We start from the raw sequence: 54,400 nt of genomic DNA on the forward strand, positions 1-54,400 counted from the left end.
GGGCGAGGTCATCAAGACCGTGCCCGAGTCGAAGATCGTCGAGACCCTCATCGAAGAGGCGATGAAGCTCGCCGAGCAGATGGAGAAGGACGGCGTCATGAGCGGCGAGCCCGAGGTCTCCGTCGCCGGCTGACCCGGACCCCGCACCCGTGCCACTCGTGCCCCGCCGGACCGAACCGGCGGGGCACGGTGCTGTCCGGCGACCGGGCGGCGTCCCCCGATCGCGCCAGGTACAGTGCGGAGACCAGCAGACCGCCACGGTGAGGCAGGCCCCCGCGAACGTGTTGACTCAGACCACCACCCGGGTCCTCGAGCCGAGCGACCTCGACGCCGCGCTCGCCGTACTGAACCGCGAGCCGGTGGCCAATGCCTTCGTCGCCTCCCGCGTGCAGGTCGCGGGGCTCGACCCATGGCGGCTCGGCGGCGAGATGTGGGGCTGGTACGAGGACGGCATGCTGACCTCGCTCTGCTACGCGGGAGCCAACCTGGTCCCGATCTGCGCCACGCCCCGTGCCGTGCGCGCCTTCGCGGACCGTGCGCGCAGGACCGGCCGCCGCTGCTCCTCCATCGTCGGCCCGGCCGAGTCCACCGCCCTGCTGTGGCGGCTGCTCGAACCCGACTGGGGCCCGGCCCGCGAGATCCGCGCCCAACAGCCCCTGATGGTCGCCGACCGGCTCCCCGACCACGTCGCACCGGATCCGTACGTCCGCCGCATCCGCAAGGACGAGATGGAGACGATCATGCCGGCGTGCGTGGCCATGTTCACCGAGGAGGTCGGTGTCTCGCCGATGGCCGGTGACGGCGGCCTGCTCTACCAGGCGCGCGTCGCCGAACTCGTCGGAGCCGGACGCTCGTTCGCCCGCCTCGACTCCGACGGCAAGGTCGTCTTCAAGGCGGAGATCGGCGCCGCCACGGCACAGGCCTGCCAGATCCAGGGCGTCTGGGTCGCGCCCGAGTACCGGGGCAGCGGGCTCGCCGCGCCGGGCATGGCCGCCGTGATGCGCTACGCCCTCGCCGACGTCGCCCCGGTCGTCAGCCTCTACGTCAACGACTTCAACACCGCCGCCCGGGCGACCTACCGCCGGGTGGGGTTCCAGGAGGTCGGGGCGTTCATGAGCGTACTGTTCTGACCTTCCGCTGCGGCCCTCCGGTGCGCCGGTTCCGGCCGTGATCCCGCGGGCCGTCCCGGTCGGGGCGTACGCCCGGTAGTCTCCCCGGCATGCTGCGCATTCCCGGCACGGGCCACCGCATCCACGACGAGGTCTTCATCGGCCCCCTGGACCTCTCGGCGCGGGTGGACGAGGCACTCGCCGTGCAGGCGCTGGCGTTCGGACTCACCGACGACGAGATCCACGTGCGGCGGCAGATCGTCCTGCGGCACATGACCTGCCCGGGCGCGCGTGCGCTCGGCGCGACCCTGGACGACGGCCGGCTCGTCGGCTTCGTCTACGGCATGCCCAACGACCGCTCCCACTGGTGGTCCACGGTCGTCGAGCCGTACCTGCGCGGCCAGGGCAACGACGACTGGCTCGACGGCTCCTTCGTCATCACGGAGCTGCACGTCCACCCCCGCCACCAGGGACACGGCATCGGACGTGCACTGATCACCACGATCACCGACTCCGCCGACGAGCCCCGCTCCATCCTCTCGGCGATCGACACCGAGAGCCCGGCCCGTGCCCTCTACCGCTCCCTCGGCTACCGGGACCTCGCGCGACGGGTCGTCTTCCCCAGCGCGCCCAAGCTCTACGCGGTCATGGGTGCGGCCCTCCCGCTGCTCCGCCCCCGGGCGCCCCGGGAATCGCCCGCACCCGGGCCATCAGGGGCATAACCGATTTCCGGTGGCGCCCGCCGCCCGGCTAACCTCCTGCCCATCACCCTTTCGTAGCAGGAGTTCACCATGGCCCAGGTCCAGCGCATGTCCCGGTTGATGATCAAGACACTGCGCGACGACCCGGCGGACGCCGAGACGCTCAGCCACAAGCTGCTGGTCCGCGCGGGTTACGTACGCCGCAACTCGGCCGGCATCTGGACCTGGCTGCCGCTCGGCAAGAAGGTCCTGGACAACATCTCGCGCATCGTGCGCGAGGAGATGGACGCCATCGGTGCCCAGGAAGTCCTGCTGCCCGCCCTCCTGCCCAAGGAGCCCTACGAGGCGTCGGCACGCTGGGAGGAGTACGGCGACCTCCTCTTCCGTCTGAAGGACCGCAAGGGCGGCGAGTACCTGCTCGGCCCGACCCACGAGGAGATCTTCACCCTCGTGGTGAAGGACCAGGTCGCGTCCTACAAGGACCTGCCGGTCATGCTCTACCAGATCCAGACGAAGTACCGCGACGAGGCCCGTCCGCGGTCGGGCGTGCTCCGCGGCCGCGAGTTCCAGATGAAGGACTCGTACTCCTTCGACACCACCGACGAGGGCCTCGCCGAGTCCTACCGGCTGCACCGCGAGGCCTACCAGAAGATCTTCCGGCGCCTCGGCCTGGACTACCGCATCGTGTCCGCCGTCTCCGGTGCCATGGGCGGCTCGGCCTCCGAGGAGTTCCTCGCCCCGGCGGCCGCCGGCGAGGACACGTTCGTGGACTGCCCGAACTGCGACTACGCGGCGAACACCGAGGCGGTCACCTTCGCGCTGAAGCCGGTCGAGATCGCCGCCGGGTTCCCGGCCGTCGAGGAGCTGGACACCCCCGACACGCCGACCATCGAGACGCTGGCCGCGCACCTGGGCGTCCCCGCCTCGGCCACGCTGAAGAACCTCCTGGTCAAGGTCGACGGCGAGATCGTCGCCGTGGGCGTCCCGGGCGACCGCGAGGTCGACCTCGGCAAGCTGGGCGAGCACCTCGCCCCGGCCGTCGTCGAGCTGGTGACGGCCGAGGACTTCGAGGGCCGCGAGGACCTGGTCCGCGGCTACGTGGGTCCGCAGGGCCTGGCGAAGGTCCGCTACATCGCCGATCCGCGCGTCGCGCCCGGCACCTCCTGGGTCACCGGGGCCAACAAGCCCGACACGCACGCGAAGAACGTCGTCTGCGGCCGGGACTTCGAGGTCGACGACTACCTCGACGTCGTGGTCGTCGAGGAGGGCGACCCCTGCCCCAGCTGCGGCACCGGCCTGAAGCTGGACCGCGCGATCGAGATCGGCCACATCTTCCAGCTGGGCCGCAAGTACGCGGACACCTTCCAGCTCGACGTGCTCGGCCAGCACGGCAAGCCCGTGCGCGTGACCATGGGCTCCTACGGCATCGGTGTCTCGCGCGCCGTCGCCGCGCTCGCCGAGCAGTCCGCCGACGACCAGGGTCTGTGCTGGCCGCGCGAGGTCGCGCCCGCCGACGTCCACGTCGTCGCCGCGGGCAAGGCGCTGCAGACCGAGCTGGCCCTCGAGGTCGCAGGGAAGCTCGGCGACGCGGGCGTCCGGGTGCTCGTGGACGACCGCGCCGGGGTGTCCCCGGGCGTCAAGTTCACCGACGCGGAGCTGATCGGCGTCCCGACGATCCTCGTCGCCGGCCGCCGGTCCGGCGAGGGTGTCGTGGAGCTCAAGGACCGCCGCACCGGTGAGCGCGAGGAGCTCCCCGTGGCCGAGGCGATCGCCCGCATCACCGGCCGGACGGCCTGATCCACGACGAAGGCGCCCCCGGCCGGTTCGGCCGGGGGCGCCTTCGTCGTGCGCGAGGTCCGGGGCGGTGCCGGGAGGACGACGGGGTTCGTCGGGGCCGGGCTCCGTACGGGCAGGTCAGAGCCAGCCGGCGAACTCCAGGAGGAGCTCCGCGTCCTGGAGCCGGTCCACGCGCCGTGCGCGCACGCCCGATTCGACCGCACGGAAAAGGGTCCAGCCCCTGAGCCGCTCCGGATCGACCTCCAACGACTCGGCGAGCCGCTTGATCCGCCGACGCGTGGTCGCCGCCCCGGAGGGCGACGCGATCAGGTCCTCGACCCGGTCCCGGACGAGCCGCGCCAGGTCGAACGCGACCTCACCGACCACGGGATCGGGTCCCACGGCCAGCCACGGCATCCGCTCACCCGCGAGCACCTTGCTCTGCCGGAACGTCCCGTGCAGCAACCGCGGCTCCACCGCATCGGCGACCAACGCGTCCCGCGCGGCCACCGCGGCGTCGACCAACGGCGCCACCTCGTCGTCGCTGCTCGCCCGCATCGCCGCGGCCTGCCGCCCCGTCCGCTCCGTGACCGTCTCGAACGCGAAGGCCCCGGGCCCGGACGGCGGGTCCACCCACAGCCGCCGCAACGTCCCCGCGGCCTCCAGCATCGACTTCGCCTCGGGCAACGACCGCACCGAGACATCGGGTTGCAACCGCTCCAGCAGCAACGCACCGTCGTGCGCCTCGGGATCGAGCACGGACACCGCCCCCGAGCCGCCCCAGTGCGCCAGCGCGGCCCGCTCCGCCTCCGGACGCGCCTTCGCCGGAGCCAGCTTGAGCACCACCGGGCCCCCGTCGGACCGCCGCGCCAGCACCACGAGGCTGCTGCGGCCCCCGGGCACCACCACACGCTCCACGGTCAGCCCGCGCCGGTCCACCGCCTCCCGGGCGCGCTCCTGGAGGCCGTCCAGCCAGGTGCCGACCCCTTCGACCCCGCCGTCGTCTCCGTTGTTCCGCGCCTCGTCGAGTGCCCTGACGAGGCGCCGCGGCGGTTCGAAAGCCATGCGTGAGCGGTTTCCTTCCCGGTTGTCCGACTAGGTTCTGGTGCTCGCCGCGGGGGCGCCGCCCGTCGTGGACCGCTCGGCGAGCCCAGGGAAGGCTACGCTGCCGCCGCGCCACCGCACCGCCCGCACCGCCGCATCCCGGAGCGCGGCAGCCGCGTCGCGCCGCCGGTCGCCCTCGCCGGCCCGCACCAGATCGGCGTACACCCCGGCGACCCGGTCCTCCAGTTCGGCAGCGAGCCGCGCCGCGGCCGCCGAGTCCGCCACCGGGAACGGCAGCGCGTACGCGGCCGCCGCGGCATCCGGCTCGCCGCCCAGGTCCCGTACGGCACGGGCCAGTTCGTCCCGCCGGGCACGGTGCGCGTCGTACGCGGCACGCGCCTCGTCGCGGCGCCCCTGCGCGACCCGCCCCCCGACGACCCCGTATCCGTACACGGCGGCGTGCTCCGCCCCCAGCGCGGCCTGCAGCGCCGCCAGTTCGGCCTTCTTGCGGGCCTTCGACTCCGACACCGTGCTCACCGGGCGCCTCCGTCCGTCAGCAGGAACGCGTGCGCGGCGCCCGCCGCGGCCACCGACGCCAGCAGCCGGGCCAGATCGCCCGGCACGTCCAGCAGGTCCTTCGTGCGCCGGTCGGCGAGGGCGCGTTCGGCCTCGGCGAGGGAGGACAGGGCGTCCTTGCTGCCCGCGGGGACGGCCGTGGCCGCGGTACCGGACGGAGAAGGGGACGGCGACGGGGACGGCTTCGCACCGAACGCCTCCGCGTGCCGGGCGACCTCCGCGCGCAGCGGACGCAGCCGCGCGGCCAGCGGGGCATGGGCCGCGATCACCGCGTCGTAGCGGGCGGCCAGCTCCTCGCTGTCGCGCGCCGCTCGCGAGCGGACCCGCTCCCCGGCGGAGCGGCGTTGGGGCGAGGTGTCCGACGAGGGGTCGTCCTCCGAGCAGCCCGCGAGCAGCACGGCACCGGCACCCGCGGCGGCACCCGCGAGCAGACTCCTTCTGCGCGGCCCCGAGCGGGGGCGCGACGGCATGGTGAACGACACGGCAGACGTCCTCGGTGGCTCGTACGGCTGAAGGGGAGGTGAAGGGGCGCAACCGCCCGTGATCACGGTACCCGTGCGCCCCCTCCGTGCTCACCAGCGGCTCGGCAGGCCCACACGGACGGCCCGGCCGGGCCCGAGGTGGACGGCAACACCCCTGGGGACCGGATACCCTTTGACCTGACACGCGACCTTCCCACAACAGCACACGCGGCCGAGGAGTCACCCGGATGAGCACCACCCAGAGCGAGAGGCTGCGAGAACTTCTGGAGCCGCTCGTGGGCTCCAAGGACCTCGATCTCGAAGAGATCTCCGTGACCCCGGCCGGCAAGCGTCGCGTGCTGCGCATCGTGGTGGACTCCGACGCAGGTGTCCTGCTGGACACCTGCGCCGATCTGAGCCGTGAGATCTCCGACAAGCTGGACGCCACGGATGCCATGGGCTCCGGCGAGTACGTCCTCGAAGTGACGTCCCCCGGCGCCGACCGTCCCCTCACCCAGCGACGCCACTACGTGCGCGCCACCGGCCGCCTGGTGAAGTTCCAGCTGACGCCCGAGGCGGGGGGCGACGAACTGGTCGCGCGCATCCTGAAGGCCGACGACGAGGGTCTCGACCTCGAGGTGCCCGGGGTCAAGGGGCGCAAGGCCACCTCCCGCAGGCTCGCCTTCGACGAGATCGCCAAGGCGCGCGTCGAGATCGAGTTCAACCGGAAGACGACGCAGGGCGCCCAGGGCGCCGCAGACATCGAAGACGCAGAGGAGGCGTAGCCGTGGACATCGACATGAGTGCCCTGCGGGGCTTGGTACGGGAGAAGGAGATCTCCTTCGACCTGCTGGTCGAGGCGATCGAGTCGGCCCTCCTCATCGCCTACCACCGCACCGAGGGAAGCCGCCGCCACGCGCGCGTGGAACTCAACCGCGAGACCGGTCATGTGACGGTCTGGGCGAAGGAGGACCCCGAGGAGCTGGAGGAGGGGCAGGAGCCGCGCGAGTTCGACGACACCCCGTCAGGGTTCGGCCGGATCGCGGCGAGCACCGCCAAGCAGGTGATCCTGCAGCGGCTGCGGGACGCCGAGGACGACGCCACGCTCGGCGAGTACGCCGGCCGTGAGGGTGACATCGTCACCGGTGTCGTCCAGCAGGGCCGCGACCCGAAGAACGTGCTGGTCGACATCGGCAAGCTCGAGGCCATCCTGCCCGTGCAGGAGCAGGTCCCGGGCGAGGAGTACCCGCACGGCATGCGTCTGCGGTCGTACGTCGTCCGGGTGGCCAAGGGCGTCCGCGGTCCGTCCGTGACCCTCTCCCGTACGCACCCCAATCTGGTGAAGAAGCTCTTCGCCCTCGAGGTCCCGGAGATCGCCGACGGATCCGTCGAGATCGCCGCGATCGCCCGCGAGGCCGGCCACCGGACGAAGATCGCCGTGCGCTCGACGCGCTCCGGCCTGAACGCCAAGGGCGCCTGCATCGGCCCGATGGGCGGCCGGGTCCGCAATGTGATGGGCGAGCTCAACGGCGAGAAGATCGACATCGTCGACTGGTCGGACGACCCCGCCGAGATGGTGGCGAACGCCCTGTCCCCGGCCCGGGTGTCCAAGGTCGAGGTCGTCGACCTGGCGGCCCGCTCCGCCCGGGTCACCGTGCCCGACTACCAGCTGTCGCTCGCCATCGGCAAGGAGGGCCAGAACGCCCGCCTGGCGGCCCGCCTCACCGGCTGGCGCATCGACATCCGCCCCGACACCGAGCAGCAGACGGCCGAGTAGCGGCGGGGCGTGGAATATATCCGTACAGCCGATTGGTTGCTACGGAGAGTTGCCGACTACATGCGTTCGATTTTTGCCCCAAAGGGGTGAGGTCGCTACGGGGAGGTAGACTTAAGGGTGTCTGGCCGGACGCATGCCCGCGCATGCCCTGAGCGAACCTGTGTGGGTTGCCGGGAGCGGGCGGCCAAGAGCGATCTGCTGCGGATCGTGAAGATCGAGGACGCCTGTGTCCCCGATCCTCGCGGTACGCTGCCCGGCCGGGGTGCATATGTGCACCCCGCCCTGGTCTGTCTCGACCTGGCAGTCCGCCGCCGGGCGTTCGCACGGGCATTTCGTGCCCGTACGGCGCCCGACACCCAGGCGGTGCGTCAGGCCGTCGGAACAGCACCTGAGCAGGCAACACCGTAAGAAGCGTCGCGCGGGATCCCGTGCGGCCCTGGTACCTCGCGAGTCGGAAGTAGGTCGAGATTGCGATGAGCACTCGATGAGTACGCGATGAGTACGCCCATGAAGTAGCAACGGTCCGGCGCAACCCGGACCTAAAAGGAGCGAAGTGGCTAAGGTCCGGGTATACGAACTCGCCAAGGAGTTCGGCGTGGAGAGCAAGGTCGTCATGGCCAAGCTCCAAGAACTCGGTGAATTCGTCCGTTCGGCGTCGTCGACGATCGAGGCGCCCGTTGTACGCAAACTGACCGACGCATTCCAGCAGGGCGGCTCCGGCAAGTCCGGTGCCAGGCCCGCGGCCCCCCGCAAGGCCGCCCCCAAGCCCGCCGCGCCGGCCCCGGCGCAGGCGGCACGTCCGGCCGCCCCGAAGCCGGCGCCGCGTCCCGCCGCCGCGCCCGCGGCGGAGAAGCCCGCGGCACCCGCCGCACCGGCCCCGGGCCCGCGCCCGTTGCCGGGTCCCAAGCCGCCGGCGGCCCCCAAGCCCGCCCCCGCGGCCCCGGCGGGTCAGCCGGAGTTCACCGCCCCCGCGGCGGCCGCTCCGGCGGGCCCCAAGCCCGGTGCACGTCCCGGTGCGCCCAAGCCCGGTGGCCGTCCGGCCGGTCCGGGTCAGGGCCAGCCCCGTGGCGGTGACCGTCCCGGTGCGCCGCGCGCCGGTGGTCAGGCCCCGCGTCCCGGTGCCCGTCCCGCGGGCCCGCGTCCGGGCAACAACCCCTTCACCTCCGGTGGCTCCACCGGCATGGCGCGCCCGCAGGCGCCCCGTCCGGGTGGTGCCCCGCGTCCGGGTGGCGCCGGTGCCCCCGGCGGTCCGCGTCCGCAGGGCGGCGGTCAGGGCGGTCCCCGTCCGCAGGCCGGTCCCGGCGGCGCGCCGCGTCCGACCCCGGGCGGCATGCCCCGTCCGCAGGCGCCCCGTCCCGGCGGCGGCCCGGCGGGCAACCGTCCGAACCCCGGCATGATGCCGCAGCGTCCGGCTGCCGGCCCGCGTCCCGGCCCCGGTGGCCGCGGTCCGGGTGGCGGCGGCGGTCGTCCCGGTGGCGGTGGCGGCGGCGGTCGTCCCGGCTTCGCCGGTCGCCCCGGTGGCGGCGGTGGCGGCGGTGGCTTCGCCGGTCGTCCCGGTGGTCCCGGTGGCGGCGGCGGTGGCTTCGCCGGTCGTCCCGGTGGTCCCGGCGGTGGCGGCGGTGGCCGTCCCGGCTTCGGCGGACGTCCGGGTGGTCCCGGCGGCCGTGGTGGCACGCAGGGTGCGTTCGGCCGTCCCGGCGGTCCGGCGCGTCGTGGCCGCAAGTCGAAGCGTCAGAGGCGCCAGGAGTACGAGGCCATGCAGGCCCCGTCGGTCGGCGGCGTGATGCTGCCTCGCGGCAACGGCGAGACCATTCGCATGTCGCGCGGTGCGTCCCTCACCGACTTCGCGGAGAAGATCAACGCCAATCCGGCGTCGCTCGTCGCGGTCATGATGAACCTCGGCGAGATGGTCACGGCCACGCAGTCCGTCTCCGACGAGACGCTCCAGCTGCTCGCCGACGAGATGAACTACACGATTCAGATCGTCAGCCCGGAGGAGGAGGACCGCGAGCTGCTCGAGTCCTTCGACATCGAGTTCGGCGAGGACGAGGGCGACGAGGAGGACCTGGTGGTCCGTCCGCCGGTCGTCACCGTCATGGGTCACGTCGACCACGGAAAGACCCGACTGCTCGACGCCATCCGCAAGACGAACGTCATCGCGGGCGAGGCCGGCGGCATCACCCAGCACATCGGTGCCTACCAGGTCTCGACCGAGGTCAACGACGAAGAGCGCAGGATCACCTTCATCGACACCCCGGGTCACGAGGCGTTCACCGCCATGCGTGCCCGTGGTGCGAAGTCGACCGACATCGCCATCCTGGTCGTCGCGGCCAACGACGGCGTCATGCCGCAGACGGTCGAGGCGCTCAACCACGCCAAGGCGGCCGAGGTCCCGATCGTCGTCGCGGTCAACAAGATCGACGTCGAGGGTGCCGACCCGACCAAGGTGCGCGGTCAGCTGACCGAGTACGGCCTGGTGGCCGAGGAGTACGGCGGCGACACGATGTTCGTCGACATCTCCGCCAAGCAGGGTCTGCACATCGACTCGCTGCTGGAGGCCGTGGTCCTCACGGCCGACGCCTCGCTCGACCTGCGGGCCAACCCGAACCAGGACGCGCAGGGCATCTCGATCGAGTCCCGTCTCGACCGCGGCCGCGGTGCCGTGGCGACGGTCCTCGTCCAGCGAGGCACGCTGCGGGTCGGCGACACGATGGTCGTGGGCGACGCCTACGGCCGAGTCCGCGCCATGCTCGACGACAACGGCAACAACGTCGCCGAGGCCGGACCCTCGACGCCGGTCCAGGTCCTGGGCCTGACCAACGTCCCGGGTGCGGGCGACAACTTCCTCGTGGTCGACGAGGACCGTACGGCCCGCCAGATCGCCGAGAAGCGCGCCGCCCGTGAGCGCAACGCCGCGTTCGCCAAGCGCACCCGCCGGGTGTCGCTGGAGGACCTGGACAAGGTGCTCAAGGCCGGCGAGGTCCAGCAGCTGAACCTGATCATCAAGGGTGACGCCTCTGGTTCCGTCGAGGCCCTCGAGTCCTCCCTGCTCCAGCTCGACGTCGGCGAAGAGGTCGACATCCGCGTCCTGCACCGTGGTGTCGGTGCGGTCACGGAGTCGGACATCGACCTGGCGATGGGCTCGGACGCCATCGTGATCGGCTTCAACGTCCGCGCGGCAGGCCGCGCGGCGCAGATGGCCGAGCGCGAGGGCGTGGACGTCCGCTACTACTCGGTCATCTACCAGGCGATCGAGGAGATCGAGGCGGCCCTCAAGGGCATGCTCAAGCCGGAGTACGAAGAGGTCGAGCTCGGCACGGCGGAGATCCGCGAGGTCTTCCGCTCGTCCAAGCTGGGCAACATCGCGGGTGTGCTCATCCGCTCCGGCGAGGTCAAGCGCAACACCAAGGCGCGCCTCATCCGCGACGGCAAGGTGGTCGCGGAGAACCTCAACATCGAGGGTCTGCGTCGCTTCAAGGACGACGTCACCGAGATCCGCGAAGGCTACGAGGGTGGTATCAACCTCGGAAACTTCAACGACATCAAGGTCGACGACGTCATCGCGACGTACGAGATGCGCGAGAAGCCGCGGGCGTAACAGCCAACGGTTCCAGGGTGGCCGACGGGACATCGTTCCCGTCGGCCACCTGGCCGTGCCGGGGCCATCCCCGGACCCGGCGCCTCGAATGCCGCGGGGGCTGATTCCGCCCGGCGGTGCCGGCCCCTCCGGGATTCGAGGACGAGGCCTTCCCGGCCCCGGGAGGCCGCGGACAGCGCACTCGGGCACGCCACGGAAAGGCGGGCCGGCGGGCGCGAAAACCCCGTCGAGCCGACCGGGCGTTCGTTGTACGGTTCTGATGTCCCTGCCAAGCGACGGCGGGGCCCTCGAACCCGTACCGGCGGGTCATCCGGATCACATATGTATGTGGGGACTCTGTCCTTCGATCTGCTCCTCGGCGACGTACGGTCGTTGAAGGAGAAGCGCTCCGTCGTCCGCCCGATCGTCGCCGAGCTCCAGCGCAAGTACGCGGTGAGCGCGGCGGAGGTGGGCGGCCAGGACCTGTACCGCAGGGCCGAGATCGGCCTGGCGGTCGTATCGGGCGACCAGGGGCATCTGAGAGACGTACTGGACCGGTGCGAGCGCATGGTCGCGGGCCGGCCGGAAGTGGAGCTGCTGTCGGTACGGCGGCGGCTGCACGGAGATGACGACGATTGACGGTGCGCGGGGAAGTGCACCTCGCACAGCAAGAAAGAGGGAGACGGACCAGTGGCCGACAACGCGCGGGCGAAAAGGCTGGCGGACCTCATCCGGGAGGTGGTGGCCCAGAAGCTGCAGCGCGGGATCAAGGACCCGCGGCTCGGTTCGCACGTGACCATCACGGACACCCGGGTCACCGGTGATCTGCGGGAGGCGACCGTCTTCTACACCGTGTACGGGGACGACGAGGAGCGGCAGGCGGCTGCGGCGGGCCTGGAGAGCGCCAAGGGCGTGCTCCGCTCCGCAGTGGGCGCGGCGGCGGGCGTGAAGTTCACGCCGACGCTGACCTTCGTCGCGGACGCCCTGCCGGACACCGCGCGCACCATCGAGGACCTCCTCGACAAGGCGCGCGCCTCCGACCAGAAGGTGCGCGACGCGTCCGCGGGCGCCTCGTTCGCCGGTGAAGCGGACCCGTACCGCAAGCCGGAGTCCGATGACGCCACGACCGAGACGGACGGCGAAGCCGCGGAATGACCCAGCAGAACCGGACGCCCGACGGGCTTGTCGTCGTCGACAAGCCGTCGGGCTTCACTTCGCACGACGTGGTCGCCAAGATGCGCGGCATCGCCAGGACCCGCAGGGTCGGCCACGCCGGCACGCTCGACCCCATGGCGACGGGCGTGCTCGTCCTCGGCGTGGAGCGCGCCACCAAGCTCCTCGGGCATCTCGCGCTGACCGAGAAGGAGTACCTCGGCACGATCCGGCTCGGCCAGGACACGGTCACCGACGACGCCGAGGGTGACATCACCTCCGCCACGGACGCCTCGAAGGTGACCCGGGAGGCCATCGACGCCGGCATCGCCAAGCTCACCGGCCACATCATGCAGGTGCCGTCCAAGGTCAGCGCCATCAAGATCGACGGCAAGCGCTCCTACAAGCGTGCCCGCGAGGGCGAGGACTTCGAGATTCCGGCCCGCCCGGTCACGGTCTCCTCCTTCGCGGTGTACGACGTCCGGGACGCGGTGGCCGACGACGGCACCCCGGTCCTGGACCTGGTGGTCTCGGTCGTCTGCTCCTCCGGTACGTACATCAGGGCCCTCGCCCGCGACCTGGGCGCGGACCTGGGCGTCGGCGGTCACCTCACGGCCCTGCGCCGCACCCGGGTCGGCCCGTACAAGCTGGACGCGGCCCGCACGCTCGACCAGCTCCAGCAGGAGCTGACCGTCATGCCGATCGCCGAGGCCGCGGCGGCCGCGTTCCCCCGTTGGGACATCGACGCCAAGCGCGCCCAGCTGCTGACCAACGGCGTACGCCTGGAGATGCCCGACACCTACGCGGGCTCCGGCCCCGTCGCGGTGTTCGACCCCGAGGGCCGGTTCGTGGCGCTCGTGGAGGAGACGCGCGGGAAGGCGAAGAGCCTGGCGGTCTTCGGCTGACCCGAACGGGCCGCACGGAACGCAGCCCGCACGGAACCGTCCGCCCGGCCGAGGCGCTTGCCAGTCGGCCGGGCGGCCCGTGCGACGCGTGCTGTGCGGCCCGTTCGCGTGTTCGGGCAGTGTGCCGTGCGGCTCGCGGTCGTGCGGCCGGGGCGGCGCCGGTGACCGGGCGTCCGCGCCCAGGCCTGCACGAGGTCGGTGCCGCCGCGGCCGACGCACGGGCCCGTGTCCGGTCACCCGGATCGTCGTAGCTCCCGCCGGGGTGTCCGTGCGGCCCACGCCGTGGAGTGGCGGGCAGCCGGGCCGCCTGGCTGTCCGCCGCTCCACGGTTCCTCCCCCTCCTCCAGCATGTATCCACCCGGCCTTCCTGCTTCACCCGTTGGGGCGGGCGCTCGGAGTGAACAGAGGGGGCGGAAGGGGGCGCGTTCATCGCGCCGACTGTCCCGGCGATCACCACGGCACCTACCGTCGAACGACGCGCGTGAGGCGTGGGCCGACGCAGGGCGGCGGGGACGGCGGGAAGGTACGACGATGGCGGGAGGCGAGGCCGCGCGGCCCGGGTGGCGCACGGTGGCGGACCCGGGCGGCGCGGTGGTCCGCGCGGACGGACGGCCCGGCCCGACGGGGCTGCAGGACACCGCGGACGGGCCGCCCGCTGCGCCCGGCGCGCAGGGCGTCCCGGACCGGCGTCCCGCAGCACCGCCCACCGCGGGAGGGCAGCCCGGGGTCCCGCACCCGCGCACCGGCCCCGACCGCTCCCTGGTCCGGATCCACGATCCCGCCGGGCGGCTCCGGGGACTGGGTTTCGCCGCCGACCACGACGGCACCGTGATCACCGGGCACGAGGTGGTCGACGGGCCGGCGTGCCTGGTGCTCCGGGCGGACGCCGAACAGGTCTGCACGGTCGGCCCGGACGCCGTGACCGCGCTGCCCGAAGCCGGTCTCGCCCTGATCCGCACCCGGGGCCTCGCCCTGGCCCCGCTCCCGGTCACGGCCCACGACTCCGTCACCGCCGGCACGTACGTCCGCATCCCGGCGGGCGGCTGGCGCGAGGCACGCGTGCTGGGCACCTGCACGGTGACCTACACGGCGGCCGGACGGCGCCATCCGGTCGGCTCCGCCGTGGAGTTGGCCGTCGGCACGGCCGGCAGCGACGCTCTGCGACCCGGCGGTGGTGCGGCGGGCGGGCCCGTACTGGACGCCGCGTCCGGCGCGGTGCTCGCGGTACTCGGAACGGCCCTGGAGGCCGGCCGCCACGCGGCGGGTTTCGCCGTGCCCCTGCGCCGTGCGGCCGCGCGGGGCGGCGAACTCGCCCGCCTGCTCGACCGCAACGCGGCGACGGTGCCTGCGCCGGGGTGCCGGACGGCACCGGAACCCTGGACCGCACCGAGCCCCTGGACCGCACCGAACCGCGGGACTTCACCGAGCCCCCGGACCGCGCCGAACCCCACGGACGGCCCCGGGTTCCCGGCCGTCGGTGACGCGGCAGACACACGCCCCGGCCCCGCACCCGCCGGCATCCCGTCCCCGGCGGCCGACCCGGAGGCGCTGCGGCGGCTCGCCGACCGGGTGGCGCCCGGGGACCTCGGTGTGCGGTTCTGGCTGGAGCTCCCCCTCCCGGAGGAGGAGCGGTTCGACCTGCTCCGGCGGCTCGTCGTACGCGATCCGGCGCCCGGGCGCGGTGAACGGGTCCTGGACGCGGTCGCCGGACTGCTGGCGACCGCCCCGGGGACGACGCAGCGTCACCTCACCCGCTGGTTCGCCGACGACAGGCCCCTGGCCGCGACACCGCACGCCACGGTGGCCGCCGCCGCGCAGGCCCTGCTCCACACCCACCGCCACCACGCCCCGGACGACCTTGCCGAGGCCCTCGTCGCCTGTGCTCATCCGCGTGCGGTCGAACTCCTCACCGCGCTCGCCGAGGAGGAACCCTCCGTCCTCTGCCGTGCCGTCGACCGCTGGGCGCACGACGACGAGCGCCCCGACCGGCACCTCGCCGCGGCCACCTACGCCCTCCACACGTCCGACCACGCCGGCACACCCACCGATGACGCCCACCTCCGTGCCGCCGCGGTGGCCCTGCTCACCCGGCACACCAGGGCCGTGGACGGGACGCATCCCGCGTCCGCCGCAGTCCGGCCCGGACCCGGCGACTGCGCTCCGTGCGGTGCCGGGACCCGGCGTCCGCCGGGCGGCGCCGACGCACGGCCGCCGTGGGTCGGTGCGTGCACCCCGTCCGACGCCGCCGCCGTCCGTGCCGCCGCGCTCACCCTGCTGCTCCGTGACCCCGCCACCCGCGCCCACCATCTGCCCGATGCGCTGCGGAGCTTCATGGGCGGCGAACCGCGGGTGTCCGCAGGGGCGGTGCTCGTCGCGCTCGACACGCATCCCGAGGCGGTCGTCGAGGCCCTGCGCACCCGGCTCCTGCGCGAGTCGTGCCGTGGCGTGGACACCGTCCTGCGTGCGCTGGCGGGCGCCACGCGGGCCGCGGTGGCCTGTCGGGTGGCGGGGCTCGTCCGGGACGTCGCAGTGGCCCGGCCGGAGGTCGCCCCGTATGCCGGGGAGTACGTCGAGCTGCGGCTGGAGGCGGGTGCCGGCGCCCGCGCGGACGTGCTTCCGCTCGTGGATGGCCTGCTCGGCGGCGGCTCGCCGGAGGTGCGGTGCGCCCTCGCCCACGTCCTCACCGCACCCGGCAGCGCCGCGTCGCGCCCACTGCGCGACGAACTGCTGGACCTGCTGCTGGAACGGGAACGGCACCCCGATGTGCTCGACACCGTCCTGACGGCCGCCGCCGACGCCGCATCCGGCCGGGGGGAGGCACGGACCAGGGTCCTGGTGCACCGCGTCGGCCTGCTTCTCGCGCGTACCCCGGAGGGCGCCCTGCACTTCGACCGGCGTCTGGTCGAGCGCTCCCGCGCCGTACCCGGCTTCGCCGCGCTCGTCGCCGACTGGCTGGCCGAGGCGCCGGAGGAGTGGGCGGCGCTCGTCGGGCCGAGCGCCCGACGCACCATCGAGCAGCTGCCCGGCGCCCGGCGCGGTGCCGGAAGCCGCGTCCCCGCCTGACCCGGGGGTGCCCGAGCCCGTGCGCCGTACGCCGTGCCCATCATCACACCGGGATACCGACGCCGATGCGGGCCGTGGCCACCCGGCATGGCACTCTTAGACCTGCGGATCCCGTGGATCAGCGGAATCCGACGGCAGGCAGAGCCGACCACCGGCCGGGCATCGGCCGGGGTACCGAACAGCACAGGTTCGACGAGGAGCGGTCACAGTGCAGCGCTGGCGTGGCTTGGAGGACATCCCCGAGGACTGGGGGCGCAGCGTCGTCACCATCGGTTCCTACGACGGGGTGCACCGCGGGCACCAGCTGATCATCGGCCGTGCCGTGGCCCGCGCGCGTGAACTGGGCGTCCCCTCCGTCGTCGTCACCTTCGACCCGCACCCCAGCGAGGTCGTGCGCCCCGGCAGCCATCCGCCGCTGCTCGCCCCGCACCACCGGCGCGCCGAGCTGATGGGGGAGCTGGGCGTCGACGCGCTGCTGATCCTGCCGTTCACGGCGGAGTTCTCGCGGCTGTCGCCCGCCGACTTCGTCGTCAAGGTGCTCGTCGACAAGCTGCACGCCAAGGCCGTCGTCGAGGGCCCCAACTTCCGCTTCGGCCACCGGGCCGCAGGCAACGTCGCCTTCCTGCGGGAACTCGGCGCCACCTACGACTACGAGGTCGAGGTCGTCGACCTGTTCATGCGGGGCGAGGCCGGCGGCGGCGAGCCGTTCTCCTCGACGCTCACCCGGCGCCTGATCGCCGAGGGCGAGGTCGCGGGCGCCGCCGAGATCCTCGGCCGCCCGCACCGCGTCGAGGGCGTCGTCGTGCGCGGCGCCCAGCGCGGCCGCGAGCTGGGCTTCCCGACCGCCAACGTCGAGACCCTGCCGCACACCGCCATCCCCGCGGACGGCGTCTACGCCGGCTGGCTGCACGTCGGCGACGAGGCCATGCCCGCCGCCATCTCCGTCGGCACCAACCCCCAGTTCGACGGCACCGAGCGCACCGTCGAGGCGTACGCCATCGACCGGGTCGGACTCGACCTGTACGGGCTGCACGTCGCCGTCGACTTCCTCGCCTTCGTGCGCGGCCAGGCCAGGTTCGCGTCGATCGAGGAGCTCCTCGACGCCATCGCCGACGATGTGAAGCGGTCGAGCGAACTGATCGCGGCGGCCGAGGCCGAGTCCCGCTGACAGCGCATCTGCACGCCGGGGGCGGCCGGAGCCCGAGACGCTCCGGCCGCCCCCGGTGTGGTACCTCCCAGGCCGTGTCCGCAAAGTCCCGCCTGGCTCGCGACGCCTGGCACGGCTCCCCCACTGCCTGAAGGGCGTGGGAGGTACCCCCAGCCGCGTTGTCGGGATCACCCGCGTACGACCAGTACGCGGGCGACCCTCCGCCCTGCGATGCTCCCCCACGGCCTGAACGGCGCGGGCGGTGCTCCCAGCACCGGACGCCGCGAGCCCTGCCCTCCGGGCAGACGGCGCTACTGTGCGGACACGACCTAGGTGGCGACCCCCGCCCGCGCCCAGTGGCAGGCCACCTGCGCCCCTCCGCTCCCGCCGAGGACCGGCAGATCCAGCGTCCGGCAGGCCTCGGCCACCCCGGCCCGCTCCGCCTCGCCGCTGGTGAGGATCTGGCAGCGGGCGTGGAAGCGGCAGCCGGACGGGATGCGGGACGGGTCCGGGGGCTCGCCGGTGAGCACGACCGGTTCCCCGCCGGCCTCCGGCAGCACCGACAACAGCGCCTGTGTGTAGGGGTGCTGCGGTGCCGTCAGGACCTCCTCCACCGCACCCGTCTCGACGATCCGGCCCAGGTACATGACGGCGACCCGGTCGGCGATGTTCCAGGCCAGGCCCAGATCGTGGGTCACCACCAGCGCGGACAGCCCCAGTTCGTCGCGCAGCCGCAGCAGCAGCGCGAGGATCTCGCCCCGGACCGAGGCGTCCAGCGAGGCGACCGGCTCGTCGGCGACGATCAGCTCGGGTTCCAGGACCAGCGCGCCCGCGATGACCACGCGCTGCCGCTGTCCGCCGGACAGCTCGTGCGGGTAGCGCAGGAAGAAGCGTTCCGGCGGCCGCAGCCCGGCCCGGGCCAACGCGTCGGCGACGGCGGCCCGCTCGTCCCCCGCGTACCCGTGGATGCGCAGCCCCTCGGCCACCGCGTCGTACACCGTGTGACGCGGGTTCAGCGACCCGCTCGGGTCCTGCAGGACCAGCTGCACCCGCTTGCGGTACGCCTTGAGGGCGCGCCCCGCGTAGTCGAGGGGCTTTCCGGCGAAGGCGACCCGGCCGGACGTCGGCGGCACCAGGCCCAGCAGCGACCGCGCCAGCGTCGTCTTGCCGCAGCCGGACTCGCCGACCAGTGCCACGATCTCGCCGGGCGCGATGTCGAGGTCGACCCCGTCGACGGCCCGTGCCGGGGCCGCGCCATGCCGCCCCGGGAAGGTGACGTGCAGGGCTTCGGCGCTGAGCAGCGCCGCGGCGGCCGGGGGAGTGGTGGTGCTCATGTGGTGCTCCTCGCTTCCTCGGCCGGGGCCGGCCCGGGCGGCTGTGCCGCGCCGACCAGGACGCACGCCGCACGGCGCCCCGCCCCCGCTCCGCGCAGCGCCGGATCGAGGTGCGCGCAGTCGTCCAGCGCGACCGGACAGCGCGGGTGGAAGGTGCAGCCCGGCGGCAGCGCCGCCGGATCCGGCGGATCTCCGGGCAGGCCGCGCGGGGCGAACCGGGACGCCGCGTCGCCGATGCGCGGGAAGGCCGCCGACAGCGCCCGCCCGTAGGGGTGCCGAGCGTCCTCGTAGACCTGCCGGGCCGGCCCCTCCTCGACCACCCGGCCCGCGTACATCACCGCGAGCCGGTCGCAGGTGTCGGCCAGCACCGCCAGATCGTGACTGATCATGATCAGGCCGAGGTCCTGCTCGGTGACGAGCTGTTCGATGAGCCGCAGGATCTGCGCCTGGATCATCACGTCGAGCGCGGTCGTCGGCTCGTCGGCGATGATCAGCCGGGGGTCGCAGGCCAGTGCCATCGCGATCATCACGCGTTGCCGCTGCCCGCCGGACAGCTCGTGCGGATACGCGTCCGCGCGTGCCGCCGGGAGCCCCACCTGTTCGAGGAGGTCGACGGTCTTCTTCCGCGCATCCGCCGCCGTCGCCCTCTTGTGCAGCAGGATCGGTTCAGCAATCTGCTCGCCGATGCGGTGCACCGCGTTGAGCGAGTGCATCGCACCCTGGAAGACGATCGACGCGCCCGCCCACCGGACCGCCCGCACCCGGCCCCACTTCATGGCCAGCACGTCCTCGCCGTCCAGCAGGATCCGTCCGGTGGTCCGCGTTCCGGAGGGCAGCAGCCGCAGCAGCGCGAGCGCCAGGGTCGACTTGCCGCAGCCCGACTCCCCGGCGATGCCCAGTTTCCGGCCGGAGCCGAGGGCGAGGTCGACACCGCGGACGGCGGCGGCCCCGGAGGCGTAGGTGACGGTGAGGTCCTCGACCTCCAGCAGAGACCCGGTCATCGGGCCACCCCCAGCTTCGGGTTGAGGACGGACTCGACCGTGCGGCCGCACAGCGTGAAGGAGAGCGCCACCGCGGCGATCGCGAGGCCCGGAGGGACCAGGTACCACCAGTGCCCGGAGCTGACCGCGCCCGCCTCCCGCGCATCCTGCAGGAGCCCGCCCCACGAGGTGATCGTGGGGTCGCCGAGCCCCAGGAAGGCGAGCGTCGCCTCGGACAGGATCGCGCTCGAGATGCCGAGCGTGGTCTGGGCGAGCACCAGCGGCATGACGTTCGGCAGGACGTGCCGCAGCATGATGTGGCCGTGGCCGCCGCCGAGCGCACGGGCCCGCTCGATGTACGGCCGCGACTCCACCGCGAGCGTCTGCGCGCGGACCAGACGGGCCGTCGTCGGCCAGGTCGTCACACCGATCGCAAGGATGACGGTGCCGAGCGAGCGGGACAGCACGGTGGCGAGGGCGATGGCCAGCACCAGCGTCGGCATCACCAGGAACCAGTCCGTGATCCGCATGATCACGGTGGCGTACCAGCCGCGGTAGTGACCCGCCGTGATCCCGACGAGCGCGCCGATCCCCACCGAGAGGAAGGCGGCGAGCAGCCCGACGGTCAGCGAGACCCGCGAGCCCCACAGCACCAGGCCGAACAGGTTCCGGCCGAACTGGTCCGTGCCGAACGGGAACGCGGCGCTCGGGCCCTGCAGCGGCCGGCCCGGAGCGTCCGTCACGCTCTGCACGTCCGAGCCGACGGTCAGCGGCGCGGTCAGGGCCACCAGCGCGAAGAACACCAGCGCGGCGAGGCCCACGACCCCGGAGCGATGGGTGCGGTACTGCTGCCAGAACCGCGCCACCGACCGCCGCCTGCGCTGCCGGGCGAGGGCCCGGGCGCTCCTGGTCGGCGGAGCGGTCTGCTCCGCCTGGTCGACGGTTCCTGTGTCGGTCGTCATCGGCCCACCCGGGGATCGAGCAGCGGATAGATCAGGTCGGCGAGCGTGTTCATCACGATCACAGCGGCGGCGAAGACGAAGAACAGCCCCTGCACGAGCGGCAGGTCGGGCACGCTCAGCGCCTGGTAGAACAGCCCGCCGAGGCCCGGCCAGGAGAACACGGTCTCGACGAGGATCGTGCCCGCGACGACCCGGCCCAGATTGACGAAGATCAGCGTCACGGTCGGCAGCATCGCGTTGGGCACCGCGTGCCGGCGGCGTACGAGATCGTCCCGCAGGCCCTTCGCCCGCGCCGTCGTCAGATAGTCGCTGCCCATCTCGTCGAGCAGCGAGGACCGCATGACCAGCAGCGTCTGGCCGTACTCGACCGCGACCAGCGTGATCACCGGCAGGACGAGGTGATGGGCGACGTCGACGACGTACGCGAAGCCGTGCAGCCCGCCGGACTCCATGCCACCGGTCGGGAAGAGACCGGGGACCGGGCCGATGCCGACCGAGAAGACGATGATCAGCAGCAGTCCGAGCCAGAACGACGGCACCGAGTACAGCGTGAGCGCGAGCCCGGTGTTGAGCCGGTCGCCGAGCCGCCCGTTGCGCCAGGCGGAGCGCGTGCCGAGGACGATGCCGAGCGCCGTGTAGAGCACGAAGGCCGTGCCGGTCAGCAGCAGCGTGTTCGGCAGCGCCTCGGTGATCTTGTCGATGACCGGTGCGCGGAACTGGTACGACGTGCCCAGATCGCCGGTGAGCGCCTTGCGGCAGTAGTCCGTGAACTGCTCCCACATGGGCAGGTCGAGACCGAACTGCCGTCGGTACGCGGCCAGTTGTTTGGCCGACACCTGGCGACCGCCCGTCATGAACTTCACCGGGTCGCCGGGGATCAGCCGGAAGAGGAAGAAACTGGTGACGAGGACGGCGAGCAGCGAGACGACGGCGCCGCCCAGCTTGCCCGCCACATAGCGCAGATACGCCGTGGTGGTGCGCGCGCGTGGTCCGCGGGCCGACGGCCCGGCCTTCGAGGCCGGGCCGCCGGTCGTCTCGACCAGCGCGGGTGTCGCGTCAGCGGTCATGGACTACCTACTACTGGTCATGTGCCTGTTCCTCACGTTCTCCGGCCGTGGCTCACTCACGTTCCTCGGCCGTGGCGCGGCGGCGCATCGCGAAGAACACCCCGGCGCCCGCCAGGACCACGACACCCGCAACGATGCCGATGATGACCCCCGTCGAGTTCGATCCGCCGGAGGACCCGCCGGAGTCCGCCGGGGTCGCCGACCACCAGCTCCAGTAGCCGTCCTGCCCGTAGATGTTGCCCGCGGCCTGCGGCATCGTCGTGATCGACTTGATCTGGTCGGTGCGGTAGGCCTCCACGGCATTCGGGTACGCCATGACGTTCATGTACCCCGTGTCGTACAGCCGGGACTCCATCTGCTTGACAAGGTCCGCACGTTTGGCCGGGTCGTACTCGGCCAGTTGCTTGCCGTAGAGCTCGTCGTACTTCTTGTCGCAGATGAAGTTGTCCGTCGCGCCGACGTCCTTCGGGGTGGCCGGGAGCGCCCCGCAGGTGTGGATGGACAGGACGAAGTCAGGATCGGGGTTGACCGACCAGCCGTCGAACGCCAGATCGTACTTGCCGGCCAGCCAGGGGTCGGTCACATTGTCGAGGCAGTTGACCTGCAGCCCGATGCCGAGCTTGCCCCACCACTCCTGGAGGTACTTGCCGACCGCCTTGTCGTTCGGGTCGGTGGCATGGCACAGGATGCGGAGGTTCAGCGGCTTGCCGTCCTTGCCGACCCGCTTGCCCGAGCCGTTCTTCCGGTAGCCCGCCTCGTCGAGCAGCTGCGCCGCCTTCTGCGGGTCGTACGACAGCTCCTGACCGGGGGACGGCTTCCAGAAGTACGTCGAGAAGCGCGGCGGGATATAGCCCTGGCCCTCGACGGCGTGTCCCTGGAACACCTTGTCGAGGATCGTCCTGCGGTCCACGGACATGAACAGGGCGTGCCGTACGCGCTCGTCGAGGACCGCCTTGTTCCCGTCGCCGAACGTGTCGCCGTTCTTCGCCCGGGCGCCCGGGTTGGTGGCCAGCGCGTAGAACCGGCGGCCGGGTGCGTCGTTCACCTTGATGTGCGGCGCGCCCTTGAGCGCGGCGGCCTGCGCGGGAGTGAGGCCCTGGACGAAGGAGACCTCGCCCTTCTGCAGGGCGGCGACGGCCGCGTCACCGTCCTTGTAGTACTTGAAGACCAGCTCGTCGAACTTCGGCGCACCACGCCAGAAGGTCGGGTTCGGCTTCATCCGTACGTAGCTGTCGGCCTTGTAGCCCGTCAGGATGAACGGCCCATTGCCGACGACCGGGAACTTCTTGTCGTTGGTGAACTTGGTGAAGTCACCGACGTTCTTCCACACGTGCTCGGGCACGACCGGCACGTCGAGGGCGGCCATGGTGGCCTGGGGCTTCTTCAGCCGGATGACCAGCTTGGTCGGGGACGGCGCGCTGACCTGCTTGAAGTTCGCGACGAAGCTGCCGTTCGCGGTGGCGGCACCCTCGTCGGTCATCATCTTGTTGAACGTCCAGGCCGCGTCCTCGGCCGTGGCTTGCTGCCCGTCGGACCACTTGGAGTTCGACCTGATGGTGTAGGTCCAGGTGAGCTTGTCCGGCGACGCCGTCCACTTGGTGGCCAGACCCGGGATCGCGTGGTTGTCCTTGGGGTCGTAGTTCGTCAGGTACTCGTACATCAGCCGGTGGATGGTCGTGCTCACCAGCCGGGTCGCGAGGAACGGACTCAGCGAGTCGACGCTCTGCGAGACGGCGACGGTGAGGGCCTTCCGGCCGTCGGCCGCCGCGGCTTCCCGGGGCGCCGGATTCAGCGGTGTCGCCAGGGCCGCGGTCAGGCCGAGCGCGGCGGTCGCCCCGGCGATCAGCCGGAGGGCGCCGCGCCGCGGGCGCCCTGCATCGGGCGCGGCGGACGGGGCGGGTACCGGCGCGTGGGGTACGGGGCCGGTGCGTGCTGCTCGTACTCCGCGGTGCTGCTCTTGTCTGTCCATGGATCGGTGACCTCGCGTCATCGCTCCGCGCAGGGAGGCGGGGAGCTGGGTGGAGGGCTGGGGGAAGTACCGGAAGAGCTGTCGGGGGAGCTGGGGAGAGCTGTGCGGAACTGCGCGGGGAGCTGTGGGAGAGCCGGGGGACAACTGCTGGGGACGCTGTGGGATGACGGTTCGTGGAGCTGTCGGACGGCCGGTCGAGAACGAATCGATCAAGGTGCGCCAGCTGGTTGATGTGAAGGTCTATCAGCGTCGATCCGCACACGTCAACGGCACATGAACCCCATGTGGCCTGCGGAAATAACGAGTTGATGGGGATTTCCCGCCCATTGGTCGAGACCACTGAAGCGGCGCTGGCCAGGGGATGGCGGCGATTTCGGGGTGTCGGCGGCGCGGAGCTTGTCGAGCACGCACGACGAGGGCCCGCACCGGGGTGGGTGCGGGCCCTGTGTCGTTCGGGTGACAGCCGTCGGTCGTGTCGGGTGACTGCTGTTCGGGTGAGTGCTGCTGTTGTGGCCGCTCTGCCGTGACCGCTGTTCGAGTGGTTACTGGGCCGGGGGTTGCGGCGGTTGCGGGGCGGCGGGCGCCGGGGGCACCTGCCAGTCCTGCGGCGGCGGGGGCTGCTGCCCGGGGACTTGGCCGGGCGTCTGTCCGGGGGTGGGCTGGCCGGGGATCTGGCCTTGGTACGGCTGGCCTTGGTGCGGTTGTGCGGGGGCCTGTCCGGGGTGCGGCTGTCCGGGGGCCTGTCCGGGGTGCGGTTGTGCGGGGGCCTGGCCCTGGTACGGCTGTCCGGGAGCCTGTCCCGGATAGGGCTGGCCCGGAGCGTGACCGGGATGCGGTTGTCCGGCAGGTATCTGCTGGCCGGGCTGGCCCGGGAACGGCTGGCCCGGGGCGGGCTGTCCGGGATAGGGCTGCTGACCGGCGCCGGGCTGCCCGGGACCCGGCTGGCCCGGCACGGGCTGTCCGGGCACGCCGGGGCCCGGCATCGGCGGGGCCAAGTGCGGCGGCGGGTTGCCGTCCGACGTCCAGAGCCCGTGAGCCTGCTGATGGCGTGTGAAGTCCTCCGCCACCATCGCCGCGAGGTTGAAGTACGCCTCGCGCACCTTCGGTCGCATCATGTCGAGGTCGACCTCGGCACCGGCGGCCAGATGCTCGTCGAACGGCACGACCACGACGCCGCGGCAGCGCGTCTCGAAGTGCGTGACGATGTCGTCCACCTTGATCATCTTTCCGGTCTCACGCACTCCGGAGATGACGGTGATGGACCGGGAGACCAGATCGGCGTACCCGTGCGCCGAGAGCCAGTCCAGCGTCGTACTGGCGCTGCTCGCACCGTCCACGGACGGCGTGGAGATGATGATCAGCTGGTCGGCGAGGTCGAGCACGCCGCGCATGGCGCTGTACAGCAGACCGGTGCCGGAGTCGGTGAGGATGACGGGGTACTGCTTGCCGAGCACGTCGATGGCGCGCCGGTAGTCCTCGTCGTTGAACGTCGTCGACACCGCGGGGTCGACGTCGTTGGCGATGATCTCCAGACCGGACGAGGCCTGCGAGGTGAACCGCCGGATGTCCATGTACGAGTTGAGGTACGGGATCGCCTGGACAAGGTCGCGGATGGTGGCCCCGGTCTCGCGGCGCACCCGGCGACCGAGCGTGCCTGCGTCCGGGTTGGCGTCGATCGCGAGGATCTTGTCCTGACGCTCGCTGGCGAGGGTGGACCCGAGCGCGGTCGTGGTGGTCGTCTTGCCGACGCCGCCCTTGAGGCTGATGACCGCGATCCGGTAGCAGGACAGGACGGGGGTGCGGATGAGCTCCAGCTTCCGCTGCCGCTCGGCCTCCTCCTTCTTGCCACCGATCTTGAACCGTGAGCCGCCGGCGGCCGGCCGGGTGCTCTTGGCCTTCTGCCGCCGGGTGTTCAGCAGCCGGTCGGAGGAGAGCTCCACGGCGGCGGTGTAACCCAGCGGGGCGGCACCCGGGTTCGTCGGCTGCCGGTGATCGTGCTGGACCGGCTGCGGCCAGGCGGCACCGGCGCGGGGGTCGACGGGGGCCTGCGGCTGCGCCGGAGCCTGCGGCTGTTCCTGGGCGGGGGGCTGTCCCTGGGGGAAGCCGTAGCCGCCGGGCTGTTCCTGGGCGGGGGGCTGTGCCTGCGGGAAGCCGTAGCCGCCGGGCTGTTCCTGTGCCGGGGGTGGCGTCGGGGTCTGCGGCTGTTCCTGGGTGGGGGGCTGTGCCTGGGGAAAGCCGTAGCCGCCGGGCTGGGCTGCCTGTGCGGGAGTCGGGGCCTTTCCCTGGGGCTGCGCCTGCGGGTCAGCCGGGGGCTGGGGCGCCGGGGGCTGTGCGTGGGGCGCGTGCGCGTCGGGGGCGACGCCCTGCGGAGGCAGGGGAACGCCGGCCTGCGGCTGACCGGGGACGGGCGGCTGTCCCTGGGGGAAGCCGTAGCCACCGGCGTACGCCTGACCCTGCGCCTGGGCGCCGGGCTGCGCCTGGTGGGGCTGCTGTCCCTGCGGCTGCGGCTGCGGCTGTCCCTGGGGCTGCGGCTGGCCCTGTGCCTGTGCCTGGGGCTGACCCGGGGCCGGCGGCTGCCCGGGTACGCCGGGAGCCTGCGGGAATCCGTAACCGCCCTGAGGCGCGGGTGCGCCCGGTGCGCCGGTCTGCGGCTGCGGGAATCCGTAGCCGTTCTGCGGTGCGGGTGCCTGCGGCGGGACCGGCGACTGGACCGGGGCGTTCGGCGGCGGCCAGGCGGCGGGCGGCGCCTGCGGCGGGACACCCGGAGCTCCCTGGGGTCCCGGAGTGCCCGGGGTACCCGGAGCTCCCTGGGGTCCCGCAGCTCCCTGGCCCTGCGCCGCGTCGGGCGCGGGTGTCGGTGCGGACCACTGCGCGGCGGGCACGGGGGCCTCCGGCTGGGCCGACGGCGCGGGAACGGCAGGCTGGAAGGCGGGCGGCAGGGGCGGCAGCCCACCCTGCGGAGCCGGCGGGGGAGCCCAGGCGGGAGCCGTGCCCGGTGCGTCACCCGCGGCACCGCCGGGAGCCGCGCCCTGCACCTGGTCGGCAGCGGAGCCCGGCACCGCGTCCTGCACCTGGTCCGCGGCGGAGCCCGGCACCGCGTCCTGTATGTCCTGAGCGGTGTCGGCGGCCATCGAGTCACCCGGAACGGCGTCCTGGACGTCATCGTCGCCGTCGACGCCCTCGGTGTCGGCGGCCTGGCCGGGCGCACCGTCGGCCGCGGCGGGCACCGAGTCGCCCAGGGCGTCGTCCGTGTCGTTCGCGTCGCCGCCGGGACCACCGGAACCACCGGAACCGGCGGCGCCATCGGCATCCGGGGCCCCGTCGCCGTCCGTCGCGTCTTCCGCGTCGGTCTCGGAGGCACCGTCGGACCCGTCGGCGTATATGCGCGCTTCCGCCCCGCCCTCCGCGGAACCACCCTCATCCGGGACGACCGTGTCCGAGCCGGAGCCCTGAACCGTGCCGTCCTCGGCGCCCGGCGCCCCGTCATCGACGGCCTCGGCCGTCCCGGCGGCGGACTCCGCACCCGTGTCGGTGGCCGAACCGTCGGCAGGGCCCTCGCCGGACCGGGCGCCGTCGTCGGCCGCGTCGGAGGTCACGGCATCGGCACCTGCGGCCGGACGCTGCGATTCCTCGGCCTCATCGCCTCCGGCGGCCTGTGCGGCCGCGGCGGCCCGCTCCTCGATCTCCCGCTTCAGGGCGACGGCGGAGAACCGCAGGGTCGCCCCGCTCTCGATGTCACCGCCGGCCCCGCTGCCGACGGAGGCGGCACCGCCGTCCGCCCCGGAGGACTCGGCGGACGCGCTGGGCGCAAGGGGTGCGCCGGACGTGGGCGGAGCAACGGGCGGCACGGGTCCGGTAGACGGAGCAGGCGCGGTGGGCGGGGCCCAGTTCGGCTCGAACCCACTGCCCTGGGGCGGCGTCGGCAGGCCCACGGGGCTGCCTGCGGGCGGCGGAGGAGGCACGGCCGCACCGGCCGCCGAACTCGGAGACCCGCCGGCAGCCGCCCCGGAAGCGGCCTCGCCGGAGGGAGCCGGAGCCGACGACGCGTCCTGCGAACTCCCCGACGCATTCTGCGTATACCAGGCAGGGGGTGCGTAATCGATGGTGAACTCGCCCGTCGTGTCGAAGGCGGACTCCGCGTCGGAGGGGTCGTCGCCGGGCGCCGCCCAGCCCTCGCGGATCCCGTCCCGATCGCTGCTCACAATTCCTCCTGGTGTGGTCGGGCCCTCATGCCGTGCCGGAGCCCCCGCTTCCGTCGTCCGAAGCAGGTGAAGCCCGAGTCCGTCCGAAGTCGTTCGTTGTTGTCCGAAGTCATCCGAATGCGCCGGGCTTTCCCCCTGGGACGCCCACCACCCGAACATGGGTTCTCGCGCCGCGTCCAACCCCAGCCTAGTAGTCACCGCCGTCACAACGGCAGGCCGCCCACCCCTGATGAATGCCGCATTCAGTACACGCTGGACGAAGGGACGCAGCACGACCTCGTCCGTCCCGGCCCGAGTTGCGCCACGGCTGAGGCACCGGACCTCCGGAGGCCATCACCGATCTGTCGCGTCATCACCCGAACTGCGTGCCCCGCCACAGGAGTTGACGAACACCGGGCCACGGCCACTCCGCCGGCTCTTCAGGCCGCCCGGAAGACACCACCATGGAACGGGCTCGCGCCCTCTTCTCGCGACGATCTCCGTACACGAGCCCCTCGCGTCTTCCGGCCGGGCGCTGTACGCGAGCCCCTCGCATCTCCCGGCGGCTGCTGTACACGAGCCCGTCGCACCCCAAGGATCCCGTCCTGGGCAGGCTCGGCATCGCGAGTGCCTTCTGGCGCCGACGCACGACGCACACAGGGGCGACGCACGGGCGAGGGGTGCCGCGCATGCCGGACGAGGCGCACGGGGGAGCGACGCGGCCCCTGTGCGGGCCGTCGCTCCACCCCGCTCGGCCGCGACCTACTCGGAGGCTTCCGCCGACAGCCCTCCGTTGTGCGGCGCCGGCTTCAGGTCGAACTCACCGTCCCGTGCGCCGAGTACGAACGCCCGCCACTCCGCCTCGGTGTACCGCAGCACGGTGTCGGGGTCGAGCGACGAGCGCATGGCCACCGCGCCCTGCGGCAGGTAGGCGATCTCGACCCGCTCCTCCTGGTCCTCCGTACCCGGAGCGCTCTGCCACGCGACGCCGGAGATGTCCAAGGCGTAGAGCTCGTTCTTCTCCCGCTCCTTGCGTGCCTGGACGTCTTCCTCCGGGGAAGCCGCGTCCGGCGTTTCCACATCGCTGCCCTGAGCCTCGGCCATGGTGAAACGGCCCCTTCCGGTGTACCAACGGCGTGCCAGGTCACCCTACTTGGTGGCCCCGGACCGGCACCGGAAAACAGTCGCTCACCCCTCGTACGAGGCCTGGTGCCGACACCCGGGCCGCCCCGAGCCCTTCCCGAAGCGCCTCAGAAGGCGACGGCGCCCCATCAGTCGATCCGTCGCGGCGTGCCCAGCAGGCCGATCTCGGCGTCCGTCGGCTGTGTCATCACATACTGCCGGTCCCGGTCGGCGGACCACAGGGTGACACCGTCCGCCAAGGTGGGGAGCGACTCGATGTCTCCCGTGGGCAGTGCCAGCGTGCGCCCGATCTCCTTGGCCTCGTCGGGCGAGACCCGCTGCACACCCACGAGCCGCGCCTGGCGTATCAGCCGGGGCGCGACCGGACTCAGGTAGGGAAGCAGAGTCACCACCGACTGCCAGGGCCCCGACACGACCCTGCCGCGCGGAGGCCGCATACCGCAGTCCCGCACCACGAGGACCGGGGTTCCCGCCGATGCTCCCTGCGGAGGGACCCGCCCCACCTCGTGCAGGGTCATCCCGGACTGCCCGCCGCCGACCGCCTGCACCATCTGCGACCAGGCCTGCGCCCGCCCCGTCTCCACCGCGACGCGCGCACCCGTCGCCGCCGCGCGGAGCGCCAGCACCTGGGCCGTCCACAGGCCGCCGATCAGCACGATGTCGTGCGGAGCGGGCCGGTGCAGTCCCAGCACGGCGGGCTGGCCCTCGGTGTCCACCCCTATGACCACCCCGTCGTCACCGATGGGCAGCGCGAGGGAGTCGAGGTGCTCCGCGTCGAGGGTGTGCCTTCCGTGGCGCGGGCCGAGCAGGCCGAAGCCGGACCGACGCCGCCCGCGCGGCCGGGGGGCCGAAGGGCCGGAGGCCGGGATGCCCTGCGCGCCGGGGTCCGGAGCGGGGGGCACGGGCGCGGTAGTGGAATAGGTGGGCGTGGCCATCAGCGGACCCCTCCGAGCGGCAGAGTGGCGAGAACGCCGGGTACCTGTTCGTGGTCGAGCCGGGCGAGCCCCGTGCCGGCCTGGCGTGCGGCCTGCTCCAAGGCCCGCCGTGCCGCCACGAGTTCGGCATCACTGCGACCGGTCACCCGCAGATGTCCGCAGACCGACGCACCGTGCTGCTCGCCGCGCCCCAGCGTGAGACTGAACGTCGTCACGAAGGCGGGCACGGCGGTGAGCTGCGCCACGAGCTGCGGCAGCGACGGTCCCCGTCCGCTGCCGATCTCGGGCCAGCGCCGTATCCAGTACGTGGTGTGCTTGCGGTTGTCGCACCGCCAGCTGCGGCTCGTCTCCTCGGTCCGCCACTTCCGCTGCTCGGCCCGCCCGGCCTGCGCCGTCACCAGCGGATTGGCGCACGCGGACGTCGCCACGGCCGACGTCAGCTCCTCCTCGCCGAGCAGGGTCGCCCGGTAACCGGCCCCTGCCAGTCGGCTCGCCAGCTGGTCGGCGGCGCGCACCACGCACTTCTGCGCCCCGAGCAGCCCGCCGCCGCGCGCCGCCACCGCCTCCGTGCACAGCTCCGGATCGAACTTCAGGGCGATCCAGGTGATACGGACGGCGGGCGTCCCCGTCTGCGCCTGCAGCGGTGCGTAGTTGCTGACCGCCACGGACTGCGGGGGAAGGTGCAGGGCGGGCGCCGGCTGCGTGTGCAGCACGATCTGCGCCGACTCCAGACGTACGTCGTCGACCTCGAGGGCGTCGCGGACGAGCCCCAGGGGCAGCGGCTGTCTGTTCCGCTCCGCGCGCAGCGCGGTCGGGTCCGCCTCGACGTGCAGAACGGCCGTGACGAACGTGCCGTCCCCGACCAGCCCGACGGGCCGGCGGTCACGGCCGCTGTAGGAGTAGGTCCGCAGCGAGGGGTCGCATTCCACCGCCGGAGCCAGTCCCGGCTCCGTACCCTCGGGCAGCTCCGCATCGGCACCGCGGTTCCTGCGGGCCCGCAGCGCCCTCACGGTGGCCAGCCAGTCGGGAAGCGAGCGCCCCCGCCGGCGTACGACGGCCAGCACGACCAGCAGCGCCGCCACGACACCGGCGGGTGCCATCGCGAGCGGGCCGACGGCCCAGCCCACCAGGAGCAGCGCGACGGCGATCTCCAGCAGGACCACGCGTTGCAGCCAGAACGACCCGAACTGTCCCGAACGCGAAGCGAGATGGATCGGACCCCGCGCCGGGGGGCGTGCGCCCGCAGCGGACGACTGCGCCGCGCCGCCGGGCGGGAGCGCCGAGGAGCTCCGTGACTGCGAGCGGTCACGCGGCCGGACCCGCGTTCCGGAAGCCATCACTGCATCCCCCCGTTTTGCTCACAACTCGCCGCCGCGACACGACCACACCAGGCCTTCAGGGCCCAAGTACCCTACCCGCGCCGCAAGTCCGGTCTCTTACCGGGCATAGTAGGGGCCGGTCCGGCAACGGAGGGCGGGGGACGCGGACCCCCGAGCGCCGTCCAGGCGAGGCACGGGGAGAAGCAGGCACACATGGCATCACGGCGGGACGACCTCAACGCCTACACCTTTGCAAAGCGGCGCACGCTGGCGGCCTTCATCCAGCCCTCCCCCACGGGCTCGGAGGAAGGGGCGCCGAAGCCGCTGCGCGCCGTCGTCCCCGGCGCCGTCGTCGGGGTGGTGATCCTGGCCGCGTTCGGAGCGTGGGGAATGTTCAAGCCGGCGGCTCCGCCCGGCTGGAACAAGCCCGGGGAAAACATCATCATCGCCAGCAAGTCCACGACGCGCTATGTCGTCCTCGACACCGACGGCAAACGCCAACTGCACCCCGTCCTCAACATGGCGTCGGCCAAGCTGATCCTGGACGCCGACAAGGGCCAGGTCATCAACGTGGACGAGTCCGTCCTCGACAGCGGTGTCATCCCGCACGGCGTCACCATCGGCATCCCGTACGCCCCCGACCGGCTTCCGAGCGCCGCCGAGGCGGGCTCGGAGAAGCGCTGGGCCGTGTGCGAGCGTCCCGGCGACGGCGGCCGTGCCATCCAGAAGGCGGCGTTCGTCTTCGCCCCGCGTGAGCGGAACAGGACCGAGGGCAAGCAGCGCCTGAGCGACGGTGAACTGCTGTACGTGGTCGGCCCGGACGGGACGCGCTATGTGGTCGACGCGCAGGGCACCCGGTACCGGATCCCGGACGACGAACTCCTGCTGCGCGCCGTCGTCGGCTCCGGCCGGGTGCCCGAGCGTGTCTCCCGGGACTGGCTGGACACGCTCCATCTGGGCGACCACATCGCCTTCCCGAAGATCCCCGGCACACCGGGCGCCGCCGCCAACGTGGCGGGCCTGCTCGACAAGGACGCCGACAAGGTCGGCATGGTCCTCAGGGCTCCCAACAACGACAAGGACCAGTACTACGTGGTGCTGCCGGGACGGGTGGCCCCGATCTCCGCGTTCGCCGCCCGACTGCTGCTCTACAGCAAGGACCTCGCCCTCCTCGGACAGGGCGGCCATCCACGTGACGTGAGCCCCGGAGCCATCAGCCCCGGCAAGGGCTTCGCCACGGAGCACACCTGGCCGGACGGCGAACCGAAGCCGGTCAACGACGCCTCGGCCTCCAGCGGCCGTGACACGGTGTGCAGCGTCCTGCGCCACGTCGACGGGCACGGACCCACCACGCTGAGCACCTGGGTGGGCACCGACTTCCCCGCGACGCTCCCCACGGGCTCGTCCAGCGCCTATGTGACACCCGGGTCGGGGCAGCTCTTCCGGCAGTTCAAGGGATCGGACACCAAGGCCGGCGGCGTCTTCCTCGTCACCGACACGGGGCTGCGCTACGCCATGCAGTCCAACAGCGACAGCGCCACGCACGACTCCGGCATCGGAACCTCCGCCAAGCAGCGCAAGGCCGCCCTCGACGAGACCCGGGCGGCGCAGACCCGCCTCGGCTACGCGGGCACCGACCCCGCGCCGATCCCCGCCGAATGGTCCGTGTTCCTGCCCATGGGCCCGCGCCTGTCGACAACGGCAGCACGTCAGCCGCAGGGCTCGTAGGCAGGGGGAGCGGCGATGCAGAAGCCGAACGCATGCGCACGGCTGCCCAGGAGGGCCCTCGCCGCCGCGTCGGCGCTGGCGGCCCTCATGACGACGGCACTCACCGCGGCGCCTCCCGCGGCGGCCGACCCGGGCCAGTGCACGTTCCCTTCCAAGAAGTACCCGGGCCGCCCCTGGGCGCTGCAGCGTGTCCTCCTGGACGAACTCTGGCGCCAGTCCACCGGCAAGGGGGTCGAGGTCGCGGTGATCGACACCGGCGTCGACGTCAAGAACCCCCAACTCGCCCACGCGGTGGATGCGGCCAAGGGGGCCAACTACCTCCCCGCAAAGGTCGACGGGAAGTCGACGGACCGAGGCAACCCGCACGGCACCACCGACTCCGTGGGTCACGGCACACGCGTCGCGGGGATCATCGCGGCCCGCCCCGCGCCGGGCACGGGCTTCGTGGGCTTGGCTCCCGGCGCCACGATCATCCCCGTCAAGCAGAACGACGCCGAGGGCCACGGCACGGACCTGACGCTCGCCGAGGCCATCCAGCACGCCATCGACGTCCGCGCCGACGTCATCAACATCTCCCAGGACACCGCGAAGGAGGTGAAGCCCACCCCCGCGCTCCAGGAAGCGGTGAACAAGGCGTTGGGGAGGGGCATCGTGGTGGTGGCATCGGCGGGCAACGACGGTCTGGGCGGCACGGTCAGGAAGACGTACCCCGCCTCGTATCCCGGGGTCCTCGCAGTGGCGGCTTCGGACCGCAACAACGAACGCGCCGCCTTCTCCCAGTCCGGGGAGTTCGTGGGCGTGGCCGCTCCGGGTGTCGACATGATCTCCACGGTCCCGGGCGGCGGCCACTGCTCCGACAACGGCACCAGCTTCTCCGCACCGTACGTCGCCGGGGTCGCGGCCCTCGTCAAGGCCAAGCACCCGCGCTGGACCCCGCGGGAAATCGTCGCCCAGATCGAGCAGACCGCGGAGCGCTCCATCCCCGACCGCGACCCTCTGGTCGGCTGGGGCGTGGTGGACCCCGTCCGGGCGCTCACCGAGGACGATCGGCCGGTGGAGTCCCCTGCCCCGCAGGGGAACGTCCGCGCCCGGGCACCCGAAGCGGCACCCTTCCACTTCGGCGAGACCCCCGAGGAACGCACGACCCGGCTGGCCACGTACGTGCTCGTCGGCACGGCGGTCGTGGTGGCGGCACTCGCCGGGGTGGCCGTGGCCTGCCGGGACGCCCGGAAACGGCGCGCGGCCTGACGAAGGGACGTCCCGCGGCCGTCGGCACCTCGGACGCGTCTCCCCCTTCCGTACCAAGCACGTCACAACCCCCAACAACGCCGCAGGGGACTCGAATTCGGCGGCAGGATCTACGTCGACGCCCATCGTCGACCCGGTAGGCGCGAGCTGAAAGGTCGACCGCACATGCTGAACGGGAGCGCAGACTGCGGAACAGGCATGTCCTTCGCAGCAGCCATGCTGCAACGACCGGTGTCATGTCGCGGTCGTCGTGTGTCCTGACGGCAACCTCCTACGGTGACTGAGTAGTTGTACCCATGCCGCGGGACAAGGACGTCGGTAAGGTCCGGGGGTCACGGGCAAGCTCTCGATGCGTGAGGGGCCGGCGTTCCTCACGACGACAACGGGCTTGACCGGTAACCGGGTTGGAGAGGTCATAGGACGTTACTAGAGTGGTTGCGTTGCGAAGGTGGCGTTTGCGCGTCGTCCCACCTGCGTGGGACGAACAAACGGGGGAGGGGGCATCGTGCTTCCTGCGAAGACGGCCGGCTGTCGGGGCATTGAAGCGTGTCCGGCTCCCGCGCTGCCTGCACACAGCCCTCGATCGGGTACGACCGTCGACGCGGGCTGTGACACGTCCGGGTTGCCCGACCTTCCTCACCGGCGGAACCAAGCCCTCGGTCTTCCCACGCAATGCGAAATCGCGGGACGTTACCGAAACTCTGCCGACAGAACAGCGGATGGCCGCCGCCCTCGGCGCTGTATCCGCCCCGCCACACCGATCGTCACCTCATCACTCGATGAGGTGCGGGCCATCGGCCGTACCCACATCTCAGGAAGGGAAGCTTCACCATGGCGCAGGGCCAGAAGCTGGTCGACCAGCATGTAATCGATCTCGAAAAGGAGATCCTGAGCAAGTTCGACGACGTCAAGACGATGGTCCATGGCCTCCAGGGGGAGATCGACGCCCTCGAAGGCAATTGGCAGGGTATCGGCGCCAACGCCTTCAACCAGAAGCAGTACGAGATCAACACGTCGCTGGCGCGCATGGGCAACATCCTCTCCACGTTCCTCGACGCCCTGAACAAGACGCGTGGCATCAAGGACGCGACCGAGGACCAGATTCGCAGTTCGGCCCAGAAGATCGATGTCTATGACGGTGCCCCCAAGTCGACCATCGCGAGCTTCTGAGAACGCGCACTCCTGCGCTGACGGCAGTCGACCCCACGAGACCGAGGAACAGACTTAATCATGGGTATCAACGGCGATGGTCTTCTCGTCAACTATGACCCCCTGGACACGGCGGCCACGAACATCGGTAACCATGCCCGGAACCTCGAGACCGCCCTTGACGAGATCAAGAGGAAGGTCGCCGAGGTGAACCAGTACTGGGAAGGCGACTCCCACAGCGCCTACCAGACGGCCCAGGCCAACTGGGACAAGGAAGCCAGGGACATCCACCAGGCACTGGTGGCCATCGGACACCTGATTCACCAGGCAGGCGGTGACTACAGGGGTGGCGACAAGAAGGCGGCCGGCTACTTCCTGTGAGTCGACCGGCTCGCCATGACGAACGGGGTGGACACGCAGCATGCGTGTCCACCCCGTTCGTCACGTGCGTACCGCTTGTTCCGAGGCGGCGGCTGAGGTTGCGGAGCGGCAGCTGCGGCCGGGCCGCGACGGCGTCAACGCTCCCCGTTCACCAGGCCTGTCTGCACCATGGGCTTTCCGCTCCTCCGTGACACGAAGATGCCCCGGCCTGTCGGCATCGGCCGCGGCCTGACGCCGCCCAGCAGGTCCCCCTCGCCGGGATCGCCCGCCAGCACGACACCCTGGGCACCCAGTTCCTTCATGCGCTGCAGGAACGGCTCGTAGGAGGCCCGGCTCGCACCCGCCGTCGAGCGCGCGATGATGAAGCGCACGCCCACGTCGCGGGCGAACGGCAACAGTTCCGTCAGATCCGCCAGCGGGTTGCCACTGGACGTCGACACGAGATCGAAGTCGTCCACGACCACGTACACCGAGGGCCCCGACCACCAGCTCCGCTCCCGCAGCTGCTGTGCCGTCACGTCGGCCGTCGGCGACCGGCGCTGCATCAGGTCTGCGAGGGCCTCCACGTGGTGGCCCATGGCGTTGGACATCGGGACGTACTCCGCCAGATGCGAGGGCGGGGTCACGTCCAGCAGGGCGCGGCGGTTGTCGATGACGAAGAACTTGCAGGAATCGCCGTCGTACCGCTGCGACAGCTGCTTGATCAGCAGGCGCAGCAGGTTCGACTTGCCCGACTCGCTCTCGCCGAAGACGAGGAAGAACGGGTCCTGGTCGAAGTCGACGTGGACCGGTTCGAGGTTGTCCTCGTCGAGGGCGAACGCGATACCCCGCTCCGGGAAGCGGTCGCCCGGCGGCAGCTGCTCGGCCGGGAACGAGCGGGGAAGCAGCCGGACCTCCGGAGCTCCCGGGGCCGTCCAGTGCCGGGTTACCTCCGCGGCCAGTGCCTGGGTGGCCTCGGCGAGATCCGTGTCCGAGGACAGACCGTCGATCCGCGGAACCGCCGCCATGAAGTGCTGCTTCTGCGGGGAGAGACCACGGCCCGGGACGCCGCTTGGCACGTTCACGGCCACCTTGCGGTCGATCTCGGAGTCCATGGTGTCACCGAGCCGCAGCTCCAGGCGGTTCATGAGGTGGTCCTTCATGTTCGCCCGGACCTCCATGGAGCGGGAGGCGGTCAGCACCAGGTGGATGCCGTAACCGAGGCCCCGCGCCGCGATGTCCAGGACCACCGGCTCCAGACCCTCGTAGTCCGAGCGGAAGTTGCCCCACCCGTCGATGATCAGGAAGACGTCGCCCCAGGGCTGGTCCGTGACCGGGATGTCACCGCGTGCCCGGCGCGCACGGAAGTCGGCGACCGAGGCGATCCCGGTGGACCGGAAGTACTCCTCGCGTCGCGTCAGCACGCCGTACACCTCGGCGACCGTGCGCCGCACCCGCTCCGGATCCAGACGCGAGGCCACCCCGCCGACGTGCGGCAGGCCGGACACGGCCGCCATACCGCCACCACCGAAGTCGAGCCCGTAGAACTGGACCTCGTGCGGGGTGTGCGTCAACGCGAACGACGCGATCAGCGAGCGCAGAAGAGTGGACTTGCCGGACTGCGGACCGCCGACGATCTGCATATGGCCCGCCGCACCCGAGAAGTCGACCCACAGCGGGTCGCGGCGCTGCTCGTACGGCTTGTCGACCAGGCCGAGCGGGACGACCAGGCGTCCCGCGCCCCCGTAGCCCGGCTGGGTGAGCCCGCGGCCCTGCACGGCGCTCAGCCCCGGCAGCAGCGAGTCGAGCGACGGCGGGCTGTCCAGCGGCGGCAGCCACACCTGGTGGGCCGCCGGACCCTGCGCCTCCAGACGGCGCACGATGACGTCGAGGACCGTGTCGGCCAGCGCATCGTCCTTGCGCGGCTCCGTCTCCTCCCGACGCTGCTCCGGCACGGGCACGTACCGCACGGGCACCTCTGCCGCCGTGAACAGCACCGGACGCCGGTCCACCGGCAGCGGGCCGCCGAGCGCGGCGGCCGCCTGAGCCGAACCGGTGCGGTACACCCCGGAGACGTACGCCGCCTTGAAACGCACCATCTCGTCCGTGCCGAACTTCAGGAAGCCGGACCCGGGGACGTTCGGCAGTTCGTAGGCGTCGGGGACGCCCAGCGCCGCACGCGACTCCGCGGCCGAGAAGGTGCGCAGACCGATGCGGTACGAGAGGTACGTCTCCAGACCGCGCAGCCGGCCCTCCTCCAGACGCTGCGAAGCGAGCAGCAGGTGCACGCCCAGCGAACGGCCGATGCGGCCGATCTGCACGAACATCTCGATGAAATCGGGCTTCGCGGTCAGCAGCTCGCTGAACTCGTCGATGACGAGGACCAGCGACGGGATCGGCTGGAGCGGGGCGCCTGCCGCGCGTGCCTTTTCGTAGTCGTGGATGTTGGCGTAGTTGCCGGCGTCGCGCAGCATCTCCTGACGGCGGTTGAGCTCGCCTCGGATCGAGTCCCCCATGCGGTCGACCAGCGTCAGGTCGTCGGCCAGGTTGGTGATGACCGCCGCCACGTGCGGCATCTGCGCCATGCCGGCGAAGGTGGCGCCGCCCTTGAAGTCCGCGAGGACGAAGTTCAGCGTCTCGGAGGAGTGCGTGACCGCGAGACCGAGTACCAAGGTGCGCAGCAGCTCCGACTTTCCGGAACCGGTGGCGCCCACGCACAGTCCGTGCGGGCCCATGCCCTCCTGCGCGGCCTCCTTGAGGTCCAGCATCACCGGGCTGCCGTCCTCGCCGACCCCGATCGGTACCCGCAGCCGCTCGGACTGCGAGCGGGGGCGCCAGGTCCGCTTGGGGTCCACCGACGCGGCATCGCCCAGGTTCAGCAGATCGGTGAACTCCAGGTTGGCGAGCAGCGGTTCGTCGTCGTCGCCGCCCGCGGCCATCCGCAGCGGCGCCAGCTGCCGGGCCAGCGCCTCGGCGGCCTCGTACGACAGCAGGTCGGGAGTGCCCTCGTACACCAGGCCGTGCGCCGACTCCAGGCGCAGCGACATCGGCTTGACGACGATGAACAGATCGCCGCGCCCGCCGGCCGGTTCGCCGGGTACGACCTCGACGACCGTCACGCCCTGAAGTCCCTCGGGGCTCGCGAGCAGCGACGCCGGGGTCAGCGAGAGGCCGTCCAGGACGACGACGATGTGCGGCTCCTCCGGGAGCGGTGCGGAGCCCGGCTGGAAGCGCGGGCGGCCCGACAACCGGTCGGCGAGCAGGTCTTCGAGCTCCATCGGACTGCTCGTGATGAGGCGCCTGCTGCCCGCGCCGTCCACCGCTCCCGCAGCCTGGCAGTGCGGCAGCCACTTGGCCCACTCCCATTCCGCGGCCGCGGTGCGCCCCGCCGCGACCGCGATCACCAGGTCCTCGGGGGAGTGGAGGGAGGCGAGCGAGGCCGTCAGCGCACGGGCCGTGCTGCGGACCGAGGCCGGCTCCCCGCTCACCGTCACGTGGTAGAACGCCCGCAGGGACACCGCCATCGGCAGGTCGTCCACGGTGGAGTGCGTCGCGATGAACCGCTGCATCGCGCCCGCGGTGAGCGGCTCCAGCTGGTCCACCGGAGCGGTCTGCGGGGGCACCAGGGATGTGGCGAGGCCCTGCGGCCCGAGCCCTACCCGCACCTGTCCGAAGTCCTCGTCGCCCGACCGGCGCTCCCACACCCGGCTGCCCTCCGCCACCAGCGCCCACAGCTGCTCGGGCGAGGGATGGAGGTAGTACTGGGCGTCGCGCTGCGAGCGCGCGGTGTCCATGGCGGCGTGCCGCGTCTGCGACAGGTAGCGCAGGTAGTCGCGCCGCATGTCCGCCATCTGCCCCTGCGAGCCGCGGCGGTAGCGCACGATCATCGCGATGGACATGGCCACCGTGGAGGCGACCATCACCATGCCCATGACCTTCATAAACGGCTGCGAATTCGGCATGAAGAAGAAGACCACGGAGCCGCCCATGCCGAGCATCGGCAGGAGCTGCATCAGGGCGCCCTCCTGCTGCCCGCGCGGCAGTTCGGGCGGAGGCTCCAGAACGACTTCCTCCGTGGGCACTTCGGATGGCAGGGCCCGAGGCGGGCGCTTCACAATGATTTGGCTCACTACTCACCAATTCCCATGCCGGACCGCAGTGTTCTGTCCGCCTCCCCGTCCCGGACGGACGCCGACCGCGCCGTGATCCTACTGACATACGAGATCGCCGGGTGGCGGTAGGGTGCCGCTGCACGCGTAAGCACCCGCGAACACAGCGAAGAGAACCAGCCTTTCGAGGCATCCGGCGCCCCTGGACGTCCGTGCCTTGCAGCCGACCGATGCCCCTGCGCCGGCCGGCCCGGCTGCCCGGGACACCACATGACGCCGACACGGACGAGAACGAGGGGGAACAGCAGGTGAGCATGACGGCCTCCGCGACGACCGCGGGATCCGGTCGACCGGGTGCGGGACCCCCGTCCGGGACCGCACCGGGGGGCCTCGGCTTCTGCCGGGTCACCATCGTCGCGCCCGACAGCCGGATCGACGTGGCGCTGCCCGACGACATCCCGGTCGCCGACATCTATCCCGAAATCCTGCGCCTCTCCCGGCAAAGCCCCGCCGAGGGCGCCCCGGTCGGGTACCACCTGGTGCGCCGCGACGGCACGGTCCTCGACGGCGCCCGGTCCTTCGCCGCCCAGCGCATCCTCGACGGTGAGCTGCTGACGCTGCGTCCGTTCTCCGACTCACTCCCGCCCGCCGTCTTCGACGACGTGTCCGAGGCGGTCGCAGCCGCGGTGACCCGCGACCGCAGCATGTGGAGCGGAGACCTCACGCGCGGCGCCGGTCTGATCGGCGGCGGTGTGCTGCTCGCCCTCCTCGCCTTCGTCGCCCGGAGCTCGGACCCGCGGCACGACATGCACGGCCTGCCGGGCGTCCTCGCCGGCGTCACCGGTCTGCTCCTGGTCATCCTCGGCGCGGTGCGCGCCCGTATCTACGACGACCGCGCATCGGCCGTCGCACTCGGCCTGGGCGCGCTCCCGAACGTCGCCGTCGCCGGGTCCGGACTGCTGCCCCTGTCCGGGCACGACGGGGTCGGCAGGCTCCAGTTCCTGCTCGCCTGCACCGCCGTGCTGATCGCGTCGGTGGTCCTCACCATCGTGTCGCCCCGCGGTGACGGGCCGTTCGTCGCGTTCGTCCTCGCCTCGGCCATCGGTCTGGTCACCACGTTCGCGGCGATTCTCACCGAGCTGAAGCCGGTGGAGACGGCGGCGATGTGCGCCCCGCTCGCCGTCGGCGCCCTCGCCTTCCTGCCCTCCCTGTCCATGCGCTTCGCCCGACTGCCCATCGGTTTCGAAGCGCCGCACGCCTCGCGCGGTGAGCTGGGTGCCGAGCCCTCCTCCCAGGAGCCGGTCGATGCCGAGCGCGTAGCCGCTCAGGCCCGCCGCGGACACGAGCTGCTCGTCGGCCTGGTGGGCGGCTGCGCCCTGGTGACCGTCGCGGCCTCGGCCGTCCTGGGCTTCTCGGACAACCTGTGGGGCCGGCTGCTCGCCCTCGCGACCGGCATCGCCATGGTCATGCGTGCCCATCTCTTCCGGTACACCGCCCAGGTCGCTCCCGTCCTGGCCGCCGGCCTCGGCTCCCTCGTCCTGCTGGGCCTCGGGCTGGCGCTCCACCCGCCGCAGTCGCTGATGCGCGACGCGCTGGCCGGGGACGGCACGGCCCTCGAGATCCGCACGATCTGGCTCGTCGCGGCGATCGCCGCGGCGGCCGCGCTGGTCACCGCGCTCGGCCTGATCGTCCCGCGCCGGGGCCTGACCCCCTTCTGGGGACGCTTCACGGAGATCGCCGAGGGCTTCGTCCTGCTCACGCTGGTGCCACTGACCCTCGCGGTCTTCAACGTGTACGAGGCCGCCCGGGCCATGACGAGCTGAGGAATGACGAGAGCATGAGTTTCGGACCACCGCCGTCGCCGTTCACGCAGTCCAGGCTGGAGGACGACGGCCGCCGCAAGCGTCGCAGGCTCTGGGTCCTGTCGGTCTCCGGGGCGGTCTTCGTGCTGCTCGGGGCGCTCTGCGCAGGGGTCTGGGGCCTCCAGGGCGGGGGCGCCGCGAAGACGCCGGACCAAACGCGTGTCCGGCAGCACCCGGACGACGTCAGGGAAACGGTCGACAAGGCGCCCCGCAGTCCCGAGGGCGAAAGGCTCATGGAGTGGGACGAGGACGACCTCAAGCCGACCGAGACCCGAAACGCCCCGGCCACGTGGGTGACGGACAAGGTCATCGCGCGGGGCATGGGCCACGGCATTCTCAGCGGCGTCACCATCAAGTCCGGCGAAACCGCGTGGAAGGACCAGCTCGACGGCGTCATCTGCGCGACGACGCAGCATGTCACCGTCGACGGCCGCACGGCCGTGGTCACCACGTCCCGGATGCCCCAGGGCGGAGCTCCCCTCAGCGGCTGCAACCACCTCATCTTCCTCGACGTCGACACGGGTCGGAAGCTGTGGCAGACGACCCTGCCCCAGGCGGACTCCGCGTCCGTGCTGACCACGAACGTGACCATGACGCGGGGCACGGTGGCCGTGGGCTGGGGCGAGGGATCCGCCGCATACCGCATGGACGACGGCAAGGAGCTCTGGAAGAGCTCGGGTACCTCGGCGTGCCGGGACAGGGGCTTCGCCGGAGGCCGCAGCCTCCTCGCGCTGGTCAGCTGCGGCGAGATCGGCGACTCGACCCTCGAGGTCCAGAAGATCGACCCGAAGACCGGGAAGCCCGCGTGGTCCTACAAGCTCGCCCACGGCGTGAAAAGCGTGTTCCTGCCGTCCTCGGACCCTCCCGTGATCGCCGTCGAGGCGGGCGACGCCGAGGTGACCGACCTGATCACGCTCGACGCCAAGGGCGGACACCGCGCCACGATCTCCTTGGGGGGACACTACGACCCCATGTGCTCCCAGGGGGGTTACGGCACGATCGACCGCTGTGACGCGCTCGTCGTGGGGCGCGATCAGGTCTTCGTCGCCAGCAAGGACCAGCCCGACATCCGCCAGCCGAGCAACTGGATCGTGTCGTTCGATCTCGCGACGGGAAAGACCGTGCGCAAGTTCGACGGGAGGCCCGGGGAATCGATCTATCCCGTGCGGATGAACGGCGACAAGCTCCTGGCGTACCGTCCGAACTCCGTCATGGTCGGTCTCGCCGCCGTCGTGAGCCTCGACCCCCGCACCGGGAAGCAGGCACCCTTCCTGCTCTTCGGGCTCGACGACCACGAGGGCACCGAAACGAGCGACCCGTCGATGACCGACGTCATCGTCCATCGCGGCGCGGTTTTCCTCGCACCCAGACAACTGAGCGAGGACAGTCCCGGCAAGCACAAGTACGCTCTCGTCGCCGTCGGCATCAAATCCGTCGGCTGAGGGCCGAAGGCCGGCGCACTCGCTCGCACCGGGGCATCGCGGACGAGCGAGGGGGCGGCCCCGCCCCGTCGGGCCCCCTCCCTCCAGGCTGGTACCCTGTGTGACGGCCGTTCGTGTACGCACCCCCGGACCCCGCTCACGGCGCTCCCCCCGAGGAGCCGCCCAGGGATCTGGAGGCCGCGCCCAGCGGATCCCTGCCTCCCGAGTCACGGAAGCTCCCCTGCGATGCAGACCAGGGGCACTCGGTGGCGAATCATTTGACTACGAGGAGTACGCGTGTCGCTCGACGCCGCTACGAAGAAGCAGATCATGGCCGAGTTCGGTACCAAGGAGGGTGACACCGGCTCCCCCGAGGTCCAGGTCGCCATGCTGTCGCGTCGGATCTCCGACCTGACCGAGCACCTCAAGACCCACAAGCACGACCACCACTCCCGTCGTGGTCTGCTGATCCTGGTCGGTCAGCGTCGCCGCCTGCTGCAGTACCTGGCCAAGAAGGACATCCAGCGCTTCCGTGCCCTGGTCGACCGCCTCGGCATCCGCCGTGGTGCGGCGGGCGCCAAGTAAGACGCCGTGAAGGGAGCGGTTCCCACGCAAGAGGGGGACCGCTCCCTTCGCCGTATGTGCGGCGCCGTCGCCTCCGGGCGCCGGCCGCTCCGCACGAGCCGCGGCCGCTGTACGTGCGAAGTGTCACTGCCGCTTTGTACGCTGGTCGCACGACGCAGTACGCAGGAATGCGACGCGTAGGTACCCCGTCACGACGGCGGGTACGTACAGCGTCATGAGGAACGAGGAGGAGTGCCCTCGCCGCCGCCGGTCCTCGGTAGTGGCCCCCGGGTAAGGCACCCCGGGTGCTTCGATCGAAGACCGGCCCGCACACAAGGCGCGCTTCTCCATCCCGTCCCCCGCCACACGGGCGGCAGGGACAAAAGACGAAAAGTAACGGAGAAAACGCTAGTGGAGAACGAGACCCACTACGCCGAGGCCGTCATCGACAACGGCTCCTTCGGCACCCGCACCATCCGCTTCGAGACCGGCCGTCTGGCCAAGCAGGCCGCCGGCTCCGCCGTGGCGTACCTGGACGACGACACCATGGTGCTGTCGGCCACCACCGCCTCCAAGAACCCGAAGGACCAGCTCGACTTCTTCCCGCTCACGGTGGATGTCGAGGAGCGGATGTACGCGGCCGGCAAGATCCCCGGCAGCTTCTTCCGCCGCGAGGGCCGTCCGAGCGAGGACGCGGTCCTCACCTGCCGGCTCATCGACCGCCCGCTGCGCCCGTCCTTCAAGAAGGGCCTGCGCAACGAGATCCAGGTCGTCGCCACGGTCATGGCGCTGAACCCGGACCACCTGTACGACGTCGTCGCGATCAACGCCGCGTCCGCGTCCACGCAGCTGGCCGGCCTGCCCTTCTCCGGCCCGATCGGCGGCGTCCGCGTCGCGCTGATCAACGGCCAGTGGGTCGCGTTCCCCACGCACACCGAGCTCGAGGACGCCGTCTTCGACATGGTCGTCGCGGGTCGCGTCCTGGAGGACGGCGACGTCGCGATCATGATGGTCGAGGCCGAGGCCACCGACAAGACCATCAAGCTCGTCGAGGGCGGCGCCGAGGCGCCGACCGAGGAGGTCGTCGCGGCCGGTCTGGACGCCGCGAAGCCCTTCATCAAGGTCCTGTGCAAGGCCCAGTCGGACCTCGCCGCCAAGGCCGCCAAGCCGACCGGCGAGTTCCCGATCTTCCTCGACTACCAGGACGACGTCCTGGAGGCGCTCACCGCCGCCGTCCGCCCGGAGCTGGCCTCCGCGCTGACCATCGCGGGCAAGCAGGAGCGCGAGGCCGAGCTCGACCGCGTGAAGGCGCTCGCCGCCGAGAAGCTCCTGCCGGAGTTCGAGGGCCGCGAGAAGGAGATCTCCGCCGCCTACCGCTCGCTCACCAAGACCCTGGTCCGCGAGCGCGTGATCAAGGAGCGCAAGCGCATCGACGGCCGCGGCGTCACGGACATCCGTACGCTGGCCGCCGAGGTCGAGGCCATCCCGCGCGTGCACGGCTCGGCGCTGTTCGAGCGTGGCGAGACCCAGATCCTGGGTGTCACCACCCTGAACATGCTCCGGATGGAGCAGCAGCTGGACACCCTTTCGCCGGTGACCCGCAAGCGCTACATGCACAACTACAACTTCCCGCCGTACTCCGTCGGCGAGACCGGCCGCGTCGGCTCCCCGAAGCGCCGCGAGATCGGCCACGGCGCCCTCGCCGAGCGCGCCATCGTGCCGGTGCTGCCGACGCGCGAGGAGTTCCCGTACGCGATCCGTCAGGTGTCCGAGGCCCTCGGCTCCAACGGCTCGACGTCCATGGGTTCGGTCTGCGCCTCCACCATGTCGCTGCTGAACGCCGGTGTGCCCCTGAAGGCCCCGGTCGCCGGTATCGCCATGGGTCTGATCTCCCAGGAGATCAACGGCGAGACGCACTACGTCGCCCTCACCGACATCCTCGGTGCGGAGGACGCCTTCGGCGACATGGACTTCAAGGTCGCCGGTACGAAGGGCTTCGTGACCGCCCTCCAGCTCGACACCAAGCTGGACGGCATCCCGGCGTCCGTCCTCGCCGCGGCCCTCAAGCAGGCCCGCGACGCGCGTCTGCACATCCTCGACGTGATGATGGAGGCCATCGACACGCCGGACGAGATGTCCCCGAACGCCCCGCGGATCATCACCGTCAAGATCCCCGTGGACAAGATCGGTGAGGTCATCGGCCCCAAGGGCAAGATGATCAACCAGATCCAGGAGGACACCGGCGCCGAGATCACCATCGAGGACGACGGCACCATCTACATCGGTGCCGCCGACGGTCCGTCCGCCGAGGCGGCCCGTACGACGATCAACGGCATCGCCAACCCGACCATGCCGGAGGTCGGCGAGCGCTACCTGGGCACGGTCGTGAAGACGACCACCTTCGGTGCGTTCATCTCGCTGCTCCCGGGCAAGGACGGTCTGCTGCACATCTCGCAGATCCGCAAGCTCGCCGGTGGCAAGCGCGTGGAGAACGTCGAGGACGTCGTCGGCGTGGGCCAGAAGGTCCAGGTCGAGATCGCCGAGATCGACTCCCGTGGCAAGCTCTCCCTCATCCCCGTGATCGAGGGCGAGGACGGGGACCAGAAGGACGACACCGACAAGTGACGTCCCGTAGCTTCAAGGCGACGGCCCGCACCTCTTCGGAGGCGCGGGCCGTCGCCCGTACCCAAACCCTGCTCAAGGGCAAGGACGGCATCGGCACGGTCCGCAGGACGACGCTGCCGGGCGGCCTCCGTGTCGTCACCGAGACCCTCCCCTCCGTACGCTCCGCGACCTTCGGCATCTGGGCGCATGTCGGCTCCCGCGACGAGACGCCCAGCCTGAACGGAGCCACGCACTACCTCGAGCACCTCCTCTTCAAGGGCACCCACCGCAGGAGCGCCCTCGACATCTCCTCCGCGATCGATGCGGTCGGCGGCGAGATGAACGCCTTCACGGCGAAGGAGTACACGTGCTACTACGCGCGCGTGCTCGACACCGACCTGCCGCTGGCGATCGACATCGTCTGCGACATGCTCACGGGCTCCCTGATCCAGGAGGAGGACGTCGAGGCCGAGCGCGGCGTCATCCTCGAAGAGATCGCCATGACCGAGGACGACCCGAGCGACGTGGTGCACGACCTGTTCGCGCACACCATGTTCGGCGACACGCCCCTGGGCCGCCCGGTCCTCGGCACCGTCGACACGGTCAACGGCCTCACCGCCGACGGCATCCGCCGCTTCTACAAGCGGCACTACGACCCCACGCACCTGGTGGTCGCCGCGGCGGGCAACGTCGACCACGCCAAGGTCGTACGCCAGGTCAGGGCGGCCTTCGACAGGGCAGGCGCCCTGCGAGCCACCGCCGTGGAGCCGCGCGGACCCCGCGACGGCAAGCGCGCCATCCGCACCGCGGGCCGCGTCGAGATGCTCGGCCGCAAGACGGAGCAGGCGCACGTCGTCCTCGGCATGCCGGGCTACGCCCGCACCGACGAGCGCCGCTGGGCCCTCGGCGTGCTGAACACCGCGCTCGGCGGCGGCATGTCGTCGCGGCTCTTCCAGGAGATCCGGGAGAAGCGCGGCCTCGCCTACAGCGTCTACTCGTACACCTCCGGCTTCGCCGACTGCGGCCTCTTCGGGGTCTATGCCGGCTGCCGTCCTGGCCAGGTGCACGACGTCCTGCGGATCTGCCGCGACGAGCTCGACCACGTCGCGCAGCACGGGCTGTCCGACGACGAGATCGGCCGCGCCATCGGCCAGCTCTCCGGCTCCACGGTCCTCGGCCTGGAGGACACGGGTGCGCTGATGAACCGCATCGGCAAGAGTGAGCTGTGCTGGGGCGAGCAGATGTCCGTGGACGACATGCTGGCGAAGATGGCCGCGGTCACGCCCGACGACGTACGCGACGTGGCACGCGACCTGCTGACGCGCCGGCCCTCGCTGTCGGTGATAGGCCCGCTCAAGGAAAAGCAGGCCGCCCGGCTGCAGGAGATCGTCGCCTGACCCCGGCCGGGCCCCTCCCACGGGAGGGGCCCGGCCAGGGCAACAGTCACCTCAGAAACAGTCCGTAGAGCTCCTGGTAAGGAATGTAAGGACATGAGCAAGCTGCGCGTGGCGGTCCTGGGCGCCCAGGGCCGGATCGGCTCGGAGGCCGTACGAGCGGTCGAGGCCGCCGAGGACATGGAACTGGTCGCGAAGCTGGGCCGGGGCGACAAGCTGGAGACGCTGGCCGACTCCGGCGCCCAGGTCGTGGTCGAGCTGACCACGCCCGGTTCGGTGATGGGCAACCTCGACTTCTGTGTCCGGCACGGCATCCACGCCGTGGTCGGCACGACCGGCTGGACCGACGAGCGTCTCGCGCAGCTGAACTCCTGGCTCGCCGCGTTCCCGGAGACGGGCGTGCTGATCGCCCCGAACTTCTCCATCGGTGCGGTCCTGACGATGAAGTTCGCCCAGGCTGCGGCCCCCTGGTTCGAGTCCGTCGAGGTCGTCGAACTGCACCACCCGAACAAGGCCGACGCGCCTAGCGGCACCGCCACCCGTACGGCCCAGCTCATCGCGGCGGCCCGCGAGAAGGCCGGCAGCGCCCCGCAGCCGGACGCCACGGTGACCGCGCTGGAGGGTGCCCGCGGCGCGAACGTCGACGGGGTGCCGGTGCACGCGGTACGCCTGCGCGGCCTGCTCGCCCACCAGGAGGTGCTGCTCGGCGGCGAGGGCGAGACCCTCACCATCCGCCACGACTCGCTGCACCACAGCAGCTTCATGCCGGGCATCCTGCTCGGTGTGCGACGCGTGGTGTCCACCCCGGGCCTCACCTTCGGCCTGGAACACTTCCTCGACCTCAACAGCTGAGTACCTCTCCATGCGCGCGAAAATCACCTACGCCGTCACGGCAGCTGTCCTGGTCTTCTACTTCGTCCTGGTCGGCAGCCGCGGGGTGTTCCTCATCGAGCACGGCACGGTCGTCACGGTCACCTTCGGTGTCGCGGTGCTGATCCTGCCCGTGATCGGTGTGTGGTTCCTCTGGAAGAACACCCGGTTCGTCCAGAAGGCCAATCAGCTGGCCGTCGAGCTGGACGCCGAGGGCGGACTCCCCGTTGACGAGTTGCAGCGCACGACGGGCGGGCGCATCGACCGCGACTCGGCCGACGCCGTCTTCCTCAAGCGCAAGGCCGAGACCGAGGACACGCCGAACGACTGGCGCTGCTGGTTCCGGCTCGCCGTGGCCTACCACGACGCCCGCGACACCCCGCGTGCCCGCAAGGCCATGCAGCGCGCCATCGCCCTCCACGAGGGGAAGCAGCTCCCGGCCTGAGGCGAAGCACTTCCCGGGCGCTTTCGGGCTGCCGGGGCACCGGCGCGGCTCCGAGGCAGGGGTGCAGCAGAGAGGTGCAGGCAAGGGGGTGCAGCAGAGCCCCGAGGCCATCAGGCCTCGGGGCTCTGCTGTTGCACGTCAGTGGTGGCGGTACTCGTCGGCCCACACCTCGACGGTGTCCGCCGCCCGGTCGAAGGCCTCGCCGCGCGCCAGGAAGTCCGCGTTGTGCGTGGTCAGCAGCGGCTCGTGCTCGTTCGGCCGGTCCGTGCGTACGAAGACCAGCGCCTGCCCCTGCACGGTCCGCGGCATCCCGAGCCACCGCACGGGCTGCTGGGTCGTCCGCAGGCTCGCCACACGCTCCCAGGCGAACGTCCGGGTGCGCCAGAAGGCCACCCGGCGCAGACCGTGGGCGCTCACCCACACGCCCATCCGCAGCTGCCGCAGCGCGGAGGCGATGATCAGCAGGGCGAGGATCCCGCAGAACGCGGCGCCGGGCAGCGCACCGGCGAAGGCGATGATCACGGCGGCGACGAGCACGTACGAGGCCAGGAGCAGGATCAGCGCCGCGACCCCCACGCGCCACGGACCGGGGCGGTAGGGGCGCCGCCAGCGGTCGCGGTCGTCGAAGGGCAGCGCGGCGCCGTCCGCTGTTTCGTCGAAAGCGCGGTCGGCGGTCAGGAAGGGCAGGGGCACGGCTGATCCTCACTCATCCACGCATGGGCTGTGCCCGGTGAGGCTACCGAGCCGTTCACCGGGCCACCACCTGAGGGGGCCGGCCGGGTATCCCGCCCGGTGCGACGGCGGGCGGGCGTCAGCGCCCGTCCGCCGCCTCGGAGTGCTGGGTACGGGCGGGCGACTGATCCGTGGAAAGGGCGGGCAGCCCGAAGATCAGGGAGCCCACGAGGCCCGCGACCACGGTGACCCCGAGCAGGGCCCGACCGGCCATCTGCCCGGCGGAGGCGCGATGCCGGGGCGGCGGGGCGACGTTGCTGCGGAACTTGTCGGCTTCGGCGATGAAGGCGAACGGTACGGGCTCGCGCCGACGGAACATGGGAGGTACTGCTCCTCTGGAAAAGGACCGGACAAATGGGTCGTGACGGGAAGGGTCGGGGCGGTCGGCTCGAGTCGGGGGATCCGCACTCGGCGCCGCTACTCGGACAGACGCACGAGAGGGCCGATAGGTGCCCTGTTTCACCGAATTCGCAGAAGTTCGCCGATGTTCGGTGACGTTCGCCGTCGATTCGCAGGGTTCGTGATCTTCGACCGACGTTCGCCGGCCTCCGGAGTCGAATGTCGTGGGGCGCCGCCGAAGGCCCTGTTGTCGGTGCCGGGCCGTAGAGTGGGCGCCGCCCGAAATGCTATGGGAAGGACCACCGGAACCGTGACCGACACCCCCGCCGACGACCTGAAGCCCAGCTTCCGCAGTGATGTGACCGTGGAGCTGGTGAAGCATGCGGCGAGCGACAGCGACGTGCTGTGGGCCGCCCGTGTGTCCACCGCGGGAGAGCAGTCCCTGGAGGAGCTCAAGAAGGACCCGGAGCGTTCCAAGGGTCTGATCAACTACCTGATGCGGGACCGGCACGGGAGCCCCTTCGAGCACAACTCGATGACGTTCTTCATCAGCGCCCCGATCTTCGTGTTCCGCGAGTTCATGCGGCACCGCGTGGGCTGGTCGTACAACGAGGAGTCGGGCCGGTACAGGGAGCTGCAGCCGGTCTTCTACGTCCCCGACGAGGCCCGCAAGCTCGTCCAGGAGGGCCGCCCCGGCAAGTACCGCTTCGTCGAGGGCACACAGGCGCAGCAGGAGCTCGTCGGTCGCGTCATGGAGGACTCGTACCGCGAGTCCTACGAGGCGTACCAGGAGATGCTGGCGGCCGGCGTCGCCCGCGAGGTCGCCCGCGCGGTCCTGCCGGTGGGCCTCTTCTCGTCGATGTACGCCACCTGCAACGCACGCTCGCTCATGCACTTCCTCGGCCTGCGCACACAGCACGAGCTGGCCAAGGTGCCGTCCTTCCCGCAGCGGGAGATCGAGATGGTCGGCGAGCGCATGGAGCGGGAGTGGGCCGGGCTCATGCCGCTCACCTACGAGGCCTTCAACGCCAACGGCCGCGTCGCGCCGTGACGCCGTCGCCGCGGCGCTCCGGCGTCCCGGCACAGGTGTACGGATCAACCAAGTGAAGTGTCCGTATTGCGGCATTTCATGAAGTTCATCTAGCCTGATCGAACGGACCCGGCACTGCTTGAACCCCCGAGCAGGCAGTGCCGGGCTCCGCATATCTCACGTCCCTCCGCATCCCCCCGAGGGGGGACCGCGCGCTGAGCAGCGAGTAGCGTGTTACCCATGGCTCCGACCTCCACTCCGCAGACCCCCTTCGGGCGGGTCCTCACCGCCATGGTCACGCCCTTCACGGCGGACGGCGCACTCGACCTCGACGGCGCGCAGCGGCTCGCCACCCACCTGGTGGACGCAGGCAACGACGGCCTGATCATCAACGGCACCACGGGCGAGTCCCCGACCACCAGCGATGCGGAGAAAAACGACCTCGTACGCGCGGTCGTGGAGGCCGTGGGCGACCGCGCCCACGTCGTCGCCGGAGTCGGCACCAACGACACCCACCACAGCATCGAGCTCGCCCGCGCCGCCGAGAAGGTCGGCGCACACGGCCTGCTGGTCGTGACGCCGTACTACAACAAGCCCCCGCAGGAGGGCCTGTACCGGCACTTCACGGCCGTCGCGGACACCACCGAGCTGCCGGTCATGCTCTACGACATTCCCGGCCGCAGCGGCGTACCGATCAACACCGAGACGATCGTCCGCCTCGCCGAGCACCCGCGCATCGTCGCGAACAAGGACGCCAAGGGCGACCTCGGCCGCGCCAGCTGGGCCATCGCCCGGTCCGGCCTCGCCTGGTACTCCGGCGACGACATGCTCAACCTGCCGCTCCTCTCGGTCGGCGCGGTCGGATTCGTCTCGGTCGTCAGCCATGTCGTCACGCCCGAGCTGCGCACCCTGCTCGAGGCGTACGTCTCCGGGGACGTCCAGAAGGCCATCGAGATCCACCAGCAGCTGCTCCCGGTCTTCACCGGCATGTTCCGCACCCAGGGCGTCATCACGACGAAGGCCGCGCTCGCGCTGCAGGGTCTGCCCGCCGGCCCCCTGCGCCTGCCCCTGGTCGAACTGTCGCCCGAAGAGACCGCCCAGCTCAAGATCGATCTCGCCGCCGGCGGGGTACAGCTGTAACAACGGACTTCACAACTGAATACGACAACGCAATACGACATGCACACATCCGCCGGTCGGCGGGTGCGGCAACGTCACGGCTCCGAGCCGACCCACAACCGCTACTGCACGAACGTCATGCGCGCCACGTGCCTCATAGGTACGTGGCGTGTGTGGTCAGGAGAGTCTTTTGAGTCATCCGCATCCTGAACTCGGCCCGCCGCCGAAGCTGCCCAAGGGAGGCCTGAGGGTCACCCCGCTGGGCGGTCTGGGCGAGATCGGCCGCAATATGACGGTCTTCGAGTACGACGGCCGTCTGCTGATCGTCGACTGCGGAGTGCTCTTCCCCGAGGAGGAGCAGCCCGGAATCGACCTGATCCTGCCGGACTTCACGTCCATCCTGGACCGCCTCGACGACATCGAGGGCATCGTCCTCACGCACGGCCACGAGGACCACATCGGAGGCGTCCCGTTCCTTCTGCGTCAGAAGGCGGACATCCCGCTGATCGGCTCCAAGCTGACGCTCGCCCTCATCGAGGCGAAGCTCCAGGAGCACCGCATCCGCCCCTACACCCTGGAGGTGGCCGAGGGGCATCGTGAGCGGGTGGGTCCCTTCGACTGCGAGTTCATCGCCGTCAACCACTCCATCCCGGATGCCCTGGCCGTGGCCATCCGCACCCCCGCGGGCATGGTCGTGCACACGGGCGACTTCAAGATGGACCAGCTCCCGCTGGACAACCGTCTCACCGACCTGCACGCCTTCGCGCGGCTGAGCGAGGAGGGCATCGACCTCCTGCTCACCGACTCGACCAACGCCGAGGTCCCCGGCTTCACGCCGCACGAGCGTGACATCTCGAACGTGCTGCGCACGGTGTTCGCCGGCGCCCGCAAGCGGATCATCGTCGCGAGCTTCGCCAGCCATGTGCACCGCATCCAGCAGATCCTGGACGCCGCCCACGAGTACGGCCGCCGGGTCGCCTTCGTCGGCCGTTCGATGGTGCGGAACATGGGTATCGCCCGGGACCTCGGTTATCTGAGGGTTCCGCCGGGCCTGGTCGTCGACGTCAAGACGCTCGACGACCTCCCGGACGAAGAGGTCGTGCTGGTCTGCACCGGTTCGCAGGGCGAGCCGATGGCCGCCCTGTCGCGGATGGCCAACCGGGACCACCAGATCCGTATCGTCGACGGCGACACGGTGATCCTCGCCTCGTCCCTGATCCCCGGCAACGAGAACGCGGTCTACCGCGTGATCAACGGTCTCACCCGCTGGGGTGCCAAGGTCGTCCACAAGGGCAACGCGAAGGTGCACGTCTCCGGCCACGCCTCGGCCGGCGAGCTGCTGTACTTCTACAACATCTGTCGGCCCAAGAACCTGATGCCGGTGCACGGCGAATGGCGTCATCTGCGGGCCAACGCCGAGCTGGGTGCCATGACCGGCATTCCGCACGACCGGATCGTGATCGCCGAGGACGGCGTCGTCGTCGACCTCGTCGAGGGCAAGGCCAGGATCTCCGGCAAGGTCCAGGCGGGATACGTCTACGTGGACGGGCTGTCCGTCGGCGATGTCACCGAGACCTCCCTCAAGGACCGCCGGATCCTCGGCGAGGAGGGCATCATCTCGGTGTTCGTGGTCGTGGACTCCACCACCGGCAAGATCACCGGAGGCCCGGACATCCACGCGCGCGGCTCGGGCATCGAGGACGCGGCGTTCGACGCGGTCATGCCGAAGATCCGCGAGACCCTGGACCGCTCGGCCCAGGACGGCGTCGTCGAACCCCACCAGCTGCAGCAGCTCATCCGCCGCACGCTGGGCAAGTGGGTCTCCGACACCTACCGCCGCCGGCCCATGATCCTTCCCGTCGTGGTCGAGGTCTGACACACCGTCGGATCCGACCGACGACCTGAACGACGAGCGGGGCGCCTCGATTTGCATCGGGGCGCCCCGCTCCAGTACGTTTACGTCTCCGCCTGAACGGGAAGCCCCCGGCGCGCATGCGTGCCCGGAGGCCGGACCGAGCGGGAGGGAAATTCCGACTCAGAATCTCTGATAAAGTCGGAGCCGCCGGAAAGGAAATCGCGAAAGCGAGAAACGGACCGGAAAGCCCGCTCCAGCGGGTGGCGGAAACGGAAATCGGATCTGCTAAGCTGGAAACACCGAAGGGAAGCGCCCGGAGGAAAGCCCGAGAGGGTGAGTACAAAGGAAGCGTCCGTTCCTTGAGAACTCAACAGCGTGCCAAAAATCAACGCC

At 71.4% G+C, this 54,400-nt stretch carries 41 protein-coding genes and 1 pseudogene; 27 read left to right on the plus strand and 15 right to left on the minus strand.

The features are described 5' to 3' along the window. The 4 genes and pseudogenes from ACWCP6_RS32860 to ACWCP6_RS32875 all read left to right on the plus strand — a co-directional run. A pseudogene (locus tag ACWCP6_RS32860) lies at positions 1 to 133 on the plus strand (flavodoxin-dependent (E)-4-hydroxy-3-methylbut-2-enyl-diphosphate synthase); the annotation flags it as partial. Positions 134 to 281: 148 nt separating this feature from the next. Then, positions 282 to 1,130 (plus strand): GNAT family N-acetyltransferase, encoded by an 849-nt coding sequence (locus tag ACWCP6_RS32865; RefSeq protein WP_450936267.1) that lies wholly within the window; start codon positions 282 to 284, stop codon positions 1,128 to 1,130. 89 nt (positions 1,131 to 1,219) lie between these two features. Continuing rightward, positions 1,220 to 1,831, plus strand: a complete 612-nt coding sequence (locus tag ACWCP6_RS32870) for a GNAT family N-acetyltransferase (RefSeq protein ID WP_450936268.1) — start codon at positions 1,220 to 1,222, stop codon at positions 1,829 to 1,831. Positions 1,832 to 1,900: 69 nt separating this feature from the next. Further along, positions 1,901 to 3,607: a proline--tRNA ligase gene (locus tag ACWCP6_RS32875; RefSeq protein ID WP_450936269.1), complete on the plus strand. Its 1,707-nt coding sequence runs from the start codon at positions 1,901 to 1,903 to the stop codon at positions 3,605 to 3,607. 117 nt (positions 3,608 to 3,724) lie between these two features. Here the strand turns inward: ACWCP6_RS32875 and ACWCP6_RS32880 are convergent, their stop codons facing one another. From ACWCP6_RS32880 to ACWCP6_RS32890, 3 genes are read right to left on the minus strand one after another with little or no spacing between them, the layout of a single operon-like run. After that, positions 3,725 to 4,651, minus strand: coding sequence for an aminoglycoside phosphotransferase family protein (locus tag ACWCP6_RS32880; RefSeq protein WP_450936270.1), 927 nt, complete (start codon positions 4,649 to 4,651; stop codon positions 3,725 to 3,727). A 30-nt stretch (positions 4,652 to 4,681) separates the two neighbouring features. Further along, positions 4,682 to 5,158, minus strand: coding sequence for a ferritin-like domain-containing protein (locus ACWCP6_RS32885; protein WP_450936305.1), 477 nt, complete (start codon positions 5,156 to 5,158; stop codon positions 4,682 to 4,684). A gap of 5 nt (positions 5,159 to 5,163) precedes the next feature. Next, on the minus strand, positions 5,164 to 5,688 hold the full coding sequence (locus ACWCP6_RS32890; protein WP_450936271.1) for a hypothetical protein: 525 nt from the start codon (positions 5,686 to 5,688) through the stop codon (positions 5,164 to 5,166). A gap of 227 nt (positions 5,689 to 5,915) precedes the next feature. Between ACWCP6_RS32890 and rimP the strand changes: the two genes are divergently transcribed. The 9 genes from rimP to ACWCP6_RS32935 all read left to right on the plus strand — a co-directional run bounded on the left by rimP (position 5,916) and on the right by ACWCP6_RS32935 (position 17,309). Then, positions 5,916 to 6,452, plus strand: coding sequence for a ribosome maturation factor RimP (gene rimP, locus ACWCP6_RS32895; RefSeq protein ID WP_450936272.1), 537 nt, complete (start codon positions 5,916 to 5,918; stop codon positions 6,450 to 6,452). A gap of 2 nt (positions 6,453 to 6,454) precedes the next feature. Next, on the plus strand, positions 6,455 to 7,444 hold the full coding sequence (gene nusA, locus ACWCP6_RS32900; RefSeq protein WP_450936273.1) for a transcription termination factor NusA: 990 nt from the start codon (positions 6,455 to 6,457) through the stop codon (positions 7,442 to 7,444). 117 nt (positions 7,445 to 7,561) lie between these two features. Beyond that, the gene (locus ACWCP6_RS32905; protein ID WP_450936274.1) at positions 7,562 to 7,852 is read left to right on the plus strand and encodes a YlxR family protein; all 291 of its coding nucleotides are present in this window, start codon (positions 7,562 to 7,564) and stop codon (positions 7,850 to 7,852) included. Positions 7,853 to 7,997: 145 nt separating this feature from the next. Then, positions 7,998 to 11,042, plus strand: coding sequence for a translation initiation factor IF-2 (gene infB, locus ACWCP6_RS32910; RefSeq protein WP_450936275.1), 3,045 nt, complete (start codon positions 7,998 to 8,000; stop codon positions 11,040 to 11,042). A gap of 321 nt (positions 11,043 to 11,363) precedes the next feature. Beyond that, positions 11,364 to 11,660, plus strand: a complete 297-nt coding sequence (locus ACWCP6_RS32915) for a DUF503 domain-containing protein (RefSeq protein ID WP_450936276.1) — start codon at positions 11,364 to 11,366, stop codon at positions 11,658 to 11,660. A 51-nt stretch (positions 11,661 to 11,711) separates the two neighbouring features. Continuing rightward, complete coding sequence (gene rbfA, locus ACWCP6_RS32920; RefSeq protein ID WP_450936277.1) at positions 11,712 to 12,176, plus strand: 30S ribosome-binding factor RbfA; 465 nt, start codon at positions 11,712 to 11,714, stop codon at positions 12,174 to 12,176. After that, on the plus strand, positions 12,173 to 13,078 hold the full coding sequence (gene truB, locus ACWCP6_RS32925; protein WP_450936278.1) for a tRNA pseudouridine(55) synthase TruB: 906 nt from the start codon (positions 12,173 to 12,175) through the stop codon (positions 13,076 to 13,078). Before rbfA ends, truB begins: the two co-directional genes overlap by 4 nt. Before the next feature lie 531 nt (positions 13,079 to 13,609). Beyond that, positions 13,610 to 16,141 (plus strand): hypothetical protein, encoded by a 2,532-nt coding sequence (locus ACWCP6_RS32930; protein ID WP_450936279.1) that lies wholly within the window; start codon positions 13,610 to 13,612, stop codon positions 16,139 to 16,141. Positions 16,142 to 16,349: 208 nt separating this feature from the next. Continuing rightward, positions 16,350 to 17,309 carry a bifunctional riboflavin kinase/FAD synthetase gene (locus ACWCP6_RS32935; RefSeq protein WP_450936280.1) on the plus strand — a complete coding sequence of 320 codons (960 nt, stop codon included), beginning with the start codon at positions 16,350 to 16,352 and terminating at the stop codon, positions 17,307 to 17,309. Positions 17,310 to 17,617: 308 nt separating this feature from the next. Here ACWCP6_RS32935 and ACWCP6_RS32940 read toward each other — a convergent pair whose 3' ends face one another. The 9 genes from ACWCP6_RS32940 to eccE all read right to left on the minus strand — a co-directional run bounded on the left by ACWCP6_RS32940 (position 17,618) and on the right by eccE (position 31,196). Continuing rightward, a complete protein-coding gene (locus tag ACWCP6_RS32940) occupies positions 17,618 to 18,622 on the minus strand; it encodes an ABC transporter ATP-binding protein (RefSeq protein ID WP_450936281.1) in 1,005 nt (334 codons plus the stop codon). Then, positions 18,619 to 19,623, minus strand: a complete 1,005-nt coding sequence (locus ACWCP6_RS32945) for an ABC transporter ATP-binding protein (RefSeq protein ID WP_450936282.1) — start codon at positions 19,621 to 19,623, stop codon at positions 18,619 to 18,621. Before ACWCP6_RS32945 ends, ACWCP6_RS32940 begins: the two co-directional genes overlap by 4 nt. Continuing rightward, positions 19,620 to 20,564: an ABC transporter permease gene (locus ACWCP6_RS32950; protein WP_450936283.1), complete on the minus strand. Its 945-nt coding sequence runs from the start codon at positions 20,562 to 20,564 to the stop codon at positions 19,620 to 19,622. Before ACWCP6_RS32950 ends, ACWCP6_RS32945 begins: the two co-directional genes overlap by 4 nt. Beyond that, positions 20,561 to 21,631, minus strand: coding sequence for an ABC transporter permease (locus ACWCP6_RS32955; RefSeq protein ID WP_450936284.1), 1,071 nt, complete (start codon positions 21,629 to 21,631; stop codon positions 20,561 to 20,563). The genes ACWCP6_RS32950 and ACWCP6_RS32955 overlap by 4 nt, the downstream gene beginning before the upstream one ends. A 52-nt stretch (positions 21,632 to 21,683) precedes the next feature. After that, on the minus strand, positions 21,684 to 23,600 hold the full coding sequence (locus tag ACWCP6_RS32960) for an ABC transporter substrate-binding protein (RefSeq protein WP_450936285.1): 1,917 nt from the start codon (positions 23,598 to 23,600) through the stop codon (positions 21,684 to 21,686). A 542-nt stretch (positions 23,601 to 24,142) separates the two neighbouring features. After that, positions 24,143 to 27,802, minus strand: a complete 3,660-nt coding sequence (locus tag ACWCP6_RS32965) for an SCO5717 family growth-regulating ATPase (protein WP_450936286.1) — start codon at positions 27,800 to 27,802, stop codon at positions 24,143 to 24,145. 741 nt (positions 27,803 to 28,543) lie between these two features. Continuing rightward, positions 28,544 to 28,885: a DUF397 domain-containing protein gene (locus tag ACWCP6_RS32970; RefSeq protein WP_450936287.1), complete on the minus strand. Its 342-nt coding sequence runs from the start codon at positions 28,883 to 28,885 to the stop codon at positions 28,544 to 28,546. A 167-nt stretch (positions 28,886 to 29,052) separates the two neighbouring features. Continuing rightward, on the minus strand, positions 29,053 to 29,859 hold the full coding sequence (locus ACWCP6_RS32975) for a hypothetical protein (RefSeq protein ID WP_450936288.1): 807 nt from the start codon (positions 29,857 to 29,859) through the stop codon (positions 29,053 to 29,055). Next, a complete protein-coding gene (eccE, locus tag ACWCP6_RS32980) occupies positions 29,859 to 31,196 on the minus strand; it encodes a type VII secretion protein EccE (RefSeq protein WP_450936289.1) in 1,338 nt (445 codons plus the stop codon). Before eccE ends, ACWCP6_RS32975 begins: the two co-directional genes overlap by 1 nt. A gap of 195 nt (positions 31,197 to 31,391) precedes the next feature. On the opposite strand from eccE, the gene eccB reads away from it, so the two are divergent. From eccB to ACWCP6_RS33000, 4 genes are all read left to right on the plus strand, one after another. After that, the gene (eccB, locus tag ACWCP6_RS32985) at positions 31,392 to 32,906 is read left to right on the plus strand and encodes a type VII secretion protein EccB (protein ID WP_450936290.1); all 1,515 of its coding nucleotides are present in this window, start codon (positions 31,392 to 31,394) and stop codon (positions 32,904 to 32,906) included. Between the two features lie 15 nt (positions 32,907 to 32,921). Beyond that, complete coding sequence (mycP, locus tag ACWCP6_RS32990; protein WP_450936291.1) at positions 32,922 to 34,154, plus strand: type VII secretion-associated serine protease mycosin; 1,233 nt, start codon at positions 32,922 to 32,924, stop codon at positions 34,152 to 34,154. 831 nt (positions 34,155 to 34,985) lie between these two features. Beyond that, positions 34,986 to 35,324, plus strand: coding sequence for a WXG100 family type VII secretion target (locus ACWCP6_RS32995; RefSeq protein WP_450936292.1), 339 nt, complete (start codon positions 34,986 to 34,988; stop codon positions 35,322 to 35,324). Between the two features lie 60 nt (positions 35,325 to 35,384). Beyond that, positions 35,385 to 35,684, plus strand: coding sequence for a WXG100 family type VII secretion target (locus ACWCP6_RS33000; RefSeq protein ID WP_450936293.1), 300 nt, complete (start codon positions 35,385 to 35,387; stop codon positions 35,682 to 35,684). 134 nt (positions 35,685 to 35,818) lie between these two features. On the opposite strand, the gene eccCa is transcribed toward ACWCP6_RS33000, so the two are convergent. Next, positions 35,819 to 39,793: a type VII secretion protein EccCa gene (eccCa, locus tag ACWCP6_RS33005; RefSeq protein WP_450936294.1), complete on the minus strand. Its 3,975-nt coding sequence runs from the start codon at positions 39,791 to 39,793 to the stop codon at positions 35,819 to 35,821. 293 nt (positions 39,794 to 40,086) lie between these two features. Here eccCa and eccD point away from each other — a divergent pair, with 293 nt between their 5' ends. The 7 genes from eccD to ACWCP6_RS33040 all read left to right on the plus strand — a co-directional run bounded on the left by eccD (position 40,087) and on the right by ACWCP6_RS33040 (position 48,932). Beyond that, a complete protein-coding gene (gene eccD / locus ACWCP6_RS33010; protein WP_450936306.1) occupies positions 40,087 to 41,595 on the plus strand; it encodes a type VII secretion integral membrane protein EccD in 1,509 nt (502 codons plus the stop codon). A 14-nt stretch (positions 41,596 to 41,609) separates the two neighbouring features. Further along, positions 41,610 to 43,076 carry an outer membrane protein assembly factor BamB family protein gene (locus tag ACWCP6_RS33015; RefSeq protein WP_450936295.1) on the plus strand — a complete coding sequence of 489 codons (1,467 nt, stop codon included), beginning with the start codon at positions 41,610 to 41,612 and terminating at the stop codon, positions 43,074 to 43,076. A 276-nt stretch (positions 43,077 to 43,352) separates the two neighbouring features. Then, on the plus strand, positions 43,353 to 43,640 hold the full coding sequence (rpsO, locus tag ACWCP6_RS33020; RefSeq protein ID WP_168437547.1) for a 30S ribosomal protein S15: 288 nt from the start codon (positions 43,353 to 43,355) through the stop codon (positions 43,638 to 43,640). Positions 43,641 to 44,030: 390 nt separating this feature from the next. Further along, complete coding sequence (locus ACWCP6_RS33025; RefSeq protein ID WP_450936296.1) at positions 44,031 to 46,244, plus strand: polyribonucleotide nucleotidyltransferase; 2,214 nt, start codon at positions 44,031 to 44,033, stop codon at positions 46,242 to 46,244. Continuing rightward, entirely contained in the window at positions 46,241 to 47,620 is a 1,380-nt protein-coding gene (locus ACWCP6_RS33030) for a M16 family metallopeptidase (protein WP_450936297.1), read from the plus strand. Before ACWCP6_RS33025 ends, ACWCP6_RS33030 begins: the two co-directional genes overlap by 4 nt. Before the next feature lie 93 nt (positions 47,621 to 47,713). Beyond that, positions 47,714 to 48,469, plus strand: a complete 756-nt coding sequence (gene dapB / locus ACWCP6_RS33035) for a 4-hydroxy-tetrahydrodipicolinate reductase (RefSeq protein ID WP_450936298.1) — start codon at positions 47,714 to 47,716, stop codon at positions 48,467 to 48,469. 10 nt (positions 48,470 to 48,479) lie between these two features. After that, complete coding sequence (locus ACWCP6_RS33040; protein WP_450936299.1) at positions 48,480 to 48,932, plus strand: hypothetical protein; 453 nt, start codon at positions 48,480 to 48,482, stop codon at positions 48,930 to 48,932. Positions 48,933 to 49,070: 138 nt separating this feature from the next. Here ACWCP6_RS33040 and ACWCP6_RS33045 read toward each other — a convergent pair whose 3' ends face one another. Next, on the minus strand, positions 49,071 to 49,625 hold the full coding sequence (locus tag ACWCP6_RS33045; RefSeq protein ID WP_450936300.1) for a hypothetical protein: 555 nt from the start codon (positions 49,623 to 49,625) through the stop codon (positions 49,071 to 49,073). Between the two features lie 118 nt (positions 49,626 to 49,743). Further along, positions 49,744 to 49,983: a hypothetical protein gene (locus ACWCP6_RS33050; protein ID WP_450936301.1), complete on the minus strand. Its 240-nt coding sequence runs from the start codon at positions 49,981 to 49,983 to the stop codon at positions 49,744 to 49,746. 330 nt (positions 49,984 to 50,313) lie between these two features. Here ACWCP6_RS33050 and thyX point away from each other — a divergent pair, with 330 nt between their 5' ends. The 3 genes from thyX (at position 50,314) to ACWCP6_RS33065 (ending at position 54,028) form a co-directional block, all read left to right on the plus strand. Then, complete coding sequence (gene thyX / locus ACWCP6_RS33055) at positions 50,314 to 51,054, plus strand: FAD-dependent thymidylate synthase (protein WP_450936302.1); 741 nt, start codon at positions 50,314 to 50,316, stop codon at positions 51,052 to 51,054. Positions 51,055 to 51,273: 219 nt separating this feature from the next. Further along, entirely contained in the window at positions 51,274 to 52,173 is a 900-nt protein-coding gene (dapA, locus tag ACWCP6_RS33060; RefSeq protein ID WP_450936303.1) for a 4-hydroxy-tetrahydrodipicolinate synthase, read from the plus strand. Positions 52,174 to 52,342: 169 nt separating this feature from the next. Continuing rightward, positions 52,343 to 54,028, plus strand: a complete 1,686-nt coding sequence (locus tag ACWCP6_RS33065) for a ribonuclease J (protein ID WP_450936304.1) — start codon at positions 52,343 to 52,345, stop codon at positions 54,026 to 54,028. Positions 54,029 to 54,400: the final 372 nt, after the last annotated feature.

This window comes from Streptomyces sp. NPDC002004 (genome assembly GCF_053593975.1).

Excerpts from the sequence above, each read along its gene's own strand:
- truB (WP_450936278.1), top strand. The coding sequence starts at position 12,173 with ATGACCCAGCAGAACCGGACGCCCGACGGGCTTGTCGTCGTCGACAAG.
- eccB (WP_450936290.1), top strand. The coding sequence starts at position 31,392 with ATGGCATCACGGCGGGACGACCTCAACGCCTACACCTTTGCAAAGCGG.
- ACWCP6_RS32875 (WP_450936269.1), top strand. The coding sequence starts at position 1,901 with ATGGCCCAGGTCCAGCGCATGTCCCGGTTGATGATCAAGACACTGCGC.
- ACWCP6_RS33050 (WP_450936301.1), bottom strand. The coding sequence starts at position 49,983 with ATGTTCCGTCGGCGCGAGCCCGTACCGTTCGCCTTCATCGCCGAAGCC.
- ACWCP6_RS32880 (WP_450936270.1), bottom strand. The coding sequence starts at position 4,651 with ATGGCTTTCGAACCGCCGCGGCGCCTCGTCAGGGCACTCGACGAGGCG.
- dapA (WP_450936303.1), top strand. The coding sequence starts at position 51,274 with ATGGCTCCGACCTCCACTCCGCAGACCCCCTTCGGGCGGGTCCTCACC.
- eccE (WP_450936289.1), bottom strand. The coding sequence starts at position 31,196 with ATGGCTTCCGGAACGCGGGTCCGGCCGCGTGACCGCTCGCAGTCACGG.
- ACWCP6_RS32950 (WP_450936283.1), bottom strand. The coding sequence starts at position 20,564 with ATGACGACCGACACAGGAACCGTCGACCAGGCGGAGCAGACCGCTCCG.
- ACWCP6_RS32960 (WP_450936285.1), bottom strand. The coding sequence starts at position 23,600 with ATGGACAGACAAGAGCAGCACCGCGGAGTACGAGCAGCACGCACCGGC.
- ACWCP6_RS33040 (WP_450936299.1), top strand. The coding sequence starts at position 48,480 with ATGCGCGCGAAAATCACCTACGCCGTCACGGCAGCTGTCCTGGTCTTC.
- ACWCP6_RS32930 (WP_450936279.1), top strand. The coding sequence starts at position 13,610 with ATGGCGGGAGGCGAGGCCGCGCGGCCCGGGTGGCGCACGGTGGCGGAC.
- ACWCP6_RS32945 (WP_450936282.1), bottom strand. The coding sequence starts at position 19,623 with ATGACCGGGTCTCTGCTGGAGGTCGAGGACCTCACCGTCACCTACGCC.
- ACWCP6_RS32870 (WP_450936268.1), top strand. The coding sequence starts at position 1,220 with ATGCTGCGCATTCCCGGCACGGGCCACCGCATCCACGACGAGGTCTTC.
- ACWCP6_RS33015 (WP_450936295.1), top strand. The coding sequence starts at position 41,610 with ATGAGTTTCGGACCACCGCCGTCGCCGTTCACGCAGTCCAGGCTGGAG.
- ACWCP6_RS33000 (WP_450936293.1), top strand. The coding sequence starts at position 35,385 with ATGGGTATCAACGGCGATGGTCTTCTCGTCAACTATGACCCCCTGGAC.
- ACWCP6_RS32975 (WP_450936288.1), bottom strand. The coding sequence starts at position 29,859 with ATGGCCACGCCCACCTATTCCACTACCGCGCCCGTGCCCCCCGCTCCG.
- ACWCP6_RS32970 (WP_450936287.1), bottom strand. The coding sequence starts at position 28,885 with ATGGCCGAGGCTCAGGGCAGCGATGTGGAAACGCCGGACGCGGCTTCC.
- eccD (WP_450936306.1), top strand. The coding sequence starts at position 40,087 with ATGACGGCCTCCGCGACGACCGCGGGATCCGGTCGACCGGGTGCGGGA.
- ACWCP6_RS32915 (WP_450936276.1), top strand. The coding sequence starts at position 11,364 with ATGTATGTGGGGACTCTGTCCTTCGATCTGCTCCTCGGCGACGTACGG.
- ACWCP6_RS32995 (WP_450936292.1), top strand. The coding sequence starts at position 34,986 with ATGGCGCAGGGCCAGAAGCTGGTCGACCAGCATGTAATCGATCTCGAA.
- mycP (WP_450936291.1), top strand. The coding sequence starts at position 32,922 with ATGCAGAAGCCGAACGCATGCGCACGGCTGCCCAGGAGGGCCCTCGCC.
- rimP (WP_450936272.1), top strand. The coding sequence starts at position 5,916 with ATGAGCACCACCCAGAGCGAGAGGCTGCGAGAACTTCTGGAGCCGCTC.
- ACWCP6_RS32955 (WP_450936284.1), bottom strand. The coding sequence starts at position 21,631 with ATGACCGCTGACGCGACACCCGCGCTGGTCGAGACGACCGGCGGCCCG.
- dapB (WP_450936298.1), top strand. The coding sequence starts at position 47,714 with ATGAGCAAGCTGCGCGTGGCGGTCCTGGGCGCCCAGGGCCGGATCGGC.
- ACWCP6_RS32940 (WP_450936281.1), bottom strand. The coding sequence starts at position 18,622 with ATGAGCACCACCACTCCCCCGGCCGCCGCGGCGCTGCTCAGCGCCGAA.